We start from the raw sequence: 57,671 nt of genomic DNA on the forward strand, positions 1-57,671 counted from the left end.
ATCATTTCACGAGTGCCCACACAGATTGCATGGTCAAATTGTTAAAGAACAATACTGATTGGTTAGCGGCTTAAGTTGCCGTGCTCCGTGTCAGTGAGGTGGCATTATAGAGAGTTCGATCACGTTGGCAAGGGTCTTTTTTAAAAAAAACAACCAAACTTGACAGTTCGAACAAAAAACAGCCAAAACCATCAAAAAGCCAGCTTAAAAGGCTTTGAACTGGTCTGCAAACGCCTCTACTTTTTGCCAATCCGTATATTCGACTTCCTTACTGGTATCGGTTTCACCACCAGTAATGCGCATAATGAACTGGATCATCACTCGGTCAAACCAACCGTACCGTGGATAACGCAATGCTCCGGCAAAAACGGCTTGCAAAGCGGGTTGCCATGGCGACTTCTTGAGGAACGTCTTCATATAGACACTCGTCTCAGGTGTATTCTTCCCTTCTTTACGGGCTGTCAGGTTTACACAGAAAAAGCCAACTTTATGTTGCTTCAATGCCGCGAGGTTCTGATCGATAAATTGATACAGCTTTTTATTAAGGTGGCCATAACGAATAGAAGCCCCCACCAAGATACGGTCATACTGGTCGAAAGCAACGGCTGGTAGCTCATTGACATCAGCCAACTCACACTGATACCCCTCGCCCAGCGTCTTCTCTATATGGTGCAAAATTTTGATGGTTTGACCATCGCTGCTCGAATGAAGTAATAAGACTTTTTCCACGATGTTTCCTTATCAATTGTTAACTACGCCAAAACGTAGGAGTAAATAGCACCAGCAAGGTAAAGACTTCCAAGCGGCCAAACAACATTGCGATGACCAGCACCCACTTGGCAGGATCGTTAATTTCACCAAAATGCACCGCCACCTCGCCCAGACCCGGGCCCAGGTTGTTCAAGGTTGCCGCAACAGCGGAGAATGCCGTGAGTTCGTCTAAACCGGTAGCAATCAAGGCCAACATACAGATCACAAACACCAAAGCATACGCCGAGAAGAATCCCCAAACCGCATCGACAACTCGCTGTGGTAGAGCTTTATTACCGACCTTGATGGTATATACCGCTCTCGGGTGAACCAATCGCTTGAGTTCCCTGACCCCTTGCAGCAACAGCAGGAACATCCGGATAACCTTTATACCGCCACCCGTCGATCCCGCACAGCCGCCGACAAACGATGAGAACAATAGCAAGACTGGCAAAAACAGTGGCCATTCAGAGAACCCGGTTGTGGTAAAGCCTGCCGTGGTTGATATAGACACGGTTTGGAACAGCGCCTGATCAAACGCATCATGGTATGAGTTATAGGAATGGTGCTTGAGCAGCATGCCGAAACAGATCAGGAACAAAATCAACTGGGATGCAAAGAAAGCCCGGAATTCAGGGTCACGCCAATAGGTTCGCAGGTGAATGCCACCATTGGCAAAAGCCGCAAAGTGCAATGAGAAGTTACAGGCCGAAATCAGCAGGAACACCACGGTGATCATGTTTATCGTCGGGCTGTTGAAATACCCCATACTGGCATCATGGGTAGAAAAACCACCGATAGCCACCGTCGAGAAGCTATGGGCTATGGCATCGAATGCTGTCATTCCAGCCAACCAGAAGGCCAAGGCGCAGCTAATCGTCAAGGCAAGGTAAATGTACCACAGCGCCTTGGCGGTCTCGGCAATACGCGGTGTCATCTTGCTGTCTTTGACCGGCCCCGGGATCTCAGCCCGGTACAGCTGCATACCACCGATTCCCAGTACCGGTAGAATGGCGACGGCCAATACAATGATCCCCATACCGCCAAACCATTGTAGCAACTGGCGATAGAACAATATCGCCTTAGGTAGGTAGTCCAGTCCGACAATCACGGTCGCCCCTGTGGTAGTCAGGGCCGAAAAAGATTCGAAAAAGGAGTCGGTCACTGAGAGATCGGGGGTTTTGGCCAGGATGAAGGGAACAGCACCGGCACTGCCGATTACGGTCCAGAACAGCACCACAATAAGGAAGCCATCCCGCGCCTTCAATTCCCTACGATAGTGCCGGTTAGGCACCCATAGCAATGCACCGCCTGCGAACAGGAGGAAAAAGGTCACGACAAATGGCAGACCAGCACCGTCGCGATAGATAAATGCCACAAGGGCTGGTGCCAGCATGGTGACACTGAACAAGGCGAGCAGTAGCCCGACAATCCGGATTATGGAACGAAATTGCATTGCCTAATCGGCTCTCATATATAGTAGTGAAAAGTTAACAGGACGGCTCTGAACGATCGACTGCACTCACCTGCCCGCCACTGCGACTGAAAAGTGTCGCACTGAATGCCTCGACCTGGCGACGATCAAGTTCAATCACCAAAGTGACCTGTTGGCCATAGTCCGCTTCAACCTGCTGGCCGGCAAACTCTGTCACCAATGACTCCACCAGCGATACCTGATTATACTCGCAGCTGATCAGCAGTTCTGAAGTTATTAACTTTTCTTTGGTTTGTAGCACAGTTAGCGCTTGCTGAACCCCGCCACCATAGGCTTTGACCAAACCACCGGTACCGAGTTTTATTCCTCCCGAGTAACGGGTCACCACTGCAGTGATCTCCCCAACGCCAGAACCACTCAGTTGGGCCAGGATCGGCTTTCCCGCCGTTCCGGATGGTTCGCCGTCATCACTGAAACCCCACTTCATCGAGTCTTCGGGCCGCCCGGCAACAAATGCCCAGCAATTATGCCTGGCATCATGATGCTTATCTTTGATGTGTTGGACAAACGCCTTGGCAGCCTCGACGCTCGGAGTGTGTGCCAGATAGGTAATAAAGCGGCTTTTCTTGATTTCTTCTTCGAAAGTCGCACTGCTAGCCGGGATCAGGTAAGGCTCACTGACGGTCATATGCTGCCGTATTTCTCTGTTATTGATGGAATCTCTCAGGATACCATATCACCGGTAGTTGCTGTATCCACTGGACAGGACAAGGGCTAAAGGGAATGAATAAAAACAAAATCCTTTGGTGGAATAACAACTACCGCTCCGAGCATAAAAATATGCGCCTTGCTATCTATAATTTACTCATTACAACAAAAAAACAACATAACACCACCTCTCCCCTTTCATCCCAACACCCCATTAAGCAACTGAAAATAAAGCAAACAAGCTGCACAAAGACTCAAAAACCACATCCAGTGATGCTTTCAACCACACCAAAAGTTAAACAAATGTTTAAAATAGGTATTGTAATCGTTGCACAACAGGTTCAGACTATTATTTAACCTACTGACAGGTCAAACCAGTTAAATCAAATCCGGCACAGACTGGAACTCATGGAGATAGAAGATGATTTACCAAGGTGAAACCCTATCCGTTCGCTATCTGGAAGATGGCATCGCCGAGCTTAACCTCAATGCACCCGGCGCAATCAACAAGTTCGACCTCAAAACCCTGGAAAGCTTCAATGAAGCCCTCAATGCGCTCTACCATCAGAGTGATTTGAAGGGGCTACTAGTAACCTCAAGCAAAGATGCCTTTGTGGTAGGCGCTGATATCACCGAATTCCTTGGCCTATTTGCCAAACCTGCCGAGGAGTTGTCGCAGTGGGTCACCCATGCCAACGACATCTTCAATAAATTGGAAGACTTACCGGTTCCGACCCTGTCAGCGGTTAATGGCCACGCCCTGGGCGGTGGTTGTGAATGTATTTTGGCGACCGATTTACGCTTGGCAGATAGCAAAGCACGTATTGGCCTACCAGAAACCAAACTCGGTATCATGCCGGGGTTCGGTGGTACCGTTCGCCTGCCACGCCTGATCGGCGCTGATTCGGCAATGGAAATCATTACTGCCGGTAAAGACAAGAAAGCCCTCGATGCCCTCAAACTCGGTATTGTGGATGGTGTTGTCGAGCCAGAGCAACTGCACTCTGCAGCACTGGCTATGCTGAAAGATGCCATCGCCGGTAAACTGGACTGGCAATCCCGCCGAGCACAGAAAAAAGCACCATTGGCGCTGAACAAAATCGAAGCGACCATGAGCTTTACCATGGCCAAGGGTATGGTAGCCCAAGTAGCCGGCCCTCATTACCCCGCGCCGATGGCCGCAGTCAAAACCATCGAGGAAGCAGCCCGTTGTGAGCGTGATGAAGCACTGAAGATTGAAAACAAGCATTTCGTCACTCTTGCCAAAACCGATGTAGCCCAGTCACTGGTCGGGATCTTCCTTAACGACCAATACATCAAAGGCCAAGCCAAGCAAGCGGCTAAAGCCGGACAACCCACCAGCAAGGCTATGGTATTAGGTGCTGGGATCATGGGGGGCGGTATCGCCTACCAGTCCGCCCTCAAAGGGGTACCGGTATTGATGAAAGACATCAGCGACGCTTCACTGGATTTGGGCATGGGTGAAGCGGCTAAACTATTGAACAAACAACTCGAACGCGGCCGTATTGATGGTCTTGGTATGGCTAAAGTACTCGGTGGGATCACTCCGAGCCTGCATTATGCTGGTGCCGAAGAGGCCGATGTAGTGGTAGAAGCCGTGGTCGAGAACCCGAAAATCAAAGCCGCCGTGCTCGGTGAGGTCGAAGGCCTGGTGGGCGACGATACAGTGATCACCTCAAATACTTCCACTATACCAATCAACTTGCTGGCCAAGTCGCTCAAACGCCCAGAAAAATTCTGCGGCATGCACTTCTTCAACCCGGTACATCGCATGCCGCTGGTTGAGATCATCCGAGGCGAACACACATCCGATGAAACCATCAACCGCGTGGTGGCCTATGCCGCCAAAATGGGCAAATCCCCTATCGTGGTCAATGACTGCCCGGGGTTCTTCGTCAACCGCGTGCTATTCCCTTACTTTGCCGGTTTCAGCCTGCTATTGCGTGACGGAGCTGACTTCCAGCAGATCGACAAAGTCATGGAGAAACAGTTCGGTTGGCCAATGGGCCCTGCCTACCTCTTGGATGTCGTCGGTATTGATACCGCGCACCATGCCCAGGCCGTGATGGCCGAAGGCTTCCCAGAGCGTATGGGCAAAGACTACAAAGACGGTGTGGATGTGATGTTCGAAAATGAACGCTACGGCCAGAAGAATGGCAAAGGGTTCTACGCCTACAGTATCGACCGCAAGGGCAAGCCGAAGAAAACGGCGGATCCTGACGTTGGTGATTTAATTGCCCCGGTAACCGGTAATGCGACACCGTACGATGCCGAAGCGATCATCGCCCGAATGATGATCCCAATGATCAACGAAGTGGTGCGCTGCCTCGAGGAAGGGATCATTGCCAGCCCGGCAGAAGCCGATATGGCATTGGTTTATGGCCTCGGCTTCCCTCCATTCCGTGGTGGTGTTTTCCGTTATCTCGATACCCTCGGCCTTGCCAATTATGTCCAGTTGGCTGATAGCTATGCCCACCTTGGTGCCGTTTACGAAGTACCGGCAGGCCTGCGTGAGAAAGCAGAGCAAAACGACCGTTACTACCCAGTACCGAGCAACGCGTAACCATGGCTTAAGGATGAGGAATTGAAAATGAATAACGTTGTAATCGTTGATTGTATCCGTACCCCGATGGGACGCTCTAAAGGCGGCGCTTTCCGCCATGTACGCGCTGAAGATTTATCTGCCCATCTGATGAAAGGCCTGCTGGCTCGCAACCCACAGGTCGACCCTGGCAGTATCGAAGATATCTACTGGGGCTGTGTCCAACAAACACTCGAGCAGGGCTTCAACGTTGGCCGAAATGCGGCGTTGCTGGCCGGTATTCCCCACACTGTCGGCGCGACGACCGTCAACCGCTTGTGTGGCTCCTCGATGCAGGCGCTCCACGATGCCGCCCGCGCCATCATGGTGGGTGACGCTGATACCTGTTTGATTGGTGGTGTTGAACATATGGGCCATGTACCAATGAACCATGGTGTCGACTTCCATCCGGGACTATCGAAATCCGTCGCCAAGGCTGCGGGCATGATGGGGCTTACCGCCGAAATGCTCGGCCGGATGCACGGCATCAACCGTGAAATGCAAGATGCGTTTGCCGCCCGCTCCCACCAACGAGCCCATGCCGCGACCATCGAGGGCCGGTTTGCCAACGAGATCTACCCAACCGAAGGCCATGATGCGGATGGTCGGTTGACCCTATTGAACCATGATGAGGTCATTCGCCCGGAAACAACCGCAGAGTCACTATCGGCACTACGCCCGGTATTCGATCCTGCCAATGGTACCGTCACTGCCGGTTCTTCCTCGGCCCTGTCGGATGGCGCATCAGCCATGTTGGTAATGAGCGAAGACAAAGCCAAGGCCCTTGGCCTGACTATTCGTGCCCGGGTCAAGGCGATGGCGATTGCCGGCTGCGATCCATCCATCATGGGCTATGGACCGGTACCGGCCAGCCAGAAAGCGTTGAAACGCGCCGGTCTATCCATTGAAGATATCGGTATGGTGGAGCTCAACGAAGCTTTTGCGGCCCAGTCACTCCCATGTGCCAAAGATCTCGGTTTGTTGGATGTGGTAGAAGAGAAGGTCAATCTCAATGGTGGGGCCATTGCCCTCGGCCACCCACTAGGCTGCTCGGGCTCGCGTATTTCCACCACCCTGATCAACCTGATGGAACACCACGATGTCCAGTTCGGGCTGGCAACAATGTGTATCGGTCTAGGCCAGGGGATTGCCACTGTTTTTGAACGGGTTGAGTAATCTTTGCGTATAAAAAAAGCCCGCTCCGGCGGGCTTTTTTTGATCTACACCTAACATGTGTACTTTACATAGATTAAATGACTAACTTTCATTTTATTCATAGTTATTTCAGGTCTACACTCATAACCACTTAAGACGCTTGTATTAATTCGGAGCATCCCTATGTTTAAGGCACTGGTTCTAAACCAAGAAGAGAAAAAAACAATTGCGACAATCGAACAGTTGGACGACAGCCACCTTCCTGAAGGTGATGTCCTGATCGATGTTGATTACTCTTCCCTGAACTACAAAGACGGCTTGGCCATCACAGGTAAAGGTAAGATCATCCGCAACTTCCCTATGGTGCCGGGTATCGACCTAGCCGGTACTGTCGTCAGCTCTGAAGATACACGCTACCAAACCGGTGACAAAGTCGTGCTAACTGGCTGGGGTGTGGGTGAAAACCACTGGGGCGGTATGTCACAGCGTGCCCGCCTGAAAGCGGATTGGCTCGTTCCCCTACCAACCGGTATGGATAGCAAGAAAGCCATGATGGTCGGTACTGCCGGTTTCACCGCCATGCTTTGTGTACAAGCGCTACTGGATGCCGATATCAAACCAGAAGCCGGTGAGATCCTAGTGACCGGCGCCAGTGGTGGTGTAGGTTCGGTCGCGGTAACCCTATTGGCCCAACTCGGCTACAAAGTGGCGGCTGTCACTGGCCGTGTTGAACAAAATGGTCCGCTGCTGGAGAAACTTGGTGCTAGCCGTGTTATCGACCGTAGCGAGTTCGAAGAGCCAGCACGCCCGCTAGAAAAACAAGTATGGGCAGGTGCTGTCGATACCGTTGGTAGCAAAGTACTATCGAAAGTACTGGCACAAATGGACTACAACAGCGCAGTTGCCGCGTGTGGTCTAGCAGGTGGTTTTGATTTGCCAACAACCGTTATGCCGTTCATCCTGCGTAACGTACGCCTGCAGGGTGTCGACTCGGTAATGTGCCCAACTGAAAAGCGTATCGCAGCGTGGGAAAAACTGGTTGAGCTACTACCAGAGAGCTTCTACGAGCAGGCTTGTACTGAAGTTGAGCTTGATGCCGCGCCTCAGTATGCCGAAGACATTACCAATGGCCAGGTCACCGGCCGTGTCGTGATCAAGCTGTAACGGCTACTGCGAACGTAACACAAATTATTAAAGCCGGGTTTATCCCGGCTTTCTACTATTTACTCCAACCCCATATCATCAATACGCTTGGCGATCAGTCGGCTGCATTCCTCTTTGACAATCGCCCTTAACCACTCCTGGGCTGGCGAATGTTCGCAGCGCGGGTGCCAGATCATCGAGTAATCAAACGGCGTAAAGGCAAACGGCAAGGGTTTGACCACCAAGTCGTAGCGTTCTGCAACCAGGTAAGCCAAATCCGCAGGCACGGTAATGATCAGCGGCATGGTATCGACAATCGCCAATGCCGCCTCCAGGTGGTAGGCTCGCAAGACCATCTTGCGTTTGGGCTGACCTACCAAGGCTTGCTCAATCAGTGCTTTTACCCCGTCGCTAATTGCAATCATCGCGTGGGGATGAGCGAGATAATCTGACAGGCTCATCTCTTTGTCGGCCAACGGGTGATGCTTGGAGAGCAGGCACAATACACCCACGCGCCCCAATATCTCACTGCGCAGTGGTTCAACCGGCCCGGTCGGACGGCAAATCGCAAGATCAGCCCCTTCATAGGTCAGCTGATCGGCCAACCTGTCATGCTGTAGAGGCAAGAACTCAAACGAGACCTCCGGTGCCTCCTGATATATACGCGGCAGGGCAAACGGCAATATGGTCTGCATGGCGTAATCAGTCGTCGCTATGGCGAAGGTCTGATCGCAACTACGCGGGTCAAATTCGACCGGAGACAACAACTGGCGCAGGGATTCCAAAGGCTCACCCAATGCCCGGTCGAACTCCAGTGCTTTTTCGGTCGGGATCAAGTGTTGGCCCTGACGGGTAAACAGCGGATCGCCTAGCAAGTCGCGTAATCGCCCCAACACCCGACTCATGGCCGACTGGCTCAGGTTCAAGCGGGTCGCAGCCTTGCTGACACTGCTTTCCTCGATCAGTACCCGCAACGCCACCAGCAAATTCAAATCACGGCGATAGATGTCTTCTAATTCCACAATGGCTTACCTTGGCAGGAAAGTTTGGCGTCATTCCAAACAGGATATGACTCAGTCTGGTATTATTTTATCGTCCAGATAAAAAAAATCCCGCTATATAAGCGGGGAAGCCCAAGAAAACTGGGGGAGTGTAGTAGATGTGCAGTGTTAGCTTTCTTCTTCCTCGAGCTCGGGAGAATTGGTGAGCTCTAGCCAAAGTCCTAGCGCGGCGGCAATCAAACCACCAAGCGCAATAAAACTGGTCTCATTCGGCGCACGTAGCATCAGAGAGCAAAACGTAATGAAGCAAAGTACGCTGTAAATAGTCAGGCGATCCATCTGAGTCAACATAGTTCCTCCTAATCCTTCAGAAGACAAACGTTAATGACTTGTTAATAACGTTACACGTTTTGTTTTGATTTGCCAACCCTTATTGATTAATTCTTGCCCATAAGTATGATCACTGTCTTCAACAGAAGATGTAGATGCTATGACCGCTATTTTTGACAATCCCACCCACAGCTTGGAAGCAGAAGGACTTCGCTGCCCGGAGCCTGTGATGATGGTGCGTAAAACCGTAAGGAAAATGGCCGAAGGCGATACCCTGCTCGTCACTGCCGATGACCCTTCTACGACTAGGGATATTCCAAGTTTTTGCCGATTCATGGATCACACCCTGATTGCGGCTGACACCGACAGCCTGCCTTACCGATACTTAATAAGAAAAGGCACCAACTAACCGATCAAAAAAAGGCAGCTCATCGAGCTGCCTTTTTACTATTCGGGAACCTTCAAGGCTCAATCCTCATTACGGTAAGAATCTCGCAGTTGGCGGTTAGCTTTATCGAGCTCGTGGCGAAGTTCGCGGATTTCCTTCTTCATCGGCAGGACATAACGCAGCCTAACCAAGGCATCTACCGAGAGGTACGTCGTCACAATGGCACCAACCACCATCGGCAACCACATATCTGTCAATACCATACCAAGAATATTCAGCGCCAACGCAAAGTTGAATAACCAGAATTGACTCTGGGGCGATATTGCAAGAAAACGGTTCATAACCCCCTCCTATACAGCGGCAACCGTCCAAAGGTACTGGTACCAACATATCACGCCAACTTCCCCGGCACTGCTGCCATGCTCACAATTTAAGTGGTTGTTATCATAGTGTCATCTTAGCTTGTGAACCGGGATGTTCCACGTGGAACACGGTTAGCGAAAGTTACATGCCGAACGCGGCGGCAACAGCAAGACCGAAGAACAAGGCCGCTGTGATCTTTCGAATCAAACCTAACGGCATACGATCAGCGGACAACTTGCCGATCAATACTACTGGTACATTGGCCAACAACATACCAATCGTCGTCCCCAATACTACCCACATCAGTGCATCACTGTATTTCGCGCCAAGCATAGTCGTAGCGACTTGGGTCTTGTCACCGATCTCGGCAATGAAAAAGGCAATGAAACTCGCGACAAACGGCCCACGGTTGGAGATCTCCTCGTCATCATCGAGCTTATCAGGGATCAGAATCCAGCCGGCCATAACGACAAAGCTCACCACCAATACCCACTTAAGTACTTCTGGCGTTAGGTAGTCAGCAACAACCACACCGAGCCAGGCAGCCAATGCATGGTTGGCAATAGTGGCAAAGAAGATCGCCAGAATAATAGGGATTGGTTTGCGGTAGCGGCTAGCAAGCAGCAAAGACAACAATTGGGTTTTATCGCCAATTTCTGCCAAGGCAACCGACGTAATAGAGATAGCTAAAACACTCACGACATGCTCTTCGGGGCGAGGAAAATTTAAAAAAACCACAGGTAAACGCACATGCCCCACCCCGGTTCATGCTGGTTTACCGATGGTCTCGCCAAACTCACTAGTAGGATAAACGTGAGTCACAAACGCCATGAAGATTTTGCTTCAATTATGTTGACGCTTGTCTTGTCAGGACAAGAGGCTACTCCCCAAAGGTGCGGCAATTCTACACATAGCTCAGGCTAAGTACAAGGTACAAAAAAGGGCCCATTAGGGCCCTTTTTCCAACCAAGATAATTCTTGTGGAATTAACCTTGAGGAGACAGCACGATTTCTACTCGGCGGTTCTGGGCACGGCCCTGCTCGTTTTCGTTAGACGCGATCGGGTGTGATTCACCCATACCTTTGGTCACGATACGGTTGCTGGCTACACCACCACGCATCAGCTCGTTACTTACTTCGCTAGCACGAACCTGGGACAGGCGTAGGTTGTAAGATGCCGCACCTGTACTATCAGTAAAACCGTAAACATTTAGCATGGTTTCATCGTATTCTTTGGCCACCAAGGCCACACTGCTAAGGGCGTTCTTAGCCTGGCCACTCAGCGCGGTGTCATCAACACCAAAGGTAATGGTGTTAGGCATGTTCAGGACAATATTGTCGCCGTCACGGGTTACGCTGATACCGGTAGATTGCAGTTGTTTGCGCAGTTCAGCTTCCTGCACATCCATGTAGTAACCGATACCGCCACCCAGCGCAGCACCGGAAGCCGCACCAATCAGGGCACCCTTACCACGGTCGCTCTTGCTCGAAGACGCAGCACCGATAGCAGCACCAGCCACCGCACCAATGATTGAGCCACTGGTCGCTTTCGCTGTTTGATCTTCACCTGTGTAAGGGTTAGTTGTTGAACAACCTGTCGCAACCACAGCCGTTGCCGTAGCAAACACCAGGTTACGAATCCATTTGCTAGATTTAGCGCGATTAGTCAAATCCATATTGTTTACCTTTCTTATTCTCGGCTCTAGGCCGATGTCATTGTGTGCAGCGTCTTTGGCAAGCCAAAGCTGTTCATTGGCGGCAATATTGTATCTGCCTGCAGAGAGCTGATATCAGAACAATGTCAAAAAACTTCATACCCTGACAAGCCAAGCCTATTAATTTAAGCAAATTCACCAAAGATGGCCAAAAAACATGCACTCCCCCTACTAGCTACGAGGCTGCCGAGGTATACTGGATTGTTACTAAAAATCTCTCAATCCATTAATCACGCGAAGCTGACAATGCAGAAATACGATATTAAAACCTTTCAGGGCATGATCCTCGCGCTGCAGGATTACTGGGGCCAACAGGGTTGTACTATTGTGCAACCTCTGGACATGGAAGTAGGTGCAGGTACCTCTCACCCTATGACGTGTCTTCGTGCTCTGGGTCCAGAACCTATTGCAGCAGCGTATGTACAACCATCGCGCCGACCTACTGATGGCCGCTACGGTGAAAACCCGAACCGCCTTCAGCACTACTACCAGTTCCAGGTGATCATCAAGCCATCACCGGACAATATCCAGGAGCTATACCTAGGTTCACTAGAAGCCCTTGGCATCGACACCCAAGTCCACGATATCCGTTTCGTAGAAGATAACTGGGAAAACCCAACACTAGGTGCTTGGGGTCTTGGCTGGGAAGTATGGCTAAACGGCATGGAAGTGACCCAGTTCACTTACTTCCAGCAAGTCGGTGGCCTTGAGTGTAAGCCGGTAACAGGCGAAATCACTTACGGTATCGAGCGTCTTGCAATGTACATCCAGGGTGTTGACTCGGTGTACGACCTAGTCTGGACAGACGGCCCGCTAGGTAAAGTGACATACGGTGATATCTTCCACCAGAACGAAGTTGAGCAATCGACTTACAACTTTGAATACGCAGACGTAGACTTCCTTTTCACTTTCTTCGACCAGTGCGAGAAAGAGTGTCAGGAGCTACTAGCACTAGAGAAACCTCTACCGCTACCTGCTTACGAACGTATTCTAAAAGCAGGCCATGCATTCAACCTTCTTGATGCACGCAAAGCTGTTTCTGTTACAGAGCGTCAGCGCTACATCCTGCGTATCCGTAACCTCACCAAGCAAGTGGCTGAAGCTTACTATGCTTCACGTGAAGCACTCGGCTTCCCAATGTGCAAAACAGACAAGTAAGGATCACGCATGGCTGAACACAATTTCCTTATTGAACTTGGTACCGAAGAGCTACCGCCAACGGCACTACGCACATTGGCTGAAGCGTTTGCGACCAACTTCGAAGCTGAGTTAAAAGCAGCGGATCTCCCACACCAGGGTGTGAAGTGGTTTGCTTCCCCTCGCCGCCTTGCGCTAAAGGTAGCTGGCCTTGCTGAAAACCAACCTGACAAGGTGGTTGAAAAGCGTGGTCCTGCTGTCTCTGTGGCATTCGATGCTGAAGGCAATGCAACCAAAGCGGCTCAAGGCTGGGCGCGTGGTAACGGCATTACCGTTGACCAAGCTGACCGTCTTGTTACCGACAAAGGCGAGTGGCTACTGTTCAAGCAAGAAGTCAAAGGCCAAGCGGCTGACGCACTGCTATGTGACATGGCGGCCAATGCCCTAGCCAAACTGCCAATCCCTAAGCCAATGCGCTGGGGCGACAAAGACACCCAGTTTATCCGTCCGGTTAAAACCCTGACCATGCTACTGGGTGACAAATTGATCCCTGGTACAATTCTGGGCGTTGAATCTGCACGCACTATCCGTGGCCACCGTTTCATGGGCGAAGCTGAGTTTACTATCGACAATGCCGATCAGTACCCAGCTATCCTGGAAGAGCGCGGCAAGGTAATGGCTGATTACGAAGCACGTAAAGCTATCATCCTAGCGGATGCCCAGAAAGCAGCTGAAGCGGTTGGTGGTAAAGCTGACCTTGAAGATGAGCTAGTCGAAGAAGTCACGTCTCTGGTTGAATGGCCAGTAGTATTGACTGCATCTTTCGAGGAAGACTTCCTCAACGTTCCGTCTGAAGCGCTGGTTTACACCATGAAAGGTGACCAGAAGTACTTCCCGGTTTACGACGCTGAAGGCAACTTGGTACCGAAGTTCATCTTCGTAACCAACATCATCTCGAAAGATCCTCAGCAAATCATCGAAGGTAACGAGAAAGTTGTCCGCCCTCGCCTTGCTGATGCAGAGTTCTTCTTCAACACCGACCGTAAGCGCCCGCTGATCGATCGTCTGCCTGAACTAGAAACGGCTATCTTCCAGAAGCAGCTGGGTACCATCAAAGACAAGACTGACCGTATCACAGAGCTAGCTGGTTACATTGCCGAGAAGATCGATGCCGATGTGACTAACGCCAAGCGTGCTGGCCTGCTAGCCAAGTGTGACCTAATGACCTCTATGGTATTCGAATTTACCGATACCCAGGGTGTAATGGGCATGCACTACGCTCGCCATGATGGTGAAGCAGAAGAAGTGGCACTAGCACTAAACGAGCAATACATGCCACGTTTTGCCGGTGACGAACTACCAAGCACTGGTGTTTCAGCTTCCGTTGCAATGGCAGACAAGCTAGATACGCTAGTGGGTATCTTTGGTATTGGCCAGGCTCCTAAAGGCTCTGACCCATTTGCCCTTCGCCGTGCTGCACTGGGTGTGTTGCGCATCATCGTTGAGAAAGGCTACAACCTAGACTTGGTTGACCTGATTGCCAAAGCGCAATCACTATTCGGCGATAAGCTAACTAACGCCAATGTGGCAGACGAAGTGATCGACTTCATGCTAGGCCGCTTCCGTGCTTGGTACCAGGACGAAGGCCACAGCGTGGATGTTATCCAGGCGGTACTGGCACTACGTCCTACCCAACCAGCTGATTTCGACAAGCGTGTTAAAGCGGTAACCCACTTCCGCTCTCTAGATGCTGCTGAATCACTGGCTGCTGCTAACAAGCGTGTAGGTAACATCCTAGCGAAATTTGACGGTGAGCTGGCGGCAGATGTAGATAGCAGCCTATTGGTTGAAGATGCAGAGAAAGCATTGGCGACTGATATTGCATCAACACTAGCACAGCTTGCACCTGTCTTTGCCGAAGGTGATTACCAGCAAGCATTGTCTGAGCTGGCTAACCTGCGCGAGCCAGTTGATGCGTTCTTCGATAACGTAATGGTTATGGCCGATGACGAGAAACTAAAAGTGAACCGTCTGACTATGCTGAACCAGCTACGTAACGAGTTCCTAAAAGTGGCTGATATTTCGCTACTACAAAAGTAATCGCGAACTCGCTAATTGTAATCTCAAGCCCCGGTTTAACCCGGGGCTTTTTTTGGCCGTTGCCGCACCTCGAAGTATTCATCCTCACCTATTTCCTTTCCTAAACAAAGATCATGTTCCCAGCCAAATTAAACCCAGCGCCAACTTCGCTGTTTCACGTGAAACGCAGTAACAATAGCACTTCAAATCTACACCGTTTCACGTGGAACAATATAGTAATCAATATCAGAACCTGCGCAGCTAGACTATGAATTGAAGCAGAGATCCTCTCTGAGATGGCAGCAAAATGATGGGAAGGGAATCTAGTGTTACAAAGGGTTTAATAAAACGCTTTGTTAAGGTATGTTGACGAACAGCACAACATAAACCATAACCATATCGCATAAGATAAACACAACGCCCCGAGGTCAGAAGTAAAGATGGAGTTTTCTACATTTGGTGACAAGTTCGCCCGCTACTCAGGTATCACCCAGTTAATGGATGATTTGAACGATGGATTACGCAACCCCGATGCCATCATGCTCGGTGGCGGTAACCCAGCCCAAATCCCTGAAATGGTAGAGTACTTCAACCAGATCTGCAGCCAGATGGCGGCAACGGGTGAGCTGACGCAGGCACTGACCAATTACGACGGCCCGCAGGGCAAAAATATTTTTATCAATGCCCTCGCCGAACTTTTAAAATCCCGTTACGGATGGGACATCAGTGCCAAGAATATCGCGCTGACCAACGGGAGCCAAAGCGCCTTCTTCAACCTGTTTAACCTATTGGCTGGCCAGTTCAAAGACGGCAAAAAGAAGAAAATCTTGCTGCCATTGGCACCGGAGTACATCGGCTATGGGGACTCGGGTTTGAGCGAAGAGATGTTTATCTCATACAAGCCTGAAATCAGCCTACTTGAAAATGGCCTGTTCAAATACCATGTGGACTTCAAGCACCTGGTGGTTGATGACAGTATCGGTGCCATCTGTGCCTCGCGCCCGACCAACCCCACGGGGAATGTCCTGACCGACGAAGAAATCCACCACCTTGACCAGTTGGCACGTGAACACCAGATCCCACTGATCATTGATAACGCCTACGGCATGCCGTTCCCGGACATTATTTTTGAAGATGTCACTCCATTCTGGAACGACAACACTATCTTGTGTATGAGCTTATCAAAACTGGGCTTGCCCGGTGTCCGTTGCGGAATTGTGGTTGCCAGCGAGGAAGTTGCTACAGCGATAGCGAACATGAATGGCGTACTGAGCCTGGCACCGGGCAGTGTCGGCCCAGCTATCGGTTACAAGATGATTGAGCAAAATGACCTAATGCGCCTCAGTGAAGATGTCATCAAACCTTTCTACCTGCGCAAGTCCAAGCATGCGGTAGAAATGCTACAACAGGCTATTACTGACTCCCGATTTAGGATCCACAAACCCGAAGGCGCGATGTTCCTGTGGCTATGGTTCAAGGATTTGCCAATCAGTACTATGGAATTATATCGCCGCCTGAAAGCCCGGGGGGTGCTCATTGTGCCAGGGGAATATTTCTTTATTGGCCTTGATGACGACTGGCAGCACGGCCACGAATGCCTGCGGATGAACTACGTACAAGAGGATGAGGTAATGCGTAAGGGCATTGCTATCATTGCTGAGGAAGTAGAAAAAGCCTACCAGGAGCACTAACCCTCCAGTGCTTACATCGATGCAATTTATACAGGCTACTTCGGGTAGCCTGTTTTGTTTTCTCCACCAACAAAAGAGCTCAATAAACAAGGTGGCTTGCTACAAAAGCAAACGCATTTAAGTATGCTCCCACCAGCACCTTATTGACATGATGCTGATAACACAGGACTCCATCTCTAACGAGCAAACTGTTCGTACTCCATTAGCTGTAATTATTCCGTGCAGATAACATCATCACCTGCCCTCCCTTCTCAGGTTTAGTCTTCTCGAACATGTGAGCATCGCATTGGTTTGTTGGTATAAGAAGAATGGCTTCTCTTGAAGTTTGCTCTTTATTAGATAGCTTTATCTTTCCAAGCAAAGTTTCACGTGAAACAGGAAGACAGGGATTTAAGCTAATTACGGAGATGAACGGATGACCTATCCTTACCAAGTAGCCTTTGTAAACGTAGAGCATCCTAACCAAGGTACTGGCTTTGAAACTGATCAGGCTGTTCCCCCTTAAACGTTACTTCAAGGTTAACCGGGCATGAGCCGGAGGTATCCACCAACGAGTGATAGTCGATTAAAACAAAGGCTAGGAAAAGGGAGAATAAAAAAAGGCCAGCACGCTGGCTGACCTTTCACACCTCTAACGGAATACTGTCACCATATGGGATTACTCGCTTTCAAGCAGGCGGCGACCGTTGATCGCAATCTTACGCGGCTTCTGCTCTTCAGGGATCTCGCGCTCAAGATCAATATGCAGCAGGCCGTTTTCCATCTCGGCACCGACCACTTTTACATAATCAGCCAACTGGAACTTACGCTCAAAGTCACGCTCAGCAATGCCTTGGTACAGGTACTGGCGTTCTGCCTCACCATTTGCTTCGCGGGTACCACGCACAATCAATTTGTTCTGTTGCTGGGTAATATCCAATTGCTCGTCGGCAAAGCCTGCCACAGCCATGGTAATACGGTAGTGGTTTTCATCTTGCTGTTCGATGTTGTATGGCGGGTAACCGGCATTTGCGTTGGTTGCCGATTTCTCCATTTGGTTGAATAGGCGATCGAAGCCGATAGCAGAGCGGTATAGAGGAGTGAAATCTAGGTTACGCATAAACTTTATCCTTCTTATGAAGCAATATATTAAACGATTGAATTGTCGAAGTGGCTTTCCTTCTGCGGACAAGCCGGTCGCAGGCCCAATCTATGGCACCTTGCTCTTCATAAATAGATATAGGGTCATCACAACGCGATTCCAACCCCGGCAATAAAATTTTTTATCCGTGCATCCACCAACGCAATAACGGACGGGCAGTAAGGACATAAATAGTGGTAAAAAAGTAGTGTAAGAACAATATTGATTGCGTTCAAACTTAGGGAGTAGCCCGCCTCCCCTACGGTTTGTTACTGAAAGTCATTTCTAGCAAGATGGCAAAGATAAAAAAACGCCGCACTAAGTGCGGCGTTTCTAAGCTGAATCAAGGTACGCTGTTAATTACACGTCCAGGTTCGCATTCAGGGCGTTCGCCTCGATGAAGTTACGACGCGGCTCTACGTGATCACCCATGAGTGTTGTGAACAGCTCATCCGCAGCAACTGCATCGTTGATGGTTACCTGCATCATACGGCGCGTTTCAGGATCCATAGTGGTTTCCCAAAGCTGCTCAGGGTTCATCTCACCCAGACCTTTGTATCGCTGTAGCGACAGGCCGCGGCGGGACTCTTTAATCAACCACTCCAATGCTTCCTTGAAACTACTTACCGGTTGCTTGCGCTCGCCACGCTGTACGTAGGCAGACTCTTCAAGCAGTTCGAACAAAGCTTCTGACAATGATGCCAGCTTGCCGTACTCTTTCGAGTTAAGCAGGTCGGCACTTAGCAGGTATTCATGTTCCACACCGTGGGTACGAACGATCACTTTCGGCAGGTACAGGCCCTGCTCTTCGTCACGAACCACTGCGTAGGTATACTGGCTCTCGCCAGATTGCTTAGCATTCAACGCAGCAACCAACGCCTTGCTCCAAGCTTCAACATCAGCTTCGTTACTAAGCATCTCTGCCGCCAAACGAGGCTGGTAAGTAAACTCGTTCAGCATCAGCGTCGGGTAACGACGGCTCATACGCTCGATTAGCTTGTTCGCGCCGTTGAACTGCTTAACCAAAGATTCCAGTGCTTCACCAGAAATTGCAGGAGCACCCTCAGCGGTAAACAGCGCAGCATTATCCAGTGCCAAAGCAACCTGGTACTGGCCCATGTCCTCGTCATCCTGGATGTACTGCTCCTGTTTGCCCTTCTTCACCTTGTAAAGCGGTGGCTGGGCGATGTAGATATGACCACGTTCGATCAGCTCAGGCATCTGACGGTAGAAGAATGTCAGCAGTAGCGTACGGATGTGGGAACCATCGACATCGGCATCGGTCATGATGATGATGTTGTGGTAACGCAGTTTATCCGGGTTGTACTCGTCACGGCCGATACCACAGCCCATCGCGGTGATCAGTGTTGCGACTTCCTGAGAAGACAGCATCTTGTCGAAGCGGGCTTTCTCAACGTTCAGGATCTTACCTTTCAGAGGTAGGATAGCCTGGTTCTTACGGTTACGACCCTGCTTGGCACTACCGCCCGCAGAGTCACCCTCCACAATGTAGAGTTCAGAAAGGGCTGGGTCTTTTTCCTGACAGTCAGCCAGTTTGCCTGGCAGACCAGCCAAGTCCAGCGCACCTTTACGGCGAGTCATTTCACGTGCTTTACGCGCCGCTTCACGGGCACGAGAGGCATCGATAATCTTGGTACAAACTGTTTTGGCATCCGCTGGGTTTTCCAACAGGAACTCGCTCAGTTTCTCACCCATGGTTGATTCAACCGCAGGCTTCACTTCACTCGATACCAGTTTGTCTTTGGTCTGGCTTGAGAACTTAGGATCTGGCACTTTCACCGAGACAACCGCAGTCAGACCTTCACGGGCATCATCACCCGATGTCGCGGTTTTGGCTTTCTTCGAATAACCTTCCTTATCCATGAAGTTATTCAGGGTACGGGTCAATGCACCACGGAAACCAGCAAGGTGGGTACCACCATCGCGCTGCGGGATGTTGTTGGTGAAACAGTAGATGTTTTCCTGGAAGCCATCATTCCACTGCATCGCCACTTCAACACCGATGCCATCTTCGCGGGTAAACTCGAAGTGGAACACTTTCGGGTGGATTGGCGTTTTGTTGCGGTTAAGGTGTTCAACGAAAGCACGGATACCACCTTCGTACATGAAGTGGTCCTGCTTGTCTTCCTCACGCTCGTCAATCAACTTGATCGACACGCCTGAGTTTAGGAACGACAGTTCGCGTAGGCGCTTAGCCAGGATTTCATATTGGAATTCAATATTGCTGAAAGTCTCTGCGCTCGGCCAGAAACGGATACGGGTACCGGTTTTCTCGGTTTCACCAATAATACCCAGTGGCGCCTGAGGCTCGCCATGGTGGTAAACCTGCTGGTGGATAGAACCACCACGGTTGATAGTTAGCTCAACTTTTTCGGACAGGGCGTTAACAACAGAAACACCTACCCCGTGCAAACCACCAGAAACCTTGTACGAGTTGTCATCGAACTTACCACCGGCGTGAAGTACCGTCATGATAACTTCCGCTGCCGACACGCCTTCTTCAGGGTGCATTTCAGTCGGGATACCACGACCATCATCACTTACAGACACAGAACCATCTTCGTGGATAGTGACGATGATATCTTCACAGTGGCCAGCAAGAGCTTCGTCGATAGAGTTATCGACTACCTCAAATACCATGTGGTGCAAGCCTGTACCGTCATCGGTATCGCCAATATACATCCCTGGGCGCTTACGTACCGCATCAAGGCCCTTAAGTACCTTGATACTTGATGAATCGTAGTTGTTGGACATTGAGTTACTCTCGCTTAATTTATCCTGCGGTTATTTTACCGTGTTCCACATGAAACATCTTGCCATTTTCATCATGCATTTCCGCTATTTGGTCAATGCTGATCGCACTGATGAAGACTTGCGCCCCGGTCTCTTTCAACCGTTGCGCCAACAGTGCCCGACGATGGCTATCCAGCTCGGAAGCAAAATCATCAATTAAATATATACACTGCTTACCCGTTGCTTCGGTCAGGTGCAATCCTTGTGCAAGGCGCAAAGCACACATCATCAGCTTGAGCTGACCGCGGGAAAGCACATCCTCTACTGGGGTGCCGGCCACCTTCACCCGCAAGTCCGCTTTGTGCGGGCCGCTGGCGGTGTAGCCCAATTGGCTATCCCGTTCGAAATTACGCTGAAGCAGTTCAGCATAAGGGGTGTCTTTTTCCCAACCCCGGTAGTACCCGAGTTGGATATCAAATTCAGGCAAAAAGACTTCGCAGATCTCTTTGGCTTTTTGTTTTACGGCTTCGAGATAATCATGCCGCCATTGCGAAATCTCTTCAGCCAATACGCTGAGTTCTTGATCCCAGTAGCTCAATTCGCGGTAATGCCTGGCCGTTTTGAGCAAGGCATTACGTTGTTTGGTCAGCCGTTTTACCCGCGCCCAGGCATGATAAAACTGGGGTTCCACGTGAAACACCCCCCAATCAATAAATGAGCGGCGAAACTTCGGACCACCAATAAGTAAATCGAACCCTTCTGGCGTGATCAGCTGCAGCGGTAACAGCTGGGCGAGCTGAGCCAATTTCTGACTCCCTTCCCCACCGATTTTTAGCTCGGTGGTACCATCGCGCTTTTTGTTGATCCCAACAGGAAGCTCGATCGCCGAAGAAGATTGCAAGCGGCCATGGACAAACAGCTCTTGCTGGTCATGGCGGATCACCCTTCCTGTCAGGTGACTTCGGAAAGAGCGGCCATGGCCGAGAAAATGGATCGCCTCCAACACACTGGTCTTGCCGCTGCCGTTAGCACCAACAAGAAAATTGAAGCCTGGTGACAATGACAAGTCACAGGCTTCAATATTGCGGAAATCTTTGACGATCAGACGTGTTAACGACATGACCTTATAGCCTGATTGGCATCACCACGTACATGGCATCACCGCTGGCACTGTCTTCCAACAATGCACTGGCATTGGCATCCGTCAGCGACCAACGTACTTGCTCACACTTGAGGGTGTTAAGAACATCAAGCACGTAACTCACATTGAAACCAATCTCGAGCGGCTCGCCCTCGTAGTCAACATCCAGGAACTCTTCGGCTTCTTCCTGCTCAGGGTTGTTGGCAGTAATACGCATCTCACCCTGTGACAGGTTGAGCCTGACACCACGGAATTTCTCGTTCGACAAGATTGCCGCACGGGAAAAAGCCTTACGCAGTTCATCACAGCTCGCTTCCACAACCTTGGTGCTGTTCTGTGGCATTACGCGGCGATAGTCAGGGAAACGGCCATCTACCAGCTTAGAAGTGAATACGAAATTGTTCACCTCGGCACGGATATTGGAGTGGCCGATCTGCAGGCGCACTTCTTCATCAGGGCTATCAAGCAGGCGCATCAGCTCCATGACCCCTTTGCGAGGGACAATGATTTGCTTGGCTGGCAGTTCGGCACTGGTTGCCACCGAACACACAGCCATCCGGTGACCGTCCGTTGCCACCGAACGCAGCAACTGGCCATCGGTCTCAAACAGCATACCGTTGAGGTAATAGCGCACATCTTGGTGAGCCATCGAGAACTGGGTGCTGTCGATCAGCTGGCGCATCTGGCCCTGAGGAAGGGTAATTTCGACTTCGCTCTGCCAGTCTTCGATATTGGGGAAATCAGCAGCTGGTAGTACCGATAACGTATAACGGCTGCGGCCAGAGCGGATAATCGCACGGTCCCCTTCAAGGGAAATAGCAATATTGGCACTGTCAGGCAAGCCACGGCAGATATCGAGGAACTTGCGCGACGGTACGGTCACGGCCCCTTCTTCGAAGTCGCCTTCCAAGGCCAGCTTGGCAATCATCTCAACTTCGAGGTCGGTACCTGTCATCGATAGGCAACCCTGCTCGACAACCAACAGAATATTGCCGAGGATCGGCAATGAAGGACGGCTACCCAATGCACCAGAGACCTGCTGCAGGGGTTTTAGAAGCTGTTCGCGTGCAACTGTAAATTTCATATTAAGATGACAGTGTTCTTATTAGGTTAGAATAATCTTCTTTGATGTCATGGCTTTCCTCACGCAGCTGCTCAATTTTGCGGCAGGCGTGTAGCACCGTGGTATGATCCCGGCCACCAAAGGCATCGCCAATCTCCGGCAAGCTGTGGTTAGTCAGCTCCTTGGCCAGCGCCATCGCCATCTGGCGCGGGCGGGCAACCGAGCGGGAACGGCGCTTGGATAGCATATCAGCCATCTTAATTTTATAGTACTCGGCCACGGTCTTTTGAATATTATCAATCGTGACCAGCTTTTCCTGCAAGGCCAGCAAATCACGCAGTGCCTCACGGACAAAATCAATCGTAATTGCCCGGCCGGTAAAATTGGCGTTGGCAATGACACGGTTCAGTGCCCCTTCCAACTCACGGACATTGGAGCGCAGGCGCTTGGCAATGAAGAATGCCACTTCGTCTGCCAGGCGGATATTGTGGTCCTCTGCCTTCTTCATCAGGATCGCCACCCGGGTTTCCAATTCCGGCGGCTCAATCGCCACCGTCAGGCCCCAGCCGAAACGTGATTTGAGGCGGTCCTCTACCCCATTAATTTCTCGCGGGTAGCGGTCGGAAGTCAGGATGATCTGCTGGTTGCCTTCCAGTAGCGCATTGAACGTGTGGAAGAACTCTTCCTGCGAGCGCTCCTTGTTGGCAAAAAACTGGATGTCATCGATCAGCAAGGCGTCGACACTACGGTAGTAGCGTTTGAATTCTTCGATGGCATTGTTCTGTAGTGCCTTGACCATATCCTGGACAAAGCGCTCGGAGTGCATGTACACCACTTTGGCATTGGGCTTGCGATCGGCAATGGCATTGCCTACGGCGTGCAACAAGTGGGTTTTACCCAGGCCAGTACCACCGTAGAGGAACAGTGGGTTATACGCCGCTCCCGGGTTATCGGCTACCTGGCGGCACGCAGCCAAGCCCAATTGGTTCGACTTACCCTCAACAAAATTGTTGAAGTTGTGCTTGGGGTTGACGTTCGAGCGGTAACCGGACTGCGATTCAGGCTGGACCGGTGAAGGAGCTGGCTCCCAGGTACGGGAGGGCGCATCGTCTTCAACCAAAGGTGCCGGAGCCGCTGCGGCAGGCGCCGGGCTCAGTGTAGGCGGTGGCGATACCGGTTGCGGCGGCGGAGCAACAACAGGTTTGCTCCCGACCTCAAAGCGCAGGATCGGCATATCGTTACCGCAAAACTCATTGAGCAGGCGGTTGATGTTGTTGAGGTACTTATCACGCACCCAATCCAGCACAAAGCGGTTGGGGGCGAACAGGGTCAACGTATTGTCGCTCAACTCGGCTTGAAGCGGTCGAACCCACATACTGAATTCTGTTGCAGGGAGTTCCTCTTGAAGGCGTTGAAGGCACTGCAACCAAAGCGAAGATGACAAGCTCGACTCCACACTGAATAACAAAACACAAAAAGGGATGCAATTTTATACCCGCTGGCTCAGGATCGCCAGCAAAGAGATCGCAGATCAAGTGAATAAGATCCGACTTATTCACATAGATCGCACAATTATACGGGTGATCACCACAATTTTACCCCTGCTTACCCACAAATCCATGAACATCAGCCATTCAATACTCATACTTTTTGTTATTTAAAATAACTCCAAGTTATTTATGGAAACCTATTATTAACAGATAGGATGGCTCCAACAGAACATCATCACAGCAACCTGAGGAGTAAACAGGATGAAAAGCTGGGTAACAACTTCATTGACTGCAATCGCCCTAACCTTGTCTGTTAGCCAAACAGCGATGGCTGCCACCGATGTAAAAGTAGGAATGTCAGGACGCTATTTCCCTTTTACTTTTGTTAAGCAAGATCAGCTACAAGGCTTTGAGGTCGATCTGTGGAACGAAATCGGCAAACGCAATGACTACAATGTCGAGTTTGTTACCGCTAACTTCTCAGGTCTATTCGGTCTATTGGAAACCGGTCGTATCGACACCATTTCCAACCAAATCACCATGACTGAAGAGCGTAAAGGCAAATACCTGTTCTCAGAACCTTACGTAGTTGATGGTGCACAGCTTGTCGTACGCAAGGGCAATGACAAGATCACCAGCACAGATGACCTCGACGGTAAGACAGTCGGTGTTAACCTAGGCTCGAACTACGAGCAGCTACTACGCCAGCTTGATACTGATGGCAGCATTAAAATCAAAACCTACGATACCGGTATCGAGCACGATGTAGCCCTTGGCCGTACCGATGCATTCGTGATGGACCGCCTTTCGTCGCTTGAGCTGATCAAAAAAGCCAACCTACCGCTACAGCTGGCAGGTGAACCGTTCGAGAAAATTGAAAACGCCTGGCCATTTGTCCAAGGTGAAAAAGGTGAGAAGCTGCGCGATGAGGTCAATGTTGCCCTTGAAGCAATGCGCAAGGACGGCACCTTGGCTGAAATCTCCATCAAGTGGTTTGATGCCGATATCACCCACTAAGTTCGCTCGCTATCCTTCATATTCACAAGACTCACCCCCGGGTGGGTCTTTGTCGCTGATAAACCACGGTAAATAAGAAGACACCACTATGGGTTTTGATTTTGACTACATGCTCTCCCTGATGCCGATCCTGTTCAACTACCTCGGCACCACCATGGGAATGGCACTTTGGGGCCTGGTATTTGCCCTGATCATTGCATTGGTACTGGCCCTGCTTCGAATTTACCGCATCCCGGTGCTCGATCAACTTAGCCAGCTCTATATCAGCTTCTTCCGTGGCACCCCGCTACTGGTACAGCTGTTCCTGCTCTACTACGGCCTGCCACAGGTGATGCCGGTATTTGTCGGCCTCGATGCCTTTACCGCAGCGGTTATCGGCCTGAGCCTACACTTTGCAGCCTATATGGCCGAGAGTATCCGGGCTGCCATTATTGGTATCGACCGCAGTCAGCGGGAAGCCAGTTTGTCGATAGGCATGACCGAACTGCAAGCAATGCGCCGTATCATCCTGCCGCAGGCTACCCGGGTCGCCCTGCCTTCGCTGATGAACTATTTTATCGACATGATCAAATCGACCTCACTGGCCTTCACCCTCGGGGTGGCAGAAATTATGGCTACGGCCCAGATGGAAGCCTCTTCAAGCTTCAAGTTCTTCGAGGCCTTCCTTGCGGTAGCCCTGATTTACTGGGGTATCGTCCTCATCCTGACCCGGGTACAAAACTGGGCAGAAGCCAAACTCAACAGGGCTTATACACGATGATTAAGATTGAAAACCTGACCAAACGCTTTGGTGATGCGACGATTTTCTCCGGCTTGGATCTAACGATCAGTAAAGGGGAAATCGTAGTAGTGATCGGCCCTTCAGGTACCGGTAAGTCGACCCTGCTACGCTGTATCAATTTTCTCGAAACTGCTGATGAAGGCCACCTGACCCTAGGCGACGTCTCGGTCGAGAGCCAGGAAGCAGGACAAAAAGAAATCTTGGCACTACGCAGGCAAACCGGCTTTGTCTTCCAGAACTATGCCCTGTTTGCCCACCTGACGGCGCGACAAAACATTGCCGAAGGGCTGATCACAGTCAAAGGCTGGAACAAAGAGGAAGCCTATAACAAGGCGCAGCAAATCCTAGACGATATCGGCTTAGGCGATAAAGGCGACCAATACCCTGCAGCGTTATCAGGCGGGCAGCAACAACGGGTTGGCATCGGCCGGGCCATGGCACTCGAAGCAGAACTGTTGCTGTTTGACGAGCCGACATCGGCGCTGGATCCCGAATGGGTCGGCGAAGTGCTGAGCCTGATGCAGAAGCTGGCGACACGACACCAGACGATGTTGGTCGTCACCCACGAAATGCAATTTGCCCGCGAAGTGGCCGATCGAGTGATCTTTATGGCCGATGGCAGCTTCGTCGAGCAAGGCACACCGGATCAGATCTTCGGTAACCCGCAAGATCCGAGGCTGAAAAAGTTCCTGAGTCAGGTCGGGATCCGTTAAGGATCCTTGCACTCCTGCGTATAGGAAGTATAATTCAGCGCCCGCAGTTCTCTGCTGGGCATAATTATTGACTATTTAAGAGTCAGTGATTACAATTCCGCCTCTTTGATTAGAGGCAACGACTGAAAACAGTCGCTAAACTCTAACCAAACTTAAAAACTGATCAGTTAATTTAAGGTAAAACCCATGAAACGCACTTTTCAACCTTCAGTTCTAAAGCGCAAGCGTACTCACGGCTTCCGTGCACGCATGGCTACTAAGAACGGTCGCGCAACTATCAATGCACGTCGCGCTAAAGGCCGTAAGCGTCTTTCTAAGTAATCATTAGATTATTTTGAGTAAGCACGCTTTCTCTCGGGAGTTACGTCTGTTAACTCCCGAACATTACAAACAAGTCTTCCAGCAAGCTCATCGTGCTGGCTCTCCCCACTTAACTATTCTTGCCCGCAATAACAACCTTGACCACCCGCGTCTAGGCTTGGCTGTCCCTAAGAAACAGATCAAAACTGCCGTTGGCCGTAACAAATTCAAGCGTATCGTGCGCGAGAGTTTCCGCCAAAAGCAACATGATCTGCCGGCAAAGGATTTTGTCGTTATCGCCAAGAAGAGTGCCAGTGAACTGAGCAACGAAGAACTTTTCAAGCTGCTAGATAAATTATGGCATCGCCTGTCTCGCCCTTCGCGTGGCTAGTCATTGGACTAGTCCGCTTTTACCAACTGGCAATTAGCCCTCTCATCGGGCCGCGTTGTCGCTTCACCCCTACCTGTTCCCAATACGCGATCGAAGCCATAAAAACGCACGGAGCAATAAAAGGAGGTTGGTTCGCGGCGAAACGTCTATTAAGATGTCATCCTTTAAACGACGGTGGTTATGACCCCGTTCCGCCAACCAAGCATAACGACAGAGATAATTAACGATGGATTCCCAACGCAATATTCTGTTAATTGCCCTACTGTTTGTCTCTTTCCTGCTGTTCCAGCAGTGGAATACTGACAGCAACCCGCAAACGCAGGGTGTAGCGCAACAAGTAACTCACAGTGGTGATGTCCCTTCGCATTCCGCTGACGGCCAGCCTATCACTGACCAAAGCACGTCAAACAACCTAATCACCATTAACACTGATGTACTGGCGCTTACTGTCGATACGCTTGGTGGTGACATCATCGAAGCCAAACTACTGGCTTACGACAACGAATTGGAATCGGAAGACCCGTTCGTTCTTCTAAAGAATGACCCAGGCCACAGCTACACGGCTCAATCAGGTCTTATCGGTGCCCAGGGTATCGATACCGCAGCTGGCCGTGCCCAGCTACAAGTTTCTGCTGACAGCTTTACGCTGGAAGATGGCCAGGATGAACTGCGTGTTCCGATGACCTTCGAGCAGGACGGTATCAGCTACACCAAAACTATCATCGTTAAGCGCGACAGCTACGCGGTAGATGTTGAATACACCATCAACAACCAATCAGAGCAGCCAGCTAGCGTGCAGATGTACGCCCAGCTTAAGCAGAACCTGATGGATGACGGTGGCAGCCTGACCATGCCGACTTACCGTGGTGGTGCTTACTCAGCCGACAACGTGAAGTACAAGAAATACAGCTTCGACGATATGCAGGACAAGAACCTTAACCTGGATATGAATCAAGGCTGGGCGGCAATGATGCAGCACTACTTTGTCACTGCATGGATCCCACGCGCAGACCAAGCGAGCAACCTATACACCCGCACCAGCAACGGCCAGGGTTACATCGGTGTTCGCATGCCAACAACCACTGTTGCACCAGGTAGTGAGGAGTCACTAACTGCTACGCTATGGGTTGGTCCTAAGCTACAAGACCAAATGGCAGCAACAGCACAGAACCTAAACCTAACCGTTGACTACGGTTGGCTATGGTTCATTGCTAGCCCGCTACACAGCCTACTGTCGTTCATCCAAGGCATCGTGGTGAACTGGGGTCTAGCGATCATCATCCTAACCTTCATCGTTCGTGGTGCGATGTACCCGCTAACCAAAGCGCAGTACACCTCTATGGCGAAAATGCGTATGCTGCAGCCAAAACTGCAGGCAATGCGTGAGCGCCTGGGCGACGACCGCCAGCGCATGAGCCAGGAAATGATGGAGCTGTACAAGAAAGAGAAAGTGAACCCACTGGGTGGCTGTCTACCAATCTTGCTACAGATGCCAATCTTCATCGCCCTATACTGGGCACTGATGGAGTCAGTTGAGCTACGTCACGCGCCGTTCTTCGGTTGGATCCACGACCTATCAGCACAGGACCCGTTCTACATCCTGCCGATCCTGATGGGTGCGACCATGTTCCTGATCCAGAAGATGAGCCCAACAACAGTTACCGACCCGATGCAACAGAAGATCATGACCTTCATGCCGGTGATGTTCACCTTCTTCTTCCTGTTCTTCCCGTCAGGTCTAGTGCTGTACTGGCTAGTCTCTAACATCGTAACGCTTATCCAGCAGACGCTGATTTACCGCTCGCTGGAGAAGAAAGGCCTGCATAGCAAATAGTGCAGACCCATGTTGAGATAAAAGGCGGCCTGCGGGCCGCCTTTTTTATTCCCTTAACCCTAGGCGCTTGCCTTTGCTGGGCAATCGCCACTACTCTGTTTACAATTGCAGCGTATTTATCAAGCTAAGCCAAAATTATGACTGAACATACAGATACCATTGTTGCCCAAGCCACCCCGCCGGGACGTGGCGGCGTCGGCATTATCCGCGTCTCGGGCCCGAAAGCCAAAGAAGTCGCCCTTGCTGTTGCCGGCCGCGAACTCAAGCCTCGCTATGCCGAGTACCTGCCCTTCAAAAATGAAGACGGCACAGCATTGGATCAGGGTATTGCATTGTTCTTTAAAGGACCGAACTCCTTTACTGGCGAAGATGTGCTGGAACTGCAGGGCCATGGTGGTCCGGTATTGATGGATATGATGATCCGCCGAATCCTGGAAATCGACGGGATCCGTGCAGCACGTCCGGGTGAGTTCTCGGAGCGCGCCTTCATGAACGACAAGCTCGACCTCGCGCAGGCAGAGGCGATTGCCGACCTGATTGATGCCAGTTCAGAGGAAGCGGCGAAAAGTGCCTTCAAATCGCTCCAAGGGGCCTTCTCGGTGCGTGTCAACGAGCTGGTGGAAGCCCTTATCCACCTCCGTATATATGTCGAGGCAGCCATCGATTTTCCAGAAGAGGAAATCGACTTCTTATCAGATGGTAAAGTTGCGGGCGATCTCAATGGTATTATCGACCGCCTTGATGCGGTGCGCCGCGAAGCCAACCAGGGCGCGATTATGCGCGAAGGTATGAAGGTAGTGATTGCCGGCCGCCCTAATGCCGGTAAATCCAGCCTGCTCAATGCCCTGTCAGGCAAAGATAGCGCCATTGTGACCGACATCGCCGGTACCACCCGTGACGTCCTGCGCGAGCATATCCACATTGACGGTATGCCACTGCATATCATCGACACCGCCGGCCTGCGCGAGGCCTCTGACGAAGTAGAGCGCATCGGTATCGAACGCGCGTGGGAAGAAATCCAACAGGCTGACCGGGTGCTGTTCATGGTTGACAGCACTACCACTGACGCCACCGACCCAGCCGAGATCTGGCCGGAATTTGTCGAGCGTCTACCTGAAGGCCTGGGCATTACCGTGATCCGCAACAAGGTCGAGCTAACGGGTGAAGAGGCCGGCATTTGCCACGTCAATAACCCAACATTAATCCGCCTCTCAGCCCGTACAGGTGATGGGGTTGAGCCACTGCGTGAGCACCTCAAGGAGTGCATGGGCTTTGCGGGGACGACCGAAGGTGGCTTTATGGCCCGTAGGCGCCACCTCGATGCGCTGGAGCGCGCAGCAAGCCATTTAGAGACGGGTAAAGAGCAGCTTGAAGGCTTCATGGCCGGGGAAATCCTTGCCGAGGAGCTTCGCCTCTCCCAGCAGCACTTGAGTGAAATCACCGGTGAGTTCACCTCCGATGATCTACTCGGCCGGATCTTTACCTCGTTCTGTATCGGTAAGTAATCGATCCCGCCAACGCGATCCCCTCCCACAGCCTGTTTCGGATCCTCGGGGCAGGCTGTGAATAACCTTTCGAAAAAGATCCTCTTCCCCGCAAGATCAGGCTTTCATCCGTGCTCTGAGCCAGTACAATGCTGTGTATAAATTTGTTGTGAATATCTACACAGGTATCAGACTATGAGCCATATCACCCTTATTACCGGCAGTACCCTCGGTGGTGCCGAATATGTCGCAGACCACCTCAATGACTTGTTCGAACAAGCCGGCCACAGCACCGAAATTATCAATCAGGCCGTATTAGAACAACTCTCCACTGACCATATTTGGCTGGTGGTCTGCTCCACCCATGGCGCAGGCGAGTTTCCAGACAACTTCCAGCCTTTCGTAGAGCAGTTGAACAGCCAACAGCCGGATCTTTCCCGCTTACGCTACGGTGTGATCGGTCTGGGTGACTCCAGTTACGATACGTTCTGTGCCGCAGCCAAGAATATTGATCAACAACTAGCTAAATTGGGGGCGAACCGTCTTGGTGAACGTCTGGAAATTGATGTTTCACAGGATCCGGTACCGGAAGATCCGGCAGAAGCATGGTTGGAAAGCTGGGAAAAACACCTTAACTGAGCAAAAAACGTACAGACTTTTACTCAGTATTTTACGATCCGTAAACTTTTTTCTGTGGATAACTATAGTTCTAAACGGTGATCAACCAATAGTTATCCATTTAATAACTTATCATCCCTTCCCCCCCTGTTGATAACTAGCTATTTTGATCCCAGCTAATCCCTGTAGAGATCCATGCTGCTCCACAACAAATGATCCTCACTAACATCATGATCATTAGGATCATTTATCACTTATCCACACGATCGGGCGATCTATATAATAGATCTAACAGAAGATCTCTTTAAAAGATCTTATATATATTTAAGAGCATCATTCTCTCGGATCAAATGATCTTCAGGAAAGATTCTCTCCACGGCTGAAACAGGATAGAATGTTGCACCTTTGCTCAAAGATAACTCACTGGCAATTTTGAATACCCGAGGTAGTTTCATGTTTTACCAGGACAATTTTGATGTCATCGTCGTAGGTGGCGGCCATGCCGGTACTGAAGCCGCATTGGCGGCAGCGCGTATGGGACAAAAAACCCTGCTGCTGACACACAACATTGATACGTTGGGACAGATGTCATGCAACCCAGCAATCGGCGGGATCGGGAAAGGACACCTGGTTAAAGAAGTTGACGCCCTTGGTGGTTTAATGGCTCGGGCGATCGACAAAGGCGGAATCCAATTCCGTACTTTGAATTCGTCTAAAGGCCCTGCTGTGAGGGCAACACGTGCCCAGGCAGACCGCGCACTGTACAAGGCTGCTGTTCGCGAAGTGCTGGAAAACCAGCCAAACCTGATGCTGTTCCAGCAGTCTGTTGACGATCTGATCATTGAAAATGATCGTGTCGTGGGTGCTGTGACTGAAATGGGTCTTAAATTCCGTGCCAAAGCGGTCGTTTTGACCGTAGGGACATTCCTAGGCGGTAAGATCCACATTGGTCTAGAAAATTACAGTGGTGGCCGTGCTGGCGATCCACCGTCGATCGCATTGGCTTCACGCCTACGTGAAATGCCATTCCGTGTTGATCGCCTTAAGACAGGTACACCACCGCGTATTGATGCTCGCAGTGTTGACTTCAGTCAGTTGCAGGCACAGCATGGTGACAACCCGACTCCACTGTTCTCGTTTATGGGCAAAGCTTCGGATCATCCACGCCAGATTCCGTGCTTTATTACCCACACCAACGAGAAAACCCATGATGTGATCCGTAATAACTTGGATCGTAGCCCGATGTACTCTGGGGTGATCGAGGGGATCGGCCCGCGCTATTGCCCGTCGATCGAAGACAAGGTGATGCGCTTTGCTGACAAAGACAGCCACCAGATCTTCATCGAGCCTGAAGGCTTGACTACCCATGAGTTGTACCCGAACGGTATTTCCACCAGCTTACCGTTTGACGTTCAGATGCAAATCGTTCGTTCGATGAAAGGCTTCGAAAACGCCAATATCGTCCGTCCAGGTTATGCTATCGAGTATGATTTCTTCGATCCCCGTGATTTGAAGCAGACTTTCGAGACCAAATTTATCAATGGCCTGTTCTTTGCTGGCCAGATTAACGGTACAACTGGCTATGAAGAAGCAGCAGCACAAGGCTTGTTGGCCGGTATGAACGCTGCGCTACTGGCACAGGATCGCGAAGGCTGGAGCCCGCGCCGTGATCAAGCTTACATGGGCGTACTGATCGATGATTTGTCGACCATGGGAACCAAAGAGCCGTACCGTATGTTCACTTCCCGCGCCGAGTATCGTCTCCTGCTGCGTGAAGACAATGCAGATTTGCGCCTGACAGAGATTGGCCGCGAGTTTGGCCTGGTTGATGATGAGCGCTGGGCGCGTTTCAACCAGAAGCTGGAGAATATGGAACAGGAACGCCAGCGATTGAAAGGTATTTGGGTGACACCGACTTCTGAACAGGTCGAAGCGGTTAACCAAATTCTAAAAACGCCTATCGTCCGTGAAGCCAGTGGTGAAGATTTGCTGCGTCGCCCTGAAGTGACTTACAACCAGCTTACCGGCATCGAGATGTTCGGCCCGGCTCATGAAGATAGTCAGGCCAGTGAGCAGGTTGAGATCCAGGTGAAATACCAAGGTTATATCGATCGCCAGAAAGACGAAGTGGAAAAATCCCTGCGTCACGAGAAGACCAAGCTACCGTTTGACCTTGAATACAGCGTGGTCAAAGGCTTGTCGAATGAAGTGATTACCAAGCTAAACGACGCCAAACCGGAAACCATTGGTATGGCATCACGTATTTCAGGTATCACCCCGGCAGCCATTTCCCTGCTATTGGTGTACCTCAAGAAGCAAGGCTTGCTGAAAAAAGGCGAATAGGAGTAATTTGTGAAACAACGTCTGGTGCAACTGATAGCACAAACTGATCTCACAGTCACAGAACAGCAAATTGACCAGCTTGTCGGCTATGTCGCCATGCTGGATAAATGGAATAAAGCGTATAATCTGACATCGGTACGTGATCCGTATGAGATGTTGGTGAAACATATTATGGATAGTATTGTGGTAAGCCCTCACCTTAACGGTGAGCGGTTTATCGATGTGGGTACCGGTCCGGGCCTGCCAGGGATCCCCCTGGCGATCATGAACCCGGACAAGCTGTTCACATTATTGGATAGCCTGGGCAAGCGGATCCGTTTTATCCGCCAGGTGATCCATGAGCTGAAGATCGATAATGTCACTCCGGTGCAGAGCCGGGTTGAGGAATTCCAGCCTGAGATCGGTTTCGATGCCGTACTGAGCCGTGCGTTTGCCTCGATGAGTGATATGGTATCTTGGTGCCACCATCTCCCTGCTAGCCACGGGCATTTCCTGGCGCTCAAGGGACAATTTAATCAGCAGGAAGTGACAGAACTGCCGGAATGGTGTTCTGTGACGGAAGTCAAATCTTTGCAAGTTCCAGAGTTAGAAGGCGAACGCCATCTAGTAATCTTGAACGCAAAGGATTAATGGATGAGGTTTTTTCGTGGGAAGAGTCATAGCGGTAGCCAACCAGAAGGGAGGCGTGGGTAAAACCACAACATGTGTCAACTTGGCAGCGTCATTGGCGGCCACTCAGCGCAAGGTCTTAGTCATTGACCTTGATCCCCAGGGTAATGCCACCATGGCCAGCGGCGTGGATAAATACCAAGTCGATGCAACGGCTTATGAGCTTCTAGTCGAAGAAACCCCGTTCAATGATGTCGTGATCACCGATACCACTGGCGGCTATCACCTGATAGCTGCCAACGGTGATGTCACGGCGGCAGAAATCAAACTGATGGAAGTCTTTGCCCGTGAGGTAAGGCTGCGTAACGCCTTAGAGGTAGTTCGTGATAACTATGATTTCATCTTTATTGATTGTCCTCCAGCCTTAAACCTTCTTACAATCAATGCAATGACAGCAGCAGACTCTGTTCTGGTTCCTATGCAGTGCGAATACTTCGCCCTCGAAGGGCTGACGGCATTGATGGACACCATCAGTAAACTTACCGCTGTCGTCAACAGCGAGCTGAAAATTGAGGGATTGCTGCGGACCATGTACGACCCGCGCAACCGACTGGCGAACGAAGTGTCGCAGCAGCTCAAAAAACATTTTGGCGACAAGGTATATCGCACCGTTATCCCGCGTAATGTTCGTCTTGCCGAAGCACCTAGCCATGGTAGACCTGCCATGTACTACGACAAGTATTCGAGTGGTGCCAAAGCCTATCTGGCCTTGGCGGGTGAGATCATTCGCCGTGACGAGCTGGCAAAAAATGCCGGTGCGGTCGACGCATAAAGGGTAACCATGAACATGAATAAACGAGGCCTGGGAAAAGGCCTTGATGCCTTGCTGGCCACCAGCTCTGTTGCTGCAACGAAACAGCAACAGGCTGACAAAGCACAAACATTGTCGGCTGACGGTACGCTCAAGGAGTTGGCTATCAGCCAACTGGCACCGGGCCGCTACCAGCCGCGCAAAGATATGTCGGATGAGGCGTTAGCAGAACTGGCTGAATCAATCCGGGCTCAGGGCGTTATCCAGCCGATTGTGGTGCGCGAAACCGCGCCGCAGCAGTTTGAGATCATTGCCGGGGAGAGGCGCTGGCGTGCTTCGCGTCAAGCGGGCCTTCAGAAAGTCCCTTGTATTATCAAGGATGTTAACGATAGGGCAACCGTTGCGATTGCCCTGATTGAGAACATCCAGCGTGAAGATCTCAATGCGATTGAGGAAGCGCAGGCACTGGAAAGGCTGCAGAGTGAGTTCTCACTTACTCACCAGCAAGTTGCTGAAGCCGTGGGCAAGTCCCGAGCGGCGGTATCCAACTTGTTGCGTCTTAACCAGCTGGAAGCGCCAGTGAAGCGAATGGTAGAGCAAAAGCAGCTGGAAATGGGCCATGCCCGAGCGCTTCTTGCCCTGCCCAATGAAAGCCAGCTAGAAGCGGCACAAACTGTTGTGGCCAAGATGTTAACGGTTCGTGATACCGAACGTTTGGTCAAGAAGATGCTGACCCCGCAACCTGAGCCTAAAATGGCGGTGGCCAACCCGCAAATCGAAGCGGTAGAAAACCAGCTAAGTGAGCAGTTTGGCACCCAGGTGGCGATTAATCAGCAGAAGAACGGCAAGGGAAAGATCGTGATCAGCTTCGATCAAGCCGACAAGTTAGAGCAAATTGTTGCAATGTTAGGTCACGAAATGTGACGTAGAACGTGCATATTTTGTTGCAAAAATTACAACATCGTGATCAAGTTATTGTGTTGTAAAATCTAACATCTTTTTTTGCTGCGATTAGATTGCATTCAATCTAATGAGCCGTATAATTTTCGCTGTTTTCCCAGCACGTCGTAAGTGCAGTGGAACGGACTCGAGGAACGAATACATGGTATCGGCGCTAGTTAGACCGGGACGCCAATTGGCGAAGCGGTTGCTGTTGCTACAATCTGGCGTCGTTTTGATAACGGCAATCATGGCAGTTTTTGCTGTCAGTGTTGACTGGGGAATCTCTGCACTCATCGGCGGCGGCATCTTTGTGATCGCCAATGCTGTCTTTGCTACCTGTGCGTTTTTGTTCAGCGGTGCCCGCAAGGCCCGTCTGGTCATGGCGTCATTCTATGGTGGCGAAGTGCTGAAAATCCTCATCACGGTCATCCTGTTTGCCATTGTTTACCTGTATGTCGAGGTGGAACTTGTTCCCCTCAAACTGACCTATTTGCTGGCTCTTGGTATTAATATTTTTGGGCCGGTTTTATTCATTAACAACAACAAATAGGATGAGTTATGGCTGCGCCAGGTGAAGCGCTAACGCCGTCAGGCTACATCACTCACCACCTGACTAACTTGTCAGTCGGTGAAGGATTCTGGGCGGTACATATAGATAGCCTGTTTTTCTCAGCCCTGACCGGTCTACTCTTTCTTTGGGTATTCCGTAAGGCTGCAAAAACAGCGACATCAGGAGTCCCTGGGAAACTACAGTGTTTTGTGGAAATGGTAGTAGAGTTTGTTGACGACAACGTCAAGGAAACCTTCCATGGCCGCAACCCGCTGATAGCTCCTTTGGCTCTTACCATTTTCTGCTGGATTCTACTGATGAACGTCATGGACTTAGTGCCAATTGATTTTCTTCCGTATCCTGCTGAACATTGGTTGGGTATTCCTTACCTTAAGGTGGTACCGAGTGCTGATGTCAACATCACCATGTCAATGGCGCTGGGCGTTTTCGCCTTGATGATTTACTACAGCATCAAAGTGAAAGGTCTCGGTGGCTTTGCAAAAGAACTGGCTCTTCACCCGTTCAATCACCCGGTCATGATCCCGTTCAACCTGCTTCTTGAAATCGTTTCGCTACTGGCGAAGCCGCTTTCACTAGGTATGCGTTTGTTCGGTAACATGTTCGCTGGTGAGGTGGTGTTTATCCTAATCGCGGCACTAATGCCGTGGTGGGCACAATGGCTGGGCTCGGTACCGTGGGCAATTTTCCACGTTCTAGTCATTACAATTCAAGCATTCGTGTTTATGATGTTGACTATTGTGTACCTGTCTCAGGCGCATGAAGACAATCATTAACGATTATTTGTAAATTATTCAATTTTTTACTGGCACTTTAGCCGACAACTATAAACTGGAGATAGTGATGGAAACTTTACTAAGCTTTTCTGCAATTGCCGTGGGCATCATTGTAGGTCTTGCTGCACTGGGTACTGCGATCGGCTTCGCCCTTCTAGGTGGTAAATTCCTTGAAGGTGCTGCACGCCAGCCTGAAATGGCTCCAATGCTACAAGTTAAGATGTTCATCATCGCAGGTCTGCTTGATGCGGTTCCAATGATCGGTATCGTAATCGCACTACTATTCACATTCGCAAACCCATTCGTTGGCCAGCTAGCTGGTTAATCAAAAAGAACGAACGGACCCATAGCAACCCTTTTTAAGGAGATGCGTTGTGAATATGAATGCAACTTTGCTGGGTCAGGCTATCGCCTTCTTTATGTTTGTGGTGTTCTGCATGAAATATGTATGGCCACCAATCATGGAAGCGATTGAAGAGCGTCAGAAAAAAATTGCTGACGGTTTGGCAGCGGCTGATCGCGCTGCCAAAGACCTGAACCTGGCGCAGAGCAATGCTTCTGACCAACTGAAAGAAGCAAAACGCACTGCAACTGAGATCGTAGAGCAAGCGAACAAGCGCAAAGCTCAGATCATCGACGAAGCGAAGGCGGAAGCCCTGGCTGAGCGTGACAAAATTCTGGCCCAAGGTCTTGCTGAGATCGAAGCCGAACGTAACCGCGCTCGCGATGAGCTAAGAAAACAAGTTGCAACTCTGGCTGTGATTGGTGCTGAGAAAATCATTGAGCGTTCTATCGATAAAGATGCGCACGCTGATCTTCTTAACAAAGTCACTGCAGAACTGTAATTAAAGGGGCAAGCACATGTCGGATATGACTACTATCGCACGCCCCTACGCTAAAGCAGCCTTTGATCTTGCGGTTGAGAAAGGTGAGCTAGCCCAATGGGCGGAAATGCTCACCTTTGCTGCCGAAGTCACCCGTAACGAGACCATTCAGGACATCCTGGATAGTGGTTACGCGGCGGACAAGCTGACAGAAATCTTCCTGTCAGTATGCGGCGAGCAACTTAACGAAACCGGGCAGAACCTGATTAAGGTAATGGCCGAGAACGGACGCCTGAAAGCCCTTCCTGCTGTCTGCGACGAGTTCCTGCTCCTGAAGAGTGAGCTGGAGAAGACTATCGATGCCGCTGTGGTTTCCGCAGTTGAGCTTGATGATAGCCAACTTGAAGCGATTAGTGCGAAGCTGGAGCAGCGCCTGTCCCGTAAGGTGAAGCTGAATTGCAGTGTAGACGAGACCCTTATTGCTGGGGTTGTAATTAGAGCTGGAGACTTGGTCATCGATAACTCAGTACGCGGCAAGCTAGACCGCCTGAGCGATACTTTGCAGTCTTGATTTGGGGAATTGGAGCATGCAACTTAATTCCACGGAAATTAGCGAACTGATCAAGCAGCGTATTGAAAACTTCAACGTTGTAAGTGAAGCGCGTAACGAAGGTACTATCGTGTCGGTAAGCGACGGTATCATTCGTATCCATGGCCTTGCTGATGTAATGCAAGGTGAAATGATTGAATTACCTGGTGGCCGTTTTGCACTGGCACTTAACCTTGAGCGTGACTCGGTTGGTGCGGTTGTAATGGGCCCATATGCTGACCTTCAGGAAGGCATGAAAGTAACGGGTACTGGTCGTATTCTTGAAGTACCAGTAGGCCCTGCACTTCTAGGCCGCGTAGTGAACACACTAGGTGAGCCAATCGATGGTAAAGGTCCAATCGAAACAGAGACTTTCTCTCCTGTTGAAGTGATTGCACCGGGTGTAATCGACCGTAAATCGGTAGACCAGCCTGTACAGACTGGTTACAAGGCCGTTGACTCGATGATCCCAATCGGCCGTGGCCAGCGTGAGCTGATCATCGGTGACCGCCAGACGGGTAAAACCGCTATGGCGATCGATGCCATCATCAACCAGAAGAACTCTGGTATTTACTCTGTTTATGTAGCTATCGGCCAGAAAGCGTCAACCATTGCTAACGTGGTTCGCAAACTGGAAGAGCACGGCGCACTGGAAAACACCATTGTCGTTGTAGCTTCTGCATCAGAAGCGGCAGCACTGCAGTACCTGGCACCATATGCTGGCTGTGCAATGGGTGAATACTTCCGTGACCGCGGTGAAGATGCCCTGATCGTATACGATGACCTGTCTAAGCAGGCTGTTGCCTACCGTCAGATCTCACTGTTGCTACGTCGTCCGCCGGGCCGTGAAGCCTTCCCTGGTGACGTTTTCTACCTCCACTCTCGTCTTCTAGAGCGTGCCGCTCGCGTTAACGAGCACTACGTAGAAAAATTCACTAACGGTGAAGTGAAAGGCCGCACCGGCTCACTAACTGCCCTGCCGATCATCGAAACGCAGGCAGGTGACGTATCGGCATTCGTACCGACCAACGTTATCTCTATCACCGATGGCCAGATCTTCCTACAGACAGAACTGTTCAACGCCGGTATTCGTCCAGCGGTTGACCCAGGTATCTCTGTATCGCGTGTAGGTGGTTCTGCCCAGACCAAGATCATCAAGAAACTGTCAGGTGGTATTCGTACCGCTCTTGCACAGTACCGTGAACTTGCGGCGTTCGCCCAGTTCTCGTCTGACCTTGATGAAGCAACGAAGAAGCAGCTTGATCACGGTCAGAAAGTAACTGAGCTGATGAAGCAGAAGCAGTATGCACCGATGTCTGTGTTCGAACAGTCACTGGTTATCTTTGCTGCTGAGAAAGGCTACTTGAATGACATCGAGCTAACTAAGCTTGCTGATTTCGAAGCCGCGTTGCTTTCATACGCCAAAGGTCAATTTGCTGAGCTAGTGTCTCAGGTTGATGAAACGGGTGCTTGGAATGATGAAATCGAAGCCCAGTTCGTGAAACTGGTTGAAGGTTTCAAAGCGACCCAGACTTGGTAATTGGTTGGTGGTCGCTTGCGATCACCTACTAACGGAGAGTAACGATGGCCGGCGCAAAAGAGATTCGTAACAAGATCGGTAGTGTTAAAAACACTCAGAAGATCACTAAGGCGATGGAAATGGTGGCGGCGTCTAAGATGCGTAAAACGCAAGACGCCATGGAGTCATCACGCCCATACGCACAAACTATGCGCAAAGTGATCGGTCATATCGCCCTTGGTAGCCTCGAGTATAAGCATCCTTATCTCGAAGAGCGTGAAGCCAAGCGCGTTGGTTACATCATTGTTTCTACAGACCGTGGCCTGTGTGGTGGCCTGAACATTAACTTGTTCAAGCAAGCCATCCACGACATCCAGGGCTGGTCTGAACAGGGTGCAGATGTTGATTTGGCGCTAATTGGCTCCAAGGCAACGGCATTCTTTAACAGCTACGGCGGCAACGTGGCCGCACAGGTTTCTGGCCTGGGCGACAACCCTTCAGTGGATGAACTGATCGGTACCGTTGGCGTGATGCTGAAGAAATATGATGAAGGCCAATTGGATCGCCTGTACCTGGTTTACAACAAGTTTGTAAACACCATGGTTCAGGAACCAGTGATTGATCAATTGCTGCCTTTGCCTAAGTCGGAAGACGAAGAGATGCAGCGCAGCCATGCTTGGGACTACATTTATGAGCCTGAGCCGAAAGCCCTGCTGGATACCCTGCTGATTCGCTACGTTGAATCCCAGGTATACCAGGGCGTGGTCGAGAACCTTGCCAGTGAGCAGGCCGCTCGAATGGTCGCGATGAAAGCAGCAACCGATAATGCAGGAAACCTGATTGATGAACTGCAGCTTGTGTACAACAAGGCCCGTCAGGCCGCGATCACACAAGAACTGTCTGAAATCGTTTCTGGTGCTGCTGCTGTTTAAGGCAAAGATTTAATAAGTTTAGAGGATTAACGATGGCTACAGGTAAGATCGTACAGATCATCGGTGCGGTAGTCGACGTAGAGTTTCCACAGGACTCTGTACCACAGGTATACGATGCCCTTCACGTTGATGCAAAAGAGAACGGTACGCTAGTACTGGAAGTTCAGCAACAGCTTGGTGGTGGTGTTGTCCGTGGTATCGCAATGGGTACTTCTGATGGCTTACGTCGTGGTCTGTCTGTTGAAAACACAGGCCGCCCAATTGAGGTTCCAGTTGGTAACGCAACCCTAGGACGTATCATGAACGTTCTGGGCCAGCCAATTGATGAGTGTGGTGAGATCGGTGAGAAAGAGCGTTACGCGATTCACCGTGAAGCACCAAGCTACGAAGAGCAGTCAAACGCGACTGAGCTACTAGAAACAGGTGTTAAGGTTATCGACCTGATTTGTCCATTCGCTAAGGGTGGTAAAATCGGCCTGTTCGGTGGTGCGGGTGTAGGTAAGACCGTTAACATGATGGAGCTTATCAACAACATCGCCCTGCAGCACTCTGGTCTGTCAGTATTCGCCGGTGTTGGTGAGCGTACTCGTGAAGGTAACGACTTCTACTACGAGATGCAGGAAGCAGGTGTTGTAAACATCGAAAACCCTGAAGAATCGAAAGTAGCAATGGTTTACGGCCAGATGAACGAGCCACCAGGTAACCGTCTACGTGTTGCACTGACTGGTCTGACAATGGCAGAGCGTTTCCGTGACGAAGGCCGTGATGTTCTTCTGTTCATCGATAACATCTATCGTTACACCCTTGCGGGTACTGAGGTATCGGCACTACTAGGCCGTATGCCTTCAGCGGTAGGTTACCAGCCAACTCTTGCAGAAGAGATGGGTGTACTTCAGGAGCGTATCACATCGACCAAGACAGGCTCTATCACGTCTGTACAGGCCGTTTACGTACCTGCGGATGACTTGACTGACCCATCTCCGGCGACAACGTTCGCCCACCTTGATGCGACAGTCGTACTTTCTCGTCAGATCGCTTCCCTGGGTCTATACCCTGCGATCGACCCATTGGATTCAACATCACGTATGCTTGATCCGCTAGTGGTTGGTCAGGAGCACTACGACATTGCGCGTGGCGTGCAGAGTATCCTACAGCGCTACAAAGAGCTGAAAGACATCATTGCAATCCTGGGTATGGACGAGCTGTCTGAAGAAGATAAGCAGGCTGTATCCCGTGCCCGTAAGATTGAGCGCTTCCTGACTCAACCTTACCACGTTGCAGAAGTCTTCACAGGCGACCCAGGTATCTACGTATCGCTGAAAGATACGCTACGTAGCTTCAAAGGTCTTCTAGCGGGTGAATACGACGATATCCCAGAGCAGGCATTCATGTACTGCGGCGCGATTGAAGACGTATTGGAAAACGCGAAGAAGCTTTAAGCTAAGTAGGAGGCGACATGGCAGCGATAACCTTCCATCTGGATGTAGTAAGTGCAGAGAAACGTCTGTTCTCGGGCCGCGCTGAAAACGTTCAGGTGACCGGTAGCGAAGGTGAACTGGGTATTCACGCAGGTCACACCCCGCTGCTGACCGCTATCACGCCCGGTATGGTCCGTATTACCAAACAGCATGGTGACGAAGAGGTAATTTATATCTCTGGCGGCATGCTGGAGGTTCAGCCGGGCACGGTTACCGTGTTGGCTGACACCGCTATCCGCGGTGAAGATCTGGACACAGCGAAAGCGGAAGAAGCGAAACGTCAGGCTGAGGAGCGCATCCACAACCAGCATGGCGATATCGACTTCGCACAAGCAGCCAGCGATTTGGCGAAGGCCATTGCTCAGCTTCGAGTCATCGAACTGACCAAAAAAGCCCGCTAATACCAGCAAGGCCAAAAAGCGACCCTCGGGTCGCTTTTTTTATGCCTGCTCTCCGGAACCAATGATGCGTATCTGGCTGATCTCGGCATGACACAGTGAGTTATTACTCGCAAAAAATTATCTAATTTCCCTGCGCCTGTGTCCTTGGCATTATACAATGGAGCTAGGTTACTTATTTGATATGCACCAAGAGGATTAAGTCATGAGCTTTAGCGCTGTGATTCTCGCCGCGGGAAAGGGAACCCGTATGTACTCCAACCTTCCTAAAGTGTTGCACACACTGGCAGGTAAGCCGATGGCCAAACACGTGATTGATACCTGTGCGGGTCTGGGCGCCAACAATATCCACCTGGTATACGGCCACGGTGGTGACCAGATGCAGGCAGCACTTAGCGCAGAGCCTGTCAATTGGGTATTGCAGGCCGAGCAGCTGGGTACGGGCCATGCGGTCAACCAGGCTTGTCCTGATCTGGCGGAAGATGAGAAGGTGCTTATCCTATACGGTGACGTGCCACTGATCAGCAGCGAAACCTTGGAAAACCTACTTGATGCCCAGCCTGACGGCGGAATTGCCCTCCTGACAGTCGTCCTGGAAGATCCGACGGGCTATGGCCGCATCGTGCGTCGCAACGGCCCGGTAGTGGCGATTGTTGAGCAAAAAGATGCTTCTGAAGAGCAGAAGATGATCAAGGAAATCAATACCGGTGTGATGGTGGCCAACGGTGGCGACTTGAAACGCTGGTTGTCAGCCCTGAAAAATGACAACGCCCAGGGCGAATACTACCTGACCGATATTATCGAAATCGCCCACAACGAAGGCCGTGCTGTTGAAGCAGTACACCCGGTACGTGCTATCGAGGTCGAAGGTGTGAATAACCGTGTTCAGCTGGCCAAGCTCGAGCGTGCTTTCCAGAGCATGCAGGCCGAGCGCTTGCTGGAGCAAGGCGTGATGCTGCGTGACCCAAGCCGTTTTGACCTACGTGGTGAGCTGCAGTGCGGGACTGATGTGGAAATCGATGCCAACGTCATTATCGAAGGTAGCGTATCACTAGGTAACAACGTGGTTATCGGTGCGGGTTCCATCCTTAAGGACTGTGAGATTGACGATAACACCTTGATCCGCCCATACAGCGTCATTGAAGGGGCAACGGTTGGTGAAGATTGTACGGTGGGTCCGTTTACCCGCCTTCGCCCGGGGGCTGAGCTTGTGGGTGACTCGCATGTTGGTAACTTCGTTGAAATGAAGAAAGCGCGTCTGGGCCAAGGATCGAAAGCGAACCACCTGACTTACCTGGGTGATGCCGAGATTGGCGATCGTGTAAACATTGGTGCGGGTACCATTACCTGTAACTATGACGGTGCCAACAAGTTCAAGACCGAGATTGCTGATGATGTATTTGTTGGCTCCGATACTCAGCTTATCGCGCCGGTTAAGGTTGGCAAAGGAGCAACCATTGGTGCCGGTGCAACGATTAATCGCGATGTGGGTGAAGGCGAGTTGGTGATCACTCGCGCGCCAGCCCGCACAGTCAAAGGCTGGAAGCGCCCAGAGAAGAAGTAGTTTTTTACTTTGACTTATTCAAGGCAAGGCGGTGTCCTTGCCTTTTTCATATCTGCAGCAAATGTTGCCGTGTGTCTATTACTCTTCTTTCGAATAAAAAATTAATTGCACATAGTTGATCAAAAAAGTTTTGATCTGCTAGTATTTCTTTCAGTTCGAAACTTATGTTTATCAGTTCGTAATTTAATGTCAAAGCGTAATACTCAACAACGCCGCCATGCCATTCTTTCAATGGTCAATGAACAGGGCGAAGTAAGTGTCGATACCCTAGCCAAGCATTTCGCTACCTCCGAAGTGACAGTTCGGAAGGATTTGGCTGAACTAGAAAAAAATGGTTTGTTACTGCGCCGCTACGGTGGTGCGGTATCGATACCCACTGAAATGGTCAGTGAACCGGAAGAACAAGTTTCGGTTCGTAAGTTGGCAATTGCCAAGGCCGCTGCTGCACGTATCCGAGACCATAACCGGATCATCATCGATAGCGGCAGCACCACAGCAAGCTTGATCAGCCTACTGAATGACAAGCATGGCCTGATCGTGATGACCAACTCGCTCAATGTCGCCAATGCGCTCAACAGCCTGGAAAACGAGCCGACCTTGTTGATGACGGGGGGGACTTGGGACCCGCATTCCGAAGCGTTCCAGGGCCAGGTGGCTGAATCAGTGCTACGTTCATATGACTTTGACCAGTTATTTATTGGTGCTGATGGCATCGATACGGCGCGTGGGACAACAACCTTTAATGAGTTGGTGGGCCTCAGCCGGGTAATGGCCGAGGTATCACGAGAAGTAGTGGTGATGGTGGAATCGAGCAAGGTGGGTCGCAAGATCCCCAATCTCGAACTGCCATGGGACAACATCAGTACCCTGATCACCGATGACGGCTTGGACATGAAAGCCAAACAACAGATTGAACAGCATGGTGTGCAGGTGGTCTGCGCCCCAGCGGAATAAATTTAGGAGCAAGAAACTATGTGTGGGATTGTTGGTGCGGTAGCACAGCGTGATGTAGCGGAAATTCTGGTTGAAGGGCTACGCCGTCTTGAGTACCGCGGCTATGACTCTGCCGGTGTCGCGGTTGTCGATGGTGACGCGAACCTAACCCGTGTTCGCCGTCTGGGCAAAGTCCAAGAGTTGGCCGATGCAGTAGACGAAGCCAAGGTTATTGGCGGCACTGGTATTGCCCATACCCGTTGGGCGACCCACGGTGAGCCGTCTGAAGTCAACGCCCACCCACACATGTCTGGCGACATCGCAGTAGTCCACAACGGTATTATCGAAAACCACGAAGAGTTGCGTGAGCTTCTTCAATCCCGTGGCTACGTGTTTGAGTCCCAAACCGATACTGAAGTTATCGCGCACATGGTTGAGTGGGAACTACGTACATCAGAAACACTGCTAGAAGCGGTACAGAAGACAGCTAAGCAACTGGACGGTGCTTACGGTACCGTTGCGCTAGATCGCAAAGACCCATCCCGCATTGTGGTTGCGCGCTCAGGTAGCCCAATTGTCATCGGTTTCGGTGTGGGTGAAAACTTCCTGGCCTCTGACCAACTGGCACTGCTTAACGTGACTCGTCGCTTCATGTACCTGGAAGAAGGTGATGTAGCAGAAATCACTCGCCGTGAAGTAACCGTATTTGATGCTAGCGGTGAGCGTGTCGAGCGTGAAATCACTGAATCTAATGCAGAGCATGATGCGGGCGACAAGGGCCAGTACCGTCACTTCATGCAGAAGGAAATCTACGAGCAACCAACTGCGTTGATCAACACAATGGAAGGCCGTATCACAGCGGATTCTGTGGTGACTGAAGCGATTGGTGTCAACGCGGCAGACATCCTAAGCAAGGTTGAGCATGTCCAGATTGTGGCCTGTGGTACGTCTTACAACGCGGGTATGACTGCGCGTTACTGGTTCGAAGACATTGCTGGCGTAAGCTGTGATGTGGAAATCGCTTCTGAATTCCGCTACCGCAAATTCGTTACCCGTCCTAACAGCCTGCTGATCACCCTTTCCCAGTCGGGTGAAACGGCTGATACCCTAGCCGCGCTTCGCCTAGCGAAAGAGAAAGGCTACATGGCGGCAATGACTATCTGTAACGTCGCAGGTTCATCCCTGGTGCGTGAATCTGATTTTGCCTTCATGACCCGTGCGGGGGTTGAGATTGGTGTGGCTTCAACCAAAGCGTTTACTACTCAGCTTTCAGCTCTTTTGATGCTGGTAACGGCACTGGGTAAACAGCAAAACCGCATCAGCAAAGAGAAAGAGAAGGAGATCGTCGAGGCCCTGCATGTCCTGCCGCAGCAGATCAACGCTGCTCTGTCTTTCGAGAAAGAGATCGAAGCGCTGGCGCCTGATTTTGCCGACAAGCACCATACCCTGTTCCTTGGCCGTGGTGAGTTCTACCCAATCGCGATGGAAGCGTCTCTGAAACTCAAAGAGATCTCCTACATCCATGCTGAAGCTTACGCCGCCGGTGAGCTGAAACACGGTCCTCTAGCGCTAATCGATGCTGACATGCCGGTTGTTGTGGTAGCACCAAGCAATGACCTGCTAGAGAAGCTGAAATCAAATGTTGAGGAAGTACGTGCACGTGGTGGCCTACTGTATGTCTTTGCTGATGAAGATGCCGGCTTTGAAGGTGATGAGACAATGAAGATCATTACCATGCCACACGTCAGTGAGATCACGGCAGCGATTTACTACACCATCCCAATGCAGTTGCTTTCTTACTATGTCGCACTGATCAAAGGTACGGATGTGGATCAGCCGCGTAACCTTGCCAAGGCGGTAACGGTCGAATAAAAATCAGTCTGTTAGCCATTGTGCTAATAGCTTGTCTCATAAATGAGAAAAGGCACCCAAGCGGGTGCCTTTTTTATTGCCCTTAGGTGGTAGCGTCTACTATCTAGACAGGGGTGAATGATTTTTTTGCGTTTTAGGAAAATTGGGCATCCTAGTTACCTTTTGCAAACCAAATTACAACAGCGCGAACGGTATATACGAGTAAATTGTTGTTATTTAATGGATTGTTAAATTACTCTCAAGTTGGCTTATGTTGTGCAATCCAGTAATGAAAGCTAGGCATTATTCATTGTGTTGTATTGGAGGTGTGACATGACAGATCCGAAAGCCCAAATCGCAGCCCGTATAAAAGAAGCCAGGGAATGGAAAGGCCTGACCCAAGTCCATATGGCCCAGCAACTGAAGGTCGCTCGTCAGACTTACCTTGATTTGGAAACAGGTAAAACTGAGCCCAAAGTCAGGATGCTCTCGGAAATTTCGGAGATCACCGAGCGTCCATTAACTTGGTTCGTGTACGGTGATGAAGGCATTGAAATTTTGGAAAGTGAATATAAAGAAGAGATCGATCGCCTGTTGCAGTATTTCAGCCGGTTACCCCATTCAGCCAGAAATGTCATATTGCAGCAAAGCATTAATTTGGCGGGCTTTATGGCGGAATATACCCGTGCGCTAACCCAACGTGACAAGTCATAAAGTGGTCAGATGTGTGTCGGCGTATGCCGACATAATAATATGAGTAGTGTCTTGATTGCTGGTCAGTGAAGGGAGGGATTCACAGTTTGTAGACTTGCCTGCTGTGTAAATCATTGTTCGTAATGAATAATCATCATATGAATGACATTATACTCATTAAGGGAGTGAGATAATCCTTCCATATCCATAGGTTGCAGTTTGTGGCGTGGAAGGGATAAGCGGGGAGGCTATGGAACAAGTAAAAACGTGGATCGCACAACGGATAAAGGATGCGAGGGAATGGAAAGGTATTTCCCAGGTGGCGATGGCCAGACATCTGAATGTTGCCAGGCAAACCTACCTGGACCTCGAGTCGGGCAAAACAGAACCGAGGATTTCCACTTTGGTGAAGATTGCTGAACTTACCGGGCAACCGCTAGGCTGGTTTGTGTTTGATATCCAACGTCCGGAAATGCAGCATGAACAGTTGAAATCTGAGTTGATCCAGCTTTCAGCCCTGTATGAAAAGCTCTCAGAACCCCTGCGCAGCAAAATGTTGGCTTGCCATATCAGTCAGCTTAAAGTGGTACTGGAACATATTAGCATGGAAGGTGACAGTGAAAACAAAGCAGCCCCGGAGGCTGCCTTGTAGTTGTCAGAAATACGAATCCCGGTGTTATTGAGCAAGGAAGAACTGATAGGCCGGGTTATCTGTTTCGTCTTTCCAGCTATAGCCGAGTTCACGGAGGTGACTGGTAAAGGACAACAAATCCTGCTCTTCCAATTCAAACCCACACAACACCCGGCCATAGTCAGCACCATGGTTGCGGTAATTGAATAGACTGATATTCCAGTGGGTGCCCAAGGTGTTGAGGAACTTGAGTAGCGCACCGGGATATTCCGGAAACTCAAAGCTGTATAGCCTTTCTTTCAATGGCTTCGACGGCCTGCCGCCAATCATATAGCGGACATGGACCTTAGCCATTTCGTCATCAGACAAATCCACTACTGGATAACCACCTTTGCGTAGATCCGTAATGATGCTGTCGAGCTCCTCCTGTCCTTGAATCAAACGTACCCCGACAAAGACATTGGCCAAGCTGTCATTGTTGTAGCGGTAGTTGAATTCGGTGACGGCACGGCCGCCAAGGATATGGCAGAAATCAAGAAATGCCCCAGGTCGCTCAGGGATGGTAACGGCTAATAAACCCTCGCGTTTTTCACCTAGCTCACAGCGCTCAGAGACATAACGCAGGCCATGGAAGTTGAGGTTGGCCCCCGACAACACTGCCGCTAGCTGTTTGTCTTTTAGCTGGTGGCGTTCAGCAAATTTCTTCAATCCGGCCAAAGATAGCGCACCGGAAGGTTCGGCAATTGCCCGGGTATCTTCGAAGATATCTTTTACTGCAGAGCAGATCTCATCACTGCTTACCGTAATAGAGTCATCGAGGTACTGTTGGCACAGGCGGAATGTCTCTTCGCCAATCCGTTTGACCGCGACACCATCGGCAAACATACCGACCTGCTCCAGGGTTACCGGCTCGCCGGCATCCAGCGCAGCACGCAGGCAGGCGGAATCTTCGGCTTCGACCCCGATCACCTTGATTTGTGGCATTAGCTGCTTGATCAGTACTGCGACCCCAGCTGCAATACCACCGCCGCCGACGGGAACAAAGATGTAGTCGAGGTGACTATTTTGCTGCACCAGCTCAACCCCAATCGTCCCCTGCCCGGCAATCACTGCTGGGTGATCGAAAGGAGGGATGAAGGTGTAACCGTGCTGCCCTGCCAGCATTTCGGCGTGGGCTTTGGCTTCATCGAAGTTTCCACCATGCAGAACGACTTTACCGCCGAAACCACGAACAGCATCCACTTTGATGTCCGGGGTCGTACGTGGCATGACGATGGTCGCCTGTACGCCGAGGTGCTTGCCTGACATGGCCAAGCCCTGGGCGTGATTCCCCGCCGAAGCGGCAATCACCCCAGCCTGACGCTGGGCGTCAGTGAGCTGGGACATCATATTGTAGGCACCGCGCAGCTTGAACGAGTGAACCGGCTGGCGGTCCTCCCGCTTGAGCTGGACTTGGTTGCCGATGCGCCCGCCTAGGCGGGGCATGCTTTGTAACGGCGTGACCTGAGCGACTTCATAAACCGGTGCCCGGAGAATATCCCGCAGGTAATCAGCCCCGCTGGGGAGCTCGACCTCATTGGCCTGAGTGGCTTCGCTCATCATAGGCTACCCTTCCAGTTTCGATTTATCGCGCACCGCGCCTTTATCGGCACTGGTCGCAAGGTTGGCGTAGGCACGCAGGGCAAAAGACACTTCACGCTGGCGATCCAATGGCTTCCAACCCCGTTGCTCGGCTTGCGCACGGCGGCTGGACAGGGTTGCTTCGTCAACTTGGAGATCAATGCTGCGGTTCGGGATATCGATAGCGATGGTATCGCCGTCCTGGATCAGGCCAATGGTACCGCCGTTGGCAGCTTCCGGAGAGACGTGGCCAATTGACAGGCCGCTGGTGCCGCCGGAGAAACGGCCATCGGTGATCAGGGCACATTCCTTGCCAAGCCCCATGGACTTGAGGTAAGTGGTCGGGTAAAGCATTTCCTGCATACCCGGGCCACCTTTAGGTCCTTCGTAGCGGATCACTACCACATCGCCGGCTTTGACCTTGCCGCCCAAAATACCTTCAACTGCGGTTTCCTGGCTTTCGAACACAATGGCAGGGCCAGTGAAAGTCAGGCAGCTCTCATCCACACCTGCGGTTTTGACGATACAGCCGTCCAGTGCCATGTTGCCGGATAGCACAGCAAGGCCTCCGTCTTGGCTGAAGGCATGTTCTTTGCTGCGGATACAGCCGTTCTCACGGTCATCATCCAGCGTGTCCCAGCGGCAATCTTGCGAGAATGCCTGGGTAGTACGGATCCCTGCAGGGCCTGCACGGAAGAATGATTTCACGTCCTCGGACTGGGTTTGGACAATATCGTATTGCTTGAAGCTTTCCGAGAACTGCTCACCCAGTACGTTGTAGCAATCGCTTTGGAATAGGCCTGCACGGTCAAGCTCGGCAAGGATGCCGTAAACACCACCCGCACGGTGGACATCTTCCATGTGGTATTTCTGGGTCGACGGGGCCACTTTACACAAGTGCGGGACCTGGCGTGACATACGGTCGATATCTTCCATGGTGAAATCCACTTCGCCTTCCTGCGCGGCTGCCAGAAGGTGGAGGACAGTGTTGGTCGAACCGCCCATCGCAATATCCAACGCCATGGCATTTTCGAACGCTTGCTTGGTGGCGATATTGCGAGGCAGTGCGCTTTCGTCATCCTGCTCGTAGTAACGCTTGGTCAGGTCGACAATGCGCTTGCCGGCGTTGATAAATAGCTGTTCACGGTCGGCGTGGGTCGCCAGCATCGAACCGTTGCCCGGCTGGCTCAGGCCAAGGGCTTCGGTCAGGCAGTTCATTGAGTTGGCGGTGAACATGCCTGAACAAGAGCCACAGGTTGGGCACGCCGAGCGTTCGATCTGCTCGCTCTGCTCATCAGAGACGTTTGGATCGGCACCTTGGATCATGGCATCAACCAGATCCAGCTTGAGGATCTGATCCGACAGCTTGGTCTTGCCGGCTTCCATCGGGCCGCCGGAGACAAAGATCACTGGGATATTGAGGCGCAACGAGGCCATCAGCATCCCCGGGGTGATCTTGTCGCAGTTCGAGATACACACCATGGCATCGGCGCAGTGGGCATTGACCATGTATTCGACCGAGTCGGCGATCAGCTCACGTGACGGTAGTGAGTAGAGCATGCCGCCGTGGCCCATTGCGATACCATCATCAACAGCAATGGTATTGAATTCTTTGGCGATACCGCCCGCCGCTTCAATTTCTTTCGCGACTAACTGGCCGAGATCCTTGAGGTGGACATGGCCCGGAACAAATTGGGTGAACGAGTTTACCACCGCAATAATTGGCTTGCCGAAATCTTCATCTTTAACACCGGTGGCGCGCCATAGGGCACGGGCACCAGCCATATTACGGCCATGGGTAGTGGTGGCGGAGCGGTACTTGGGCATAACGAAAAATCCTTTTGCTGTATTGCTTGGCCGGTGTGGTATCCACACCGGCTGCTGTGTCAGTGTTTACTTGTCGGTAGGGTAAACGTAGTCAAGCCAACCCCATTTGTCTTCGGTGGTGCCGTTGAACAGGCCGAAGTAGGCTTCCTGCAGCACCTTGGTGATTGGGCCACGTTTGCCCTCGCCCACCGTGATCTGGTCAACGCTGCGGACCGGCACGATTTCAGCTGCGGTACCTGTCATGAAGATCTCATCTGCTAGGTATAGGGCCTCACGGGCGATGTTTTCTTCACGGACTTCATAACCACGCTCTTTGGCCAGGGTCATGATGGTGTCTCGGGTAATACCCGGCAAAATGGCGCTGGTGGTTGGTGGCGTTGATAGGATGCCGTTACGGACGACAAACAGGTTCTCGCCAGCCCCTTCAGATAGGTATCCGTCTACGCTCAGGGCAATACCCTCGGCATAGCCGTGGCGGCGGGCTTCACCGCCAACCAGTAGCGATGATAGGTAGTTACCGCCGGCTTTGGCTGCCGTCGGGATGGTATTCGGCGCGGCACGGTGCCAGCTGGAAATCATCGCATCAACGCCATTTTCCAGTGCTTCTTCACCGAGGTAGGAACCCCATGGGAAAGCTGCGACCATCAGATCCATCTCGGTGCCTACTGGTGGGCAGACGCCCAGGCCAACATTGCCGACATAGCCCAGCGGGCGGATATAAGCTGACTCCAGCTCGTTGACCCGCAGGGTTTCGCGGCAGATCTCCATCAGCTCATCTGAGCTGTATGGGATCGGGAAGCGGTAGATTTTGGCTGAGTTCTTCAGGCGATCCATGTGCTCTTTGTGGCGGAAGACCGCCGGACCTTTCGGGGTGTTGTAGCAGCGGATACCTTCGAAGACCGAGGTACCGTAGTGCATGGCATGGGTTAGGACGTGCACCTTGGCATCGCCCCAAGGCACCATTTCACCGTTGAACCAAATAAAATCCGCTGTGTTGGCCATGTTTGTTCCTTCCTTAAAATCTAATCTCGGTTTTCTACGAGTGTGGTTTCTACGGTACGAATATCCCAAAGTTTCTCGATTTGGTTGATCAGCGTCGTTATCGGGCGGTCGCTGTCGACAAGGATTTCGATACTGGCAATTTTGCTTTCATGGTTTTGGGTTGCATTCACTTGTTTTATCACAAAACCACGGTGGCGGATAACGCGCAAGATCCGCTCTAGTAATACTGGCTTATCATCCGCTTTGATGTCGAGTAAATATCTGTCCATTAAGTATTCTCCAGCATATCTTGATTTGCCGCGCCAGGTGGTACGAGGGGCCATACATTGTCTTCTTCCGAGATCAATACATGGAGCAGGTAAGCCGTTTTGCTCGCCATCATTTCTTTCAGTGCCGGCTCGACTTCTTCCTTACGGGTGATGGTTTTGCCCGGGATATCGAAGGCCTTGGCCAGCATCACGAAATCCGGGTTGTCATCAAGGATGGTTTCGCTGTGGCGGCCATAGAAGAACAAAGATTGCCACTGGCGTACCATTCCGAGTCGCTGGTTGTTGATCAGCACCATCTTGACCGGGATCTGGCGGCGCTTGAGGGTGCCGAGCTCCTGGATGTTCATCATGAACGAGCCGTCGCCGGTGATCAGGATAGACTCGTCATCCGGGCGGGCTACCTTGGCACCCATCGCGGCAGGTAAGCCAAAGCCCATGGTGCCAAGGCCTGCAGAGGTGATGTAGTTCTGTGGCTGGCGTGGCTGGATGTGTTGGGCCGCCCACATCTGGTGCTGGCCGACATCCGTCGAGACCATCGAGGAGTCCGGCATCATGTCTGATAGCTGCTTCATTAGCAGTGGGGCATAGATCAGGTCACCCGGGTGGTCGTAGCGCCACTTGTTCTGTTGGCGCAGGCTTGAGGTGTAGTCAACCCAGTCAGTGATATCCTGGCTCAGTTCAAGCTGCGGCAGGATAACGTTGATATCACCACGCAGCGGGGCATGGGCATGACGCAGCTTGTTGAACTCGGCGGCATCGATATCGATATGGATCACCTTGGCATGTGGTGCGAAGGTATCTAGCTTGCCGGTCACCCGGTCATCAAAACGGGCACCGATAACAATTAGCAGGTCACACTCCTGGACCACTAGGTTGGCCGTCTTGGTGCCATGCATCCCTAGCATCCCCAAATAATGCGGGTCGTGGCGATCGATTGTGCCAAGGCCTTTGAGGGTGCTGACCGATGGCATCGGGTTCATGGCAAGGAAGGTACGAACCGTGTCGGTAGCATGGGCCAACTGGACGCCACCGCCAACATACAACACAGGGCGCTGGCTTGCAGAAAGAACCTGTTGGGCGGTTGCTATCTGGTCGTTGGATACGACAGGGATAGCTGGTGGAGTGATCGGGGTCAGGTCTCCTTCAGGGGCTTGGGCAAGCTGGACATCTTTGGCAATATCGACCACCACCGGACCCGGGCGGCCGGCCTTGGCAACTTCGAAGGCCTCGGCAAGGGTTGGGATTAAATCGTTGATATCGCTCACCAGGTAGCTGTGCTTGGCACAGGCCAGTGACATGCCGATCACATCCATTTCCTGGAAGGCATCGGTGCCGATGTGTGAACTGGCAACCTGCCCTGTGATTGCCACGATTGGCACCGAATCAAGGAAGGCGTCAGCCAGACCTGTCATCAAATTAGTCGCTCCCGGGCCTGATGTTGCCATGCATACCGCGACATCCTGGGTGGCTCTTGCCATCCCGATAGCGGCCATGGCTGCGCCTTGCTCGTGGCGGCATAGGATATGCTCGACACCACCGTCATAAAGCGCGTCGTAGATTGGCATGATGGCCCCGCCCGGGTAGCCAAATACCGTTGTTATCCCCTGCTTCTGCAGCGCCTTTACGACCAACTCTGCTCCCGTCATCGCTGCTCTCCCCTGTTCCTTGCCTGTGACGTGCTGATGGTTATTTCAGCTGTTCTGGTTAATTAGTTCAAAAAAAAGCCCCCTAGCCTGTTGGCTTAGGGGGCTTCTCTGCGTTTGTTGTGCTTGTCAGCTAATTTACGCCTGCCCGACCCCCTCGTAGTGAAATGAGCACCACGATGACGTTGATAATGAGTAGGAGGGCGTTGGCCATAAATTGCATTGACTGTCTGTCCGATTTTTAATGTTAAGACGTTGTGTTGACCTAGTGGTAACACAGACATCGATCGCATGACAAGAAAAAAATCAAAATTATTTTGCAATCCGGCTGCATAAATAGGCTATTGGTGAAACCTATTAGGTGAAAAGTGTTAACTTTTTTGGTTGAAATAACAGCAGGATGACGATTGATGAACCTTGCCATTATCCATAGCCGTGCCAGCGTCGGGGTGCAGGCCCCAGCCGTTACCGTCGAGGTACATATCAGTAATGGGATGCCGGCATTCCAGCTTGTTGGGTTGCCAGAAACCAGCGTTAAAGAAGCCAAGGACAGGGTGCGCAGTGCCATCGTGAATGGCGGGTTTGAATTCCCATCCCGGCGGATAACGGTCAACCTCGCTCCGGCCGACTTGCCCAAGGAAGGGGGGCGTTTCGACCTGCCGATTGCGCTGGGTATTCTTGCTGCTTCAGAGCAGATACCTGCAAATAAGCTGCATAGTTATGAGTTTTTGGGGGAGTTGGCGTTATCTGGCGAGCTGCGCTCGGTCAAAGGGGCGCTGCCTGCCGCCTTGGCTGCCGAGCAAGCCAAGCGCTGTCTGGTGGCACCTGACGGCAATGGTGATCAGGTTGCGCTGGTGGGGAAAGACTGCCATAAATCAGCGCCGAGCCTGATTGCTGTCTGTAGCCATTTGCATGGCCAAGGGGAGTTGGTGTTGGCCCAGTCAGAGGCCACTGGCCCCATAGAGGGCGGCACACCTACACGTGATATGCAGGACATTATCGGCCAACAGCAAGGTAAGCGGGCACTGGAAATTGCTGCGGCAGGAGGTCATAACCTGCTGTTTCTCGGGCCGCCGGGAACCGGAAAGACCATGTTGGCGTCACGGCTGTGTGATTTGCTACCCCCCATGTCTATCGCAGAGGCCATGGAAACCGCAGCGGTTGCCTCGCTCACCCAGCAGCACATCCATGAGGGCAACTGGCGCCAGCGCCCTTTCCGCACGCCGCATCATTCCAGTTCGATGGCAGCCTTGGTCGGTGGCGGTTCAGTCCCCCGCCCCGGGGAGATCTCCCTAGCCCATAACGGCATCTTATTCTTGGATGAAATGCCGGAATTTGAGCGCAAAGTGCTGGACTCGCTGCGCGAACCGCTTGAATCCGGTGAGATAGTGATTTCCCGCGCCACCAGCAAGACCACCTTCCCGGCCCGGTTCCAGTTGATTGGTGCCTTGAACCCGAGCCCGAGTGGCTTTTACGAAGGCAATCAATCGCGTACTAACCCGCAGGCTATCCTGCGTTACCTTAGCCGCTTGTCAGGCCCGTTGCTGGACCGCTTTGATATGTCGATTGAGATCCCGGCCCTGCCCCGGGGCACACTGGCTGATGGCGGTGACCGAGGAGAACCCAGTAAGGTGATCTGTGGGCGGGTACATGCTGCTAGGGAGACCATGGTTGAGCGGAGTGGCAAGGTCAATGCCCTATTGGGAACACGTGAGCTGGATACCTTCTGCAGGCTCGATAAGCAGGATGCAGAGTTTTTGGAAACAGCCCTGCACCAGCTGGGTTTGTCTATCCGGGCTTACCATAGGATCATTAAGGTGTCCCGGACGATAGCCGATCTGGCTGGCAGTGAAGTGATAGAACGTAAGCACCTTGCTGAAGCGCTGGGCTATCGGGCGATGGATAGGTTGTTGCGTCAGTTGACGGCACAGGTTGTGTAGACGGTGAGCTAAGGGAAGAGCGTATATCGGGATAAAAACAAAAAAGGCCCGTAGGCCTTTTTGTCTTGCTGTGCCGATACCTTACTCAGGCTTATTTGGTCAGCAGGTAGTTAACTAGCTCGAAGTACTCGTCGACAGATTTAACCTTGCCGGCTTCAACCAGGTATTTGTTGTTAACGATAACCGCAGGTACGCCGGTCAGGCCACTGTCCTGGAATGCTTTGTTGAAGCGGTTGACCATCGAGTTCACGGCGAAGCTGTTGAAAGCGCCATCGAAGTCCTCAGCGCTCACGCCCTCGTCCAGGAAGATCTGGCGTAGTTCGTTGTCGTTGCGCGGTGGCTTCTGCATATCATGGATACGGCCAAACAGTACCGGTACCATTTTGTCTTCCACGCCAAGTACCACTGAGGTCGCGTAGGCTTTGCTCATTGATTTACCCATGTTGCCGCCCATGAACGACACGTGGTTTTTTTGCAGCTTGGCATTGTCCGGCAGGTTTTTCTTCAGCTGCTGGATGATTGGCTCGAAGCTATTACAGTGTGGGCAGTAGAATGAGAAGAACTCGGTCACCACTGGGCTGCTGGATTTAGGCAGCTCAAGCACTTTGTAGTATTCCCCTTCGGTAAACTTCGCCGCCTGTACAGACAGCGACAGCAGCGCCACACTGGCAAAAGCTAGGATTTTCTTAAACATGGATCAACTTAC

The 57,671-nt window shown here is 51.4% G+C and carries 55 protein-coding genes and 1 riboswitch; of the genes, 36 read left to right on the forward strand and 19 right to left on the reverse strand.

The window, feature by feature from the left end:
* Positions 1-204: 204 nt before the first annotated feature.
* Genes hemG through BIZ37_RS02395 form a run of 3 tightly spaced genes read right to left on the reverse strand, consistent with a single transcriptional unit; the run spans position 205 to position 2,873 of the window.
* Entirely contained in the window at positions 205-729 is a 525-nt protein-coding gene (gene hemG / locus BIZ37_RS02385; protein WP_187460153.1) for a menaquinone-dependent protoporphyrinogen IX dehydrogenase, read from the reverse strand.
* Between the two features lie 19 nt (positions 730-748).
* Positions 749-2,206 (reverse strand): TrkH family potassium uptake protein, encoded by a 1,458-nt coding sequence (locus tag BIZ37_RS02390; protein WP_107300865.1) that lies wholly within the window; start codon positions 2,204-2,206, stop codon positions 749-751.
* Positions 2,207-2,240: 34 nt separating this feature from the next.
* Positions 2,241-2,873, reverse strand: a complete 633-nt coding sequence (locus BIZ37_RS02395; RefSeq protein ID WP_187460154.1) for a YigZ family protein — start codon at positions 2,871-2,873, stop codon at positions 2,241-2,243.
* Between the two features lie 95 nt (positions 2,874-2,968).
* Between BIZ37_RS02395 and BIZ37_RS02400 the strand changes: the two genes are divergently transcribed.
* From BIZ37_RS02400 to BIZ37_RS02415, 4 genes are all read left to right on the forward strand, one after another.
* Positions 2,969-3,250: a hypothetical protein gene (locus BIZ37_RS02400; protein WP_187460155.1), complete on the forward strand. Its 282-nt coding sequence runs from the start codon at positions 2,969-2,971 to the stop codon at positions 3,248-3,250.
* Positions 3,251-3,314: 64 nt separating this feature from the next.
* Positions 3,315-5,477, forward strand: a complete 2,163-nt coding sequence (fadB, locus tag BIZ37_RS02405; protein ID WP_187460156.1) for a fatty acid oxidation complex subunit alpha FadB — start codon at positions 3,315-3,317, stop codon at positions 5,475-5,477.
* A gap of 27 nt (positions 5,478-5,504) precedes the next feature.
* Complete coding sequence (fadA, locus tag BIZ37_RS02410) at positions 5,505-6,671, forward strand: acetyl-CoA C-acyltransferase FadA (protein ID WP_187460157.1); 1,167 nt, start codon at positions 5,505-5,507, stop codon at positions 6,669-6,671.
* A gap of 162 nt (positions 6,672-6,833) precedes the next feature.
* Complete coding sequence (locus tag BIZ37_RS02415) at positions 6,834-7,814, forward strand: MDR family oxidoreductase (RefSeq protein ID WP_187460158.1); 981 nt, start codon at positions 6,834-6,836, stop codon at positions 7,812-7,814.
* Positions 7,815-7,873: 59 nt separating this feature from the next.
* Here the strand turns inward: BIZ37_RS02415 and BIZ37_RS02420 are convergent, their stop codons facing one another.
* On the reverse strand, positions 7,874-8,815 hold the full coding sequence (locus tag BIZ37_RS02420) for a LysR family transcriptional regulator (protein WP_187460159.1): 942 nt from the start codon (positions 8,813-8,815) through the stop codon (positions 7,874-7,876).
* Positions 8,816-8,962: 147 nt separating this feature from the next.
* On the reverse strand, positions 8,963-9,145 hold the full coding sequence (locus BIZ37_RS02425) for a hypothetical protein (RefSeq protein WP_107300859.1): 183 nt from the start codon (positions 9,143-9,145) through the stop codon (positions 8,963-8,965).
* 139 nt (positions 9,146-9,284) lie between these two features.
* On the opposite strand from BIZ37_RS02425, the gene tusA reads away from it, so the two are divergent.
* The gene (gene tusA / locus BIZ37_RS02430; RefSeq protein WP_107300858.1) at positions 9,285-9,533 is read left to right on the forward strand and encodes a sulfurtransferase TusA; all 249 of its coding nucleotides are present in this window, start codon (positions 9,285-9,287) and stop codon (positions 9,531-9,533) included.
* Positions 9,534-9,592: 59 nt separating this feature from the next.
* Here tusA and BIZ37_RS02435 read toward each other — a convergent pair whose 3' ends face one another.
* From BIZ37_RS02435 to BIZ37_RS02445, 3 genes are all read right to left on the reverse strand, one after another.
* Positions 9,593-9,853: a hypothetical protein gene (locus BIZ37_RS02435; protein ID WP_107300857.1), complete on the reverse strand. Its 261-nt coding sequence runs from the start codon at positions 9,851-9,853 to the stop codon at positions 9,593-9,595.
* Positions 9,854-10,016: 163 nt separating this feature from the next.
* Positions 10,017-10,574 (reverse strand): TMEM165/GDT1 family protein, encoded by a 558-nt coding sequence (locus tag BIZ37_RS02440; protein WP_107300856.1) that lies wholly within the window; start codon positions 10,572-10,574, stop codon positions 10,017-10,019.
* A 94-nt stretch (positions 10,575-10,668) separates the two neighbouring features.
* A riboswitch (yybP-ykoY riboswitch) is annotated at positions 10,669-10,771 on the reverse strand.
* Between the two features lie 90 nt (positions 10,772-10,861).
* Complete coding sequence (locus BIZ37_RS02445) at positions 10,862-11,551, reverse strand: OmpA family protein (RefSeq protein ID WP_107300868.1); 690 nt, start codon at positions 11,549-11,551, stop codon at positions 10,862-10,864.
* Positions 11,552-11,836: 285 nt separating this feature from the next.
* Here BIZ37_RS02445 and glyQ point away from each other — a divergent pair, with 285 nt between their 5' ends.
* From glyQ to BIZ37_RS02460, 3 genes are all read left to right on the forward strand, one after another.
* A complete protein-coding gene (gene glyQ, locus BIZ37_RS02450) occupies positions 11,837-12,748 on the forward strand; it encodes a glycine--tRNA ligase subunit alpha (protein ID WP_187460160.1) in 912 nt (303 codons plus the stop codon).
* Positions 12,749-12,757: 9 nt separating this feature from the next.
* The gene (gene glyS, locus BIZ37_RS02455) at positions 12,758-14,827 is read left to right on the forward strand and encodes a glycine--tRNA ligase subunit beta (protein WP_107300855.1); all 2,070 of its coding nucleotides are present in this window, start codon (positions 12,758-12,760) and stop codon (positions 14,825-14,827) included.
* Positions 14,828-15,246: 419 nt separating this feature from the next.
* Positions 15,247-16,497: a valine--pyruvate transaminase gene (locus tag BIZ37_RS02460; RefSeq protein WP_187460161.1), complete on the forward strand. Its 1,251-nt coding sequence runs from the start codon at positions 15,247-15,249 to the stop codon at positions 16,495-16,497.
* A gap of 658 nt (positions 16,498-17,155) precedes the next feature.
* Here the strand turns inward: BIZ37_RS02460 and ibpA are convergent.
* From ibpA to dnaA, 5 genes are all read right to left on the reverse strand, one after another.
* A complete protein-coding gene (ibpA, locus tag BIZ37_RS02465; RefSeq protein ID WP_107300853.1) occupies positions 17,156-17,596 on the reverse strand; it encodes a small heat shock chaperone IbpA in 441 nt (146 codons plus the stop codon).
* 381 nt (positions 17,597-17,977) lie between these two features.
* Complete coding sequence (gyrB, locus tag BIZ37_RS02470; RefSeq protein WP_187460162.1) at positions 17,978-20,392, reverse strand: DNA topoisomerase (ATP-hydrolyzing) subunit B; 2,415 nt, start codon at positions 20,390-20,392, stop codon at positions 17,978-17,980.
* 19 nt (positions 20,393-20,411) lie between these two features.
* The gene (recF, locus tag BIZ37_RS02475; RefSeq protein ID WP_107300851.1) at positions 20,412-21,491 is read right to left on the reverse strand and encodes a DNA replication/repair protein RecF; all 1,080 of its coding nucleotides are present in this window, start codon (positions 21,489-21,491) and stop codon (positions 20,412-20,414) included.
* Positions 21,492-21,495: 4 nt separating this feature from the next.
* Complete coding sequence (dnaN, locus tag BIZ37_RS02480) at positions 21,496-22,596, reverse strand: DNA polymerase III subunit beta (protein WP_107300850.1); 1,101 nt, start codon at positions 22,594-22,596, stop codon at positions 21,496-21,498.
* Position 22,597: 1 nt separating this feature from the next.
* Positions 22,598-24,019, reverse strand: coding sequence for a chromosomal replication initiator protein DnaA (dnaA, locus tag BIZ37_RS02485; protein WP_187460163.1), 1,422 nt, complete (start codon positions 24,017-24,019; stop codon positions 22,598-22,600).
* Positions 24,020-24,326: 307 nt separating this feature from the next.
* Between dnaA and BIZ37_RS02490 the strand changes: the two genes are divergently transcribed.
* The 27 genes from BIZ37_RS02490 to BIZ37_RS02620 all read left to right on the forward strand — a co-directional run bounded on the left by BIZ37_RS02490 (position 24,327) and on the right by BIZ37_RS02620 (position 48,685).
* Positions 24,327-25,082, forward strand: coding sequence for an amino acid ABC transporter substrate-binding protein (locus tag BIZ37_RS02490; protein ID WP_187460164.1), 756 nt, complete (start codon positions 24,327-24,329; stop codon positions 25,080-25,082).
* 88 nt (positions 25,083-25,170) lie between these two features.
* On the forward strand, positions 25,171-25,842 hold the full coding sequence (locus BIZ37_RS02495) for an amino acid ABC transporter permease (RefSeq protein WP_187460165.1): 672 nt from the start codon (positions 25,171-25,173) through the stop codon (positions 25,840-25,842).
* Positions 25,839-26,576 (forward strand): amino acid ABC transporter ATP-binding protein, encoded by a 738-nt coding sequence (locus tag BIZ37_RS02500; RefSeq protein ID WP_187460166.1) that lies wholly within the window; start codon positions 25,839-25,841, stop codon positions 26,574-26,576. Before BIZ37_RS02495 ends, BIZ37_RS02500 begins: the two co-directional genes overlap by 4 nt.
* A gap of 186 nt (positions 26,577-26,762) precedes the next feature.
* Positions 26,763-26,897: a 50S ribosomal protein L34 gene (gene rpmH, locus BIZ37_RS02505; RefSeq protein ID WP_004411068.1), complete on the forward strand. Its 135-nt coding sequence runs from the start codon at positions 26,763-26,765 to the stop codon at positions 26,895-26,897.
* A 13-nt stretch (positions 26,898-26,910) separates the two neighbouring features.
* Entirely contained in the window at positions 26,911-27,267 is a 357-nt protein-coding gene (rnpA, locus tag BIZ37_RS02510; protein ID WP_187460167.1) for a ribonuclease P protein component, read from the forward strand.
* A complete protein-coding gene (gene yidD / locus BIZ37_RS02515) occupies positions 27,234-27,491 on the forward strand; it encodes a membrane protein insertion efficiency factor YidD (RefSeq protein ID WP_082008577.1) in 258 nt (85 codons plus the stop codon). The genes rnpA and yidD overlap by 34 nt, the downstream gene beginning before the upstream one ends.
* Positions 27,492-27,493: 2 nt before the next feature.
* Positions 27,494-29,101 (forward strand): membrane protein insertase YidC, encoded by a 1,608-nt coding sequence (yidC, locus tag BIZ37_RS02520; RefSeq protein WP_187460168.1) that lies wholly within the window; start codon positions 27,494-27,496, stop codon positions 29,099-29,101.
* A 137-nt stretch (positions 29,102-29,238) separates the two neighbouring features.
* Positions 29,239-30,606 carry a tRNA uridine-5-carboxymethylaminomethyl(34) synthesis GTPase MnmE gene (gene mnmE, locus BIZ37_RS02525; protein WP_187460169.1) on the forward strand — a complete coding sequence of 456 codons (1,368 nt, stop codon included), beginning with the start codon at positions 29,239-29,241 and terminating at the stop codon, positions 30,604-30,606.
* A 174-nt stretch (positions 30,607-30,780) separates the two neighbouring features.
* Complete coding sequence (mioC, locus tag BIZ37_RS02530) at positions 30,781-31,224, forward strand: FMN-binding protein MioC (RefSeq protein WP_187460170.1); 444 nt, start codon at positions 30,781-30,783, stop codon at positions 31,222-31,224.
* Between the two features lie 432 nt (positions 31,225-31,656).
* Positions 31,657-33,546, forward strand: coding sequence for a tRNA uridine-5-carboxymethylaminomethyl(34) synthesis enzyme MnmG (gene mnmG, locus BIZ37_RS02535; protein ID WP_107300840.1), 1,890 nt, complete (start codon positions 31,657-31,659; stop codon positions 33,544-33,546).
* A gap of 9 nt (positions 33,547-33,555) precedes the next feature.
* The gene (rsmG, locus tag BIZ37_RS02540) at positions 33,556-34,176 is read left to right on the forward strand and encodes a 16S rRNA (guanine(527)-N(7))-methyltransferase RsmG (RefSeq protein WP_187460171.1); all 621 of its coding nucleotides are present in this window, start codon (positions 33,556-33,558) and stop codon (positions 34,174-34,176) included.
* A 16-nt stretch (positions 34,177-34,192) separates the two neighbouring features.
* Positions 34,193-34,987 carry a ParA family protein gene (locus BIZ37_RS02545; RefSeq protein WP_107300838.1) on the forward strand — a complete coding sequence of 265 codons (795 nt, stop codon included), beginning with the start codon at positions 34,193-34,195 and terminating at the stop codon, positions 34,985-34,987.
* 15 nt (positions 34,988-35,002) lie between these two features.
* On the forward strand, positions 35,003-35,890 hold the full coding sequence (locus BIZ37_RS02550; RefSeq protein ID WP_187460172.1) for a ParB/RepB/Spo0J family partition protein: 888 nt from the start codon (positions 35,003-35,005) through the stop codon (positions 35,888-35,890).
* Positions 35,891-36,068: 178 nt separating this feature from the next.
* Positions 36,069-36,458, forward strand: a complete 390-nt coding sequence (locus BIZ37_RS02555; protein ID WP_107300836.1) for a F0F1 ATP synthase subunit I — start codon at positions 36,069-36,071, stop codon at positions 36,456-36,458.
* Positions 36,459-36,466: 8 nt separating this feature from the next.
* A complete protein-coding gene (gene atpB, locus BIZ37_RS02560) occupies positions 36,467-37,252 on the forward strand; it encodes a F0F1 ATP synthase subunit A (RefSeq protein WP_187460173.1) in 786 nt (261 codons plus the stop codon).
* Positions 37,253-37,319: 67 nt separating this feature from the next.
* The gene (gene atpE, locus BIZ37_RS02565) at positions 37,320-37,577 is read left to right on the forward strand and encodes a F0F1 ATP synthase subunit C (protein ID WP_005302247.1); all 258 of its coding nucleotides are present in this window, start codon (positions 37,320-37,322) and stop codon (positions 37,575-37,577) included.
* Between the two features lie 49 nt (positions 37,578-37,626).
* On the forward strand, positions 37,627-38,097 hold the full coding sequence (gene atpF / locus BIZ37_RS02570) for a F0F1 ATP synthase subunit B (RefSeq protein ID WP_039468204.1): 471 nt from the start codon (positions 37,627-37,629) through the stop codon (positions 38,095-38,097).
* A gap of 16 nt (positions 38,098-38,113) precedes the next feature.
* Complete coding sequence (gene atpH / locus BIZ37_RS02575; protein WP_107300835.1) at positions 38,114-38,647, forward strand: F0F1 ATP synthase subunit delta; 534 nt, start codon at positions 38,114-38,116, stop codon at positions 38,645-38,647.
* Positions 38,648-38,663: 16 nt separating this feature from the next.
* Positions 38,664-40,205, forward strand: a complete 1,542-nt coding sequence (atpA, locus tag BIZ37_RS02580; protein ID WP_187460174.1) for a F0F1 ATP synthase subunit alpha — start codon at positions 38,664-38,666, stop codon at positions 40,203-40,205.
* 44 nt (positions 40,206-40,249) lie between these two features.
* Positions 40,250-41,116, forward strand: a complete 867-nt coding sequence (gene atpG / locus BIZ37_RS02585) for a F0F1 ATP synthase subunit gamma (protein ID WP_107300833.1) — start codon at positions 40,250-40,252, stop codon at positions 41,114-41,116.
* 32 nt (positions 41,117-41,148) lie between these two features.
* On the forward strand, positions 41,149-42,555 hold the full coding sequence (gene atpD / locus BIZ37_RS02590; protein WP_107300832.1) for a F0F1 ATP synthase subunit beta: 1,407 nt from the start codon (positions 41,149-41,151) through the stop codon (positions 42,553-42,555).
* Between the two features lie 17 nt (positions 42,556-42,572).
* Entirely contained in the window at positions 42,573-42,995 is a 423-nt protein-coding gene (locus tag BIZ37_RS02595) for a F0F1 ATP synthase subunit epsilon (RefSeq protein ID WP_187460175.1), read from the forward strand.
* 202 nt (positions 42,996-43,197) lie between these two features.
* Positions 43,198-44,556 (forward strand): bifunctional UDP-N-acetylglucosamine diphosphorylase/glucosamine-1-phosphate N-acetyltransferase GlmU, encoded by a 1,359-nt coding sequence (gene glmU, locus BIZ37_RS02600; RefSeq protein ID WP_187460176.1) that lies wholly within the window; start codon positions 43,198-43,200, stop codon positions 44,554-44,556.
* A 186-nt stretch (positions 44,557-44,742) separates the two neighbouring features.
* Complete coding sequence (locus tag BIZ37_RS02605) at positions 44,743-45,510, forward strand: DeoR/GlpR family DNA-binding transcription regulator (protein WP_187460177.1); 768 nt, start codon at positions 44,743-44,745, stop codon at positions 45,508-45,510.
* Between the two features lie 18 nt (positions 45,511-45,528).
* Positions 45,529-47,361, forward strand: a complete 1,833-nt coding sequence (gene glmS / locus BIZ37_RS02610; protein WP_187460178.1) for a glutamine--fructose-6-phosphate transaminase (isomerizing) — start codon at positions 45,529-45,531, stop codon at positions 47,359-47,361.
* A gap of 312 nt (positions 47,362-47,673) precedes the next feature.
* Positions 47,674-48,054, forward strand: a complete 381-nt coding sequence (locus BIZ37_RS02615) for a helix-turn-helix transcriptional regulator (RefSeq protein WP_039468230.1) — start codon at positions 47,674-47,676, stop codon at positions 48,052-48,054.
* A gap of 229 nt (positions 48,055-48,283) precedes the next feature.
* Positions 48,284-48,685, forward strand: coding sequence for a helix-turn-helix transcriptional regulator (locus tag BIZ37_RS02620; RefSeq protein WP_187460179.1), 402 nt, complete (start codon positions 48,284-48,286; stop codon positions 48,683-48,685).
* 24 nt (positions 48,686-48,709) lie between these two features.
* On the opposite strand, the gene ilvA is transcribed toward BIZ37_RS02620, so the two are convergent.
* The 5 genes from ilvA to ilvG form a co-directional block, all read right to left on the reverse strand.
* Positions 48,710-50,263: a threonine ammonia-lyase, biosynthetic gene (gene ilvA / locus BIZ37_RS02625; protein WP_187460196.1), complete on the reverse strand. Its 1,554-nt coding sequence runs from the start codon at positions 50,261-50,263 to the stop codon at positions 48,710-48,712.
* A 6-nt stretch (positions 50,264-50,269) separates the two neighbouring features.
* Positions 50,270-52,111 carry a dihydroxy-acid dehydratase gene (gene ilvD, locus BIZ37_RS02630; protein ID WP_187460180.1) on the reverse strand — a complete coding sequence of 614 codons (1,842 nt, stop codon included), beginning with the start codon at positions 52,109-52,111 and terminating at the stop codon, positions 50,270-50,272.
* 66 nt (positions 52,112-52,177) lie between these two features.
* Positions 52,178-53,113 (reverse strand): branched-chain-amino-acid transaminase, encoded by a 936-nt coding sequence (ilvE, locus tag BIZ37_RS02635; RefSeq protein WP_187460181.1) that lies wholly within the window; start codon positions 53,111-53,113, stop codon positions 52,178-52,180.
* Between the two features lie 20 nt (positions 53,114-53,133).
* Positions 53,134-53,382 carry an acetolactate synthase 2 small subunit gene (gene ilvM, locus BIZ37_RS02640; protein WP_107300824.1) on the reverse strand — a complete coding sequence of 83 codons (249 nt, stop codon included), beginning with the start codon at positions 53,380-53,382 and terminating at the stop codon, positions 53,134-53,136.
* Positions 53,382-55,028, reverse strand: a complete 1,647-nt coding sequence (ilvG, locus tag BIZ37_RS02645) for an acetolactate synthase 2 catalytic subunit (RefSeq protein WP_187460182.1) — start codon at positions 55,026-55,028, stop codon at positions 53,382-53,384. Before ilvG ends, ilvM begins: the two co-directional genes overlap by 1 nt.
* 407 nt (positions 55,029-55,435) lie before the next feature.
* On the opposite strand from ilvG, the gene BIZ37_RS02650 reads away from it, so the two are divergent.
* Positions 55,436-56,965, forward strand: coding sequence for a YifB family Mg chelatase-like AAA ATPase (locus BIZ37_RS02650; RefSeq protein WP_187460183.1), 1,530 nt, complete (start codon positions 55,436-55,438; stop codon positions 56,963-56,965).
* 91 nt (positions 56,966-57,056) lie between these two features.
* On the opposite strand, the gene BIZ37_RS02655 is transcribed toward BIZ37_RS02650, so the two are convergent.
* The gene (locus BIZ37_RS02655) at positions 57,057-57,659 is read right to left on the reverse strand and encodes a thiol:disulfide interchange protein DsbA/DsbL (RefSeq protein WP_187460184.1); all 603 of its coding nucleotides are present in this window, start codon (positions 57,657-57,659) and stop codon (positions 57,057-57,059) included.
* Positions 57,660-57,671: the final 12 nt, after the last annotated feature.

Origin of the sequence: Photobacterium sp. BZF1 (assembly GCF_014349205.1) — a bacterium.
Taxonomy (GTDB): Bacteria; Pseudomonadota; Gammaproteobacteria; order Enterobacterales; family Vibrionaceae; genus Photobacterium.

What these genes read in the sequence shown, in the direction of transcription:
- BIZ37_RS02390 (WP_107300865.1), bottom strand. Translation starts at nt 2,206, where the DNA reads ATGCAATTTCGTTCCATAATCCGGATTGTCGGGCTACTGCTCGCCTTG.
- BIZ37_RS02395 (WP_187460154.1), bottom strand. Translation starts at nt 2,873, where the DNA reads ATGACCGTCAGTGAGCCTTACCTGATCCCGGCTAGCAGTGCGACTTTC.
- BIZ37_RS02400 (WP_187460155.1), top strand. Translation starts at nt 2,969, where the DNA reads ATGAATAAAAACAAAATCCTTTGGTGGAATAACAACTACCGCTCCGAG.
- fadB (WP_187460156.1), top strand. Translation starts at nt 3,315, where the DNA reads ATGATTTACCAAGGTGAAACCCTATCCGTTCGCTATCTGGAAGATGGC.
- fadA (WP_187460157.1), top strand. Translation starts at nt 5,505, where the DNA reads ATGAATAACGTTGTAATCGTTGATTGTATCCGTACCCCGATGGGACGC.
- BIZ37_RS02415 (WP_187460158.1), top strand. Translation starts at nt 6,834, where the DNA reads ATGTTTAAGGCACTGGTTCTAAACCAAGAAGAGAAAAAAACAATTGCG.
- BIZ37_RS02425 (WP_107300859.1), bottom strand. Translation starts at nt 9,145, where the DNA reads ATGTTGACTCAGATGGATCGCCTGACTATTTACAGCGTACTTTGCTTC.
- tusA (WP_107300858.1), top strand. Translation starts at nt 9,285, where the DNA reads ATGACCGCTATTTTTGACAATCCCACCCACAGCTTGGAAGCAGAAGGA.
- BIZ37_RS02435 (WP_107300857.1), bottom strand. Translation starts at nt 9,853, where the DNA reads ATGAACCGTTTTCTTGCAATATCGCCCCAGAGTCAATTCTGGTTATTC.
- BIZ37_RS02445 (WP_107300868.1), bottom strand. Translation starts at nt 11,551, where the DNA reads ATGGATTTGACTAATCGCGCTAAATCTAGCAAATGGATTCGTAACCTG.
- glyQ (WP_187460160.1), top strand. Translation starts at nt 11,837, where the DNA reads ATGCAGAAATACGATATTAAAACCTTTCAGGGCATGATCCTCGCGCTG.
- glyS (WP_107300855.1), top strand. Translation starts at nt 12,758, where the DNA reads ATGGCTGAACACAATTTCCTTATTGAACTTGGTACCGAAGAGCTACCG.
- BIZ37_RS02460 (WP_187460161.1), top strand. Translation starts at nt 15,247, where the DNA reads ATGGAGTTTTCTACATTTGGTGACAAGTTCGCCCGCTACTCAGGTATC.
- ibpA (WP_107300853.1), bottom strand. Translation starts at nt 17,596, where the DNA reads ATGCGTAACCTAGATTTCACTCCTCTATACCGCTCTGCTATCGGCTTC.
- gyrB (WP_187460162.1), bottom strand. Translation starts at nt 20,392, where the DNA reads ATGTCCAACAACTACGATTCATCAAGTATCAAGGTACTTAAGGGCCTT.
- recF (WP_107300851.1), bottom strand. Translation starts at nt 21,491, where the DNA reads ATGTCGTTAACACGTCTGATCGTCAAAGATTTCCGCAATATTGAAGCC.
- dnaN (WP_107300850.1), bottom strand. Translation starts at nt 22,596, where the DNA reads ATGAAATTTACAGTTGCACGCGAACAGCTTCTAAAACCCCTGCAGCAG.
- BIZ37_RS02490 (WP_187460164.1), top strand. Translation starts at nt 24,327, where the DNA reads ATGAAAAGCTGGGTAACAACTTCATTGACTGCAATCGCCCTAACCTTG.
- BIZ37_RS02495 (WP_187460165.1), top strand. Translation starts at nt 25,171, where the DNA reads ATGGGTTTTGATTTTGACTACATGCTCTCCCTGATGCCGATCCTGTTC.
- BIZ37_RS02500 (WP_187460166.1), top strand. Translation starts at nt 25,839, where the DNA reads ATGATTAAGATTGAAAACCTGACCAAACGCTTTGGTGATGCGACGATT.
- rpmH (WP_004411068.1), top strand. Translation starts at nt 26,763, where the DNA reads ATGAAACGCACTTTTCAACCTTCAGTTCTAAAGCGCAAGCGTACTCAC.
- yidD (WP_082008577.1), top strand. Translation starts at nt 27,234, where the DNA reads ATGGCATCGCCTGTCTCGCCCTTCGCGTGGCTAGTCATTGGACTAGTC.
- yidC (WP_187460168.1), top strand. Translation starts at nt 27,494, where the DNA reads ATGGATTCCCAACGCAATATTCTGTTAATTGCCCTACTGTTTGTCTCT.
- mnmE (WP_187460169.1), top strand. Translation starts at nt 29,239, where the DNA reads ATGACTGAACATACAGATACCATTGTTGCCCAAGCCACCCCGCCGGGA.
- mioC (WP_187460170.1), top strand. Translation starts at nt 30,781, where the DNA reads ATGAGCCATATCACCCTTATTACCGGCAGTACCCTCGGTGGTGCCGAA.
- mnmG (WP_107300840.1), top strand. Translation starts at nt 31,657, where the DNA reads ATGTTTTACCAGGACAATTTTGATGTCATCGTCGTAGGTGGCGGCCAT.
- BIZ37_RS02550 (WP_187460172.1), top strand. Translation starts at nt 35,003, where the DNA reads ATGAATAAACGAGGCCTGGGAAAAGGCCTTGATGCCTTGCTGGCCACC.
- BIZ37_RS02555 (WP_107300836.1), top strand. Translation starts at nt 36,069, where the DNA reads ATGGTATCGGCGCTAGTTAGACCGGGACGCCAATTGGCGAAGCGGTTG.
- atpB (WP_187460173.1), top strand. Translation starts at nt 36,467, where the DNA reads ATGGCTGCGCCAGGTGAAGCGCTAACGCCGTCAGGCTACATCACTCAC.
- atpE (WP_005302247.1), top strand. Translation starts at nt 37,320, where the DNA reads ATGGAAACTTTACTAAGCTTTTCTGCAATTGCCGTGGGCATCATTGTA.
- atpH (WP_107300835.1), top strand. Translation starts at nt 38,114, where the DNA reads ATGTCGGATATGACTACTATCGCACGCCCCTACGCTAAAGCAGCCTTT.
- atpA (WP_187460174.1), top strand. Translation starts at nt 38,664, where the DNA reads ATGCAACTTAATTCCACGGAAATTAGCGAACTGATCAAGCAGCGTATT.
- atpG (WP_107300833.1), top strand. Translation starts at nt 40,250, where the DNA reads ATGGCCGGCGCAAAAGAGATTCGTAACAAGATCGGTAGTGTTAAAAAC.
- atpD (WP_107300832.1), top strand. Translation starts at nt 41,149, where the DNA reads ATGGCTACAGGTAAGATCGTACAGATCATCGGTGCGGTAGTCGACGTA.
- BIZ37_RS02595 (WP_187460175.1), top strand. Translation starts at nt 42,573, where the DNA reads ATGGCAGCGATAACCTTCCATCTGGATGTAGTAAGTGCAGAGAAACGT.
- glmU (WP_187460176.1), top strand. Translation starts at nt 43,198, where the DNA reads ATGAGCTTTAGCGCTGTGATTCTCGCCGCGGGAAAGGGAACCCGTATG.
- BIZ37_RS02605 (WP_187460177.1), top strand. Translation starts at nt 44,743, where the DNA reads ATGTCAAAGCGTAATACTCAACAACGCCGCCATGCCATTCTTTCAATG.
- glmS (WP_187460178.1), top strand. Translation starts at nt 45,529, where the DNA reads ATGTGTGGGATTGTTGGTGCGGTAGCACAGCGTGATGTAGCGGAAATT.
- BIZ37_RS02615 (WP_039468230.1), top strand. Translation starts at nt 47,674, where the DNA reads ATGACAGATCCGAAAGCCCAAATCGCAGCCCGTATAAAAGAAGCCAGG.
- BIZ37_RS02620 (WP_187460179.1), top strand. Translation starts at nt 48,284, where the DNA reads ATGGAACAAGTAAAAACGTGGATCGCACAACGGATAAAGGATGCGAGG.
- ilvA (WP_187460196.1), bottom strand. Translation starts at nt 50,263, where the DNA reads ATGAGCGAAGCCACTCAGGCCAATGAGGTCGAGCTCCCCAGCGGGGCT.
- ilvD (WP_187460180.1), bottom strand. Translation starts at nt 52,111, where the DNA reads ATGCCCAAGTACCGCTCCGCCACCACTACCCATGGCCGTAATATGGCT.
- ilvE (WP_187460181.1), bottom strand. Translation starts at nt 53,113, where the DNA reads ATGGCCAACACAGCGGATTTTATTTGGTTCAACGGTGAAATGGTGCCT.
- ilvM (WP_107300824.1), bottom strand. Translation starts at nt 53,382, where the DNA reads ATGGACAGATATTTACTCGACATCAAAGCGGATGATAAGCCAGTATTA.
- ilvG (WP_187460182.1), bottom strand. Translation starts at nt 55,028, where the DNA reads ATGACGGGAGCAGAGTTGGTCGTAAAGGCGCTGCAGAAGCAGGGGATA.
- BIZ37_RS02650 (WP_187460183.1), top strand. Translation starts at nt 55,436, where the DNA reads ATGAACCTTGCCATTATCCATAGCCGTGCCAGCGTCGGGGTGCAGGCC.
- BIZ37_RS02655 (WP_187460184.1), bottom strand. Translation starts at nt 57,659, where the DNA reads ATGTTTAAGAAAATCCTAGCTTTTGCCAGTGTGGCGCTGCTGTCGCTG.